The sequence below is a fragment of the Affinirhizobium straminoryzae genome, from assembly GCF_007004135.1.
Taxonomy (GTDB): Bacteria; Pseudomonadota; Alphaproteobacteria; order Rhizobiales; family Rhizobiaceae; genus Neorhizobium; species Neorhizobium straminoryzae.
The window spans coordinates 1-48,703 of sequence record NZ_VJMG01000026.1 but is presented as its reverse complement, the minus strand read 5'-3'; the positions used below and the strand labels follow the sequence as shown (position 1 = coordinate 48,703).

Annotated in this window: 42 protein-coding genes; 18 read left to right on the top strand and 24 right to left on the bottom strand. The window is 64.1% G+C overall.

The window, feature by feature from the left end; genetic code table 11:
• The 9 genes from FNA46_RS11065 to FNA46_RS11025 form a co-directional block, all read left to right on the top strand.
• Positions 1 to 1,065: toprim domain-containing protein (locus FNA46_RS11065; RefSeq protein WP_246103019.1), on the top strand; the 1,065-nt coding region annotated here is incomplete at its 5' end.
• 324 nt (positions 1,066 to 1,389) lie between these two features.
• A complete protein-coding gene (locus FNA46_RS11060; RefSeq protein WP_143125256.1) occupies positions 1,390 to 2,670 on the top strand; it encodes a polyhydroxyalkanoate depolymerase in 1,281 nt (426 codons plus the stop codon).
• Positions 2,671 to 2,820: 150 nt separating this feature from the next.
• Complete coding sequence (locus tag FNA46_RS11055; RefSeq protein ID WP_143125255.1) at positions 2,821 to 3,243, top strand: DUF2852 domain-containing protein; 423 nt, start codon at positions 2,821 to 2,823, stop codon at positions 3,241 to 3,243.
• A gap of 89 nt (positions 3,244 to 3,332) precedes the next feature.
• The gene (locus FNA46_RS11050) at positions 3,333 to 4,091 is read left to right on the top strand and encodes a M48 family metallopeptidase (protein WP_143125254.1); all 759 of its coding nucleotides are present in this window, start codon (positions 3,333 to 3,335) and stop codon (positions 4,089 to 4,091) included.
• 74 nt (positions 4,092 to 4,165) lie between these two features.
• Positions 4,166 to 4,837, top strand: coding sequence for a phosphoribosylanthranilate isomerase (locus tag FNA46_RS11045; protein WP_143125253.1), 672 nt, complete (start codon positions 4,166 to 4,168; stop codon positions 4,835 to 4,837).
• Positions 4,834 to 6,054, top strand: coding sequence for a tryptophan synthase subunit beta (gene trpB, locus FNA46_RS11040; RefSeq protein WP_143125252.1), 1,221 nt, complete (start codon positions 4,834 to 4,836; stop codon positions 6,052 to 6,054). Before FNA46_RS11045 ends, trpB begins: the two co-directional genes overlap by 4 nt.
• 2 nt (positions 6,055 to 6,056) lie before the next feature.
• Entirely contained in the window at positions 6,057 to 6,896 is an 840-nt protein-coding gene (trpA, locus tag FNA46_RS11035; protein ID WP_143125251.1) for a tryptophan synthase subunit alpha, read from the top strand.
• A gap of 39 nt (positions 6,897 to 6,935) precedes the next feature.
• Positions 6,936 to 7,820: an acetyl-CoA carboxylase, carboxyltransferase subunit beta gene (gene accD, locus FNA46_RS11030; protein ID WP_143125250.1), complete on the top strand. Its 885-nt coding sequence runs from the start codon at positions 6,936 to 6,938 to the stop codon at positions 7,818 to 7,820.
• Positions 7,821 to 7,848: 28 nt separating this feature from the next.
• Positions 7,849 to 9,192, top strand: coding sequence for a bifunctional folylpolyglutamate synthase/dihydrofolate synthase (locus FNA46_RS11025; RefSeq protein WP_143125249.1), 1,344 nt, complete (start codon positions 7,849 to 7,851; stop codon positions 9,190 to 9,192).
• Positions 9,193 to 9,270: 78 nt separating this feature from the next.
• Here FNA46_RS11025 and trxA read toward each other — a convergent pair whose 3' ends face one another.
• From trxA to FNA46_RS10965, 12 genes are all read right to left on the bottom strand, one after another.
• Positions 9,271 to 9,591 carry a thioredoxin gene (gene trxA, locus FNA46_RS11020; protein ID WP_143125248.1) on the bottom strand — a complete coding sequence of 107 codons (321 nt, stop codon included), beginning with the start codon at positions 9,589 to 9,591 and terminating at the stop codon, positions 9,271 to 9,273.
• A 71-nt stretch (positions 9,592 to 9,662) separates the two neighbouring features.
• The gene (addA, locus tag FNA46_RS11015) at positions 9,663 to 13,220 is read right to left on the bottom strand and encodes a double-strand break repair helicase AddA (RefSeq protein WP_143125247.1); all 3,558 of its coding nucleotides are present in this window, start codon (positions 13,218 to 13,220) and stop codon (positions 9,663 to 9,665) included.
• Positions 13,213 to 16,419: a double-strand break repair protein AddB gene (gene addB / locus FNA46_RS11010; RefSeq protein ID WP_143125246.1), complete on the bottom strand. Its 3,207-nt coding sequence runs from the start codon at positions 16,417 to 16,419 to the stop codon at positions 13,213 to 13,215. The genes addA and addB overlap by 8 nt, the downstream gene beginning before the upstream one ends.
• Positions 16,420 to 16,421: 2 nt before the next feature.
• Positions 16,422 to 17,153, bottom strand: coding sequence for a nucleotidyltransferase family protein (locus FNA46_RS11005; RefSeq protein ID WP_143125245.1), 732 nt, complete (start codon positions 17,151 to 17,153; stop codon positions 16,422 to 16,424).
• Positions 17,154 to 17,180: 27 nt separating this feature from the next.
• Positions 17,181 to 18,692 carry a tRNA (adenosine(37)-N6)-threonylcarbamoyltransferase complex ATPase subunit type 1 TsaE gene (gene tsaE / locus FNA46_RS11000; RefSeq protein WP_143125244.1) on the bottom strand — a complete coding sequence of 504 codons (1,512 nt, stop codon included), beginning with the start codon at positions 18,690 to 18,692 and terminating at the stop codon, positions 17,181 to 17,183.
• On the bottom strand, positions 18,689 to 21,268 hold the full coding sequence (locus FNA46_RS10995; protein WP_143125243.1) for an ATP-binding protein: 2,580 nt from the start codon (positions 21,266 to 21,268) through the stop codon (positions 18,689 to 18,691). Before FNA46_RS10995 ends, tsaE begins: the two co-directional genes overlap by 4 nt.
• 194 nt (positions 21,269 to 21,462) lie before the next feature.
• Positions 21,463 to 22,863 (bottom strand): adenosylhomocysteinase, encoded by a 1,401-nt coding sequence (ahcY, locus tag FNA46_RS10990; RefSeq protein ID WP_143125242.1) that lies wholly within the window; start codon positions 22,861 to 22,863, stop codon positions 21,463 to 21,465.
• Positions 22,864 to 23,009: 146 nt separating this feature from the next.
• Positions 23,010 to 23,288, bottom strand: coding sequence for an HPr family phosphocarrier protein (locus tag FNA46_RS10985; protein ID WP_143125241.1), 279 nt, complete (start codon positions 23,286 to 23,288; stop codon positions 23,010 to 23,012).
• A gap of 9 nt (positions 23,289 to 23,297) precedes the next feature.
• Complete coding sequence (locus FNA46_RS10980; protein ID WP_143125240.1) at positions 23,298 to 23,699, bottom strand: PTS sugar transporter subunit IIA; 402 nt, start codon at positions 23,697 to 23,699, stop codon at positions 23,298 to 23,300.
• 127 nt (positions 23,700 to 23,826) lie between these two features.
• Entirely contained in the window at positions 23,827 to 24,294 is a 468-nt protein-coding gene (locus FNA46_RS10975; protein ID WP_143125239.1) for an HPr kinase/phosphorylase, read from the bottom strand.
• Positions 24,291 to 26,060, bottom strand: a complete 1,770-nt coding sequence (locus FNA46_RS10970; protein WP_143125260.1) for a sensor histidine kinase — start codon at positions 26,058 to 26,060, stop codon at positions 24,291 to 24,293. Before FNA46_RS10970 ends, FNA46_RS10975 begins: the two co-directional genes overlap by 4 nt.
• Positions 26,061 to 26,158: 98 nt before the next feature.
• A complete protein-coding gene (locus tag FNA46_RS10965; RefSeq protein WP_143125238.1) occupies positions 26,159 to 26,884 on the bottom strand; it encodes a response regulator transcription factor in 726 nt (241 codons plus the stop codon).
• A gap of 306 nt (positions 26,885 to 27,190) precedes the next feature.
• Between FNA46_RS10965 and FNA46_RS10960 the strand changes: the two genes are divergently transcribed.
• The 3 genes from FNA46_RS10960 (at position 27,191) to FNA46_RS10950 (ending at position 29,938) form a co-directional block, all read left to right on the top strand.
• On the top strand, positions 27,191 to 28,801 hold the full coding sequence (locus FNA46_RS10960; protein ID WP_143125237.1) for a phosphoenolpyruvate carboxykinase: 1,611 nt from the start codon (positions 27,191 to 27,193) through the stop codon (positions 28,799 to 28,801).
• Positions 28,802 to 28,884: 83 nt separating this feature from the next.
• Entirely contained in the window at positions 28,885 to 29,319 is a 435-nt protein-coding gene (gene arfB / locus FNA46_RS10955) for an alternative ribosome rescue aminoacyl-tRNA hydrolase ArfB (RefSeq protein ID WP_143125236.1), read from the top strand.
• Between the two features lie 7 nt (positions 29,320 to 29,326).
• The gene (locus FNA46_RS10950) at positions 29,327 to 29,938 is read left to right on the top strand and encodes an alpha-ketoglutarate-dependent dioxygenase AlkB family protein (protein WP_143125235.1); all 612 of its coding nucleotides are present in this window, start codon (positions 29,327 to 29,329) and stop codon (positions 29,936 to 29,938) included.
• Between the two features lie 45 nt (positions 29,939 to 29,983).
• Here the strand turns inward: FNA46_RS10950 and coaA are convergent, their stop codons facing one another.
• The 7 genes from coaA to hisB are packed head-to-tail and all read right to left on the bottom strand — an operon-like array spanning position 29,984 to position 34,601.
• Positions 29,984 to 30,979 (bottom strand): type I pantothenate kinase, encoded by a 996-nt coding sequence (gene coaA / locus FNA46_RS10945; RefSeq protein WP_143125234.1) that lies wholly within the window; start codon positions 30,977 to 30,979, stop codon positions 29,984 to 29,986.
• The gene (locus FNA46_RS10940) at positions 30,976 to 31,299 is read right to left on the bottom strand and encodes a phosphoribosyl-ATP diphosphatase (protein ID WP_143125233.1); all 324 of its coding nucleotides are present in this window, start codon (positions 31,297 to 31,299) and stop codon (positions 30,976 to 30,978) included. Before FNA46_RS10940 ends, coaA begins: the two co-directional genes overlap by 4 nt.
• A 10-nt stretch (positions 31,300 to 31,309) precedes the next feature.
• Entirely contained in the window at positions 31,310 to 32,098 is a 789-nt protein-coding gene (hisF, locus tag FNA46_RS10935) for an imidazole glycerol phosphate synthase subunit HisF (RefSeq protein WP_143125232.1), read from the bottom strand.
• Positions 32,095 to 32,838, bottom strand: a complete 744-nt coding sequence (gene hisA / locus FNA46_RS10930; RefSeq protein ID WP_143125231.1) for a 1-(5-phosphoribosyl)-5-[(5-phosphoribosylamino)methylideneamino]imidazole-4-carboxamide isomerase — start codon at positions 32,836 to 32,838, stop codon at positions 32,095 to 32,097. The genes hisF and hisA overlap by 4 nt, the downstream gene beginning before the upstream one ends.
• 1 nt (position 32,839) lies before the next feature.
• Positions 32,840 to 33,490: an imidazole glycerol phosphate synthase subunit HisH gene (gene hisH, locus FNA46_RS10925; RefSeq protein ID WP_143125230.1), complete on the bottom strand. Its 651-nt coding sequence runs from the start codon at positions 33,488 to 33,490 to the stop codon at positions 32,840 to 32,842.
• Positions 33,490 to 33,987, bottom strand: coding sequence for a DUF2628 domain-containing protein (locus FNA46_RS10920; protein WP_185969802.1), 498 nt, complete (start codon positions 33,985 to 33,987; stop codon positions 33,490 to 33,492). The genes hisH and FNA46_RS10920 overlap by 1 nt, the downstream gene beginning before the upstream one ends.
• A gap of 17 nt (positions 33,988 to 34,004) precedes the next feature.
• On the bottom strand, positions 34,005 to 34,601 hold the full coding sequence (hisB, locus tag FNA46_RS10915) for an imidazoleglycerol-phosphate dehydratase HisB (protein WP_143125229.1): 597 nt from the start codon (positions 34,599 to 34,601) through the stop codon (positions 34,005 to 34,007).
• A gap of 200 nt (positions 34,602 to 34,801) precedes the next feature.
• On the opposite strand from hisB, the gene hslV reads away from it, so the two are divergent.
• The 5 genes from hslV to FNA46_RS10890 all read left to right on the top strand — a co-directional run bounded on the left by hslV (position 34,802) and on the right by FNA46_RS10890 (position 41,663).
• On the top strand, positions 34,802 to 35,326 hold the full coding sequence (gene hslV, locus FNA46_RS10910) for an ATP-dependent protease subunit HslV (RefSeq protein WP_143125228.1): 525 nt from the start codon (positions 34,802 to 34,804) through the stop codon (positions 35,324 to 35,326).
• Between the two features lie 80 nt (positions 35,327 to 35,406).
• Complete coding sequence (gene hslU / locus FNA46_RS10905) at positions 35,407 to 36,714, top strand: ATP-dependent protease ATPase subunit HslU (RefSeq protein ID WP_143125227.1); 1,308 nt, start codon at positions 35,407 to 35,409, stop codon at positions 36,712 to 36,714.
• A gap of 209 nt (positions 36,715 to 36,923) precedes the next feature.
• Positions 36,924 to 37,871, top strand: coding sequence for a DUF1402 family protein (locus FNA46_RS10900; protein WP_185969801.1), 948 nt, complete (start codon positions 36,924 to 36,926; stop codon positions 37,869 to 37,871).
• A gap of 40 nt (positions 37,872 to 37,911) precedes the next feature.
• Positions 37,912 to 39,318, top strand: a complete 1,407-nt coding sequence (locus FNA46_RS10895; protein ID WP_143125226.1) for a cytochrome P450 — start codon at positions 37,912 to 37,914, stop codon at positions 39,316 to 39,318.
• Positions 39,319 to 39,497: 179 nt separating this feature from the next.
• Positions 39,498 to 41,663 (top strand): malate synthase G, encoded by a 2,166-nt coding sequence (locus FNA46_RS10890; RefSeq protein ID WP_143125225.1) that lies wholly within the window; start codon positions 39,498 to 39,500, stop codon positions 41,661 to 41,663.
• Positions 41,664 to 41,848: 185 nt separating this feature from the next.
• Here the strand turns inward: FNA46_RS10890 and FNA46_RS10885 are convergent, their stop codons facing one another.
• Entirely contained in the window at positions 41,849 to 42,532 is a 684-nt protein-coding gene (locus FNA46_RS10885; RefSeq protein ID WP_143125224.1) for a L,D-transpeptidase, read from the bottom strand.
• 184 nt (positions 42,533 to 42,716) lie between these two features.
• Here FNA46_RS10885 and FNA46_RS10880 point away from each other — a divergent pair, with 184 nt between their 5' ends.
• The gene (locus FNA46_RS10880; RefSeq protein WP_143125257.1) at positions 42,717 to 43,205 is read left to right on the top strand and encodes an MmcB family DNA repair protein; all 489 of its coding nucleotides are present in this window, start codon (positions 42,717 to 42,719) and stop codon (positions 43,203 to 43,205) included.
• A gap of 3 nt (positions 43,206 to 43,208) precedes the next feature.
• On the opposite strand, the gene FNA46_RS10875 is transcribed toward FNA46_RS10880, so the two are convergent.
• The 4 genes from FNA46_RS10875 to lhpI form a co-directional block, all read right to left on the bottom strand.
• Positions 43,209 to 43,778 (bottom strand): ActR/PrrA/RegA family redox response regulator transcription factor, encoded by a 570-nt coding sequence (locus FNA46_RS10875; RefSeq protein ID WP_143125223.1) that lies wholly within the window; start codon positions 43,776 to 43,778, stop codon positions 43,209 to 43,211.
• Between the two features lie 76 nt (positions 43,779 to 43,854).
• Positions 43,855 to 45,213, bottom strand: coding sequence for an ActS/PrrB/RegB family redox-sensitive histidine kinase (locus tag FNA46_RS10870; RefSeq protein ID WP_143125222.1), 1,359 nt, complete (start codon positions 45,211 to 45,213; stop codon positions 43,855 to 43,857).
• A complete protein-coding gene (gene hrpB, locus FNA46_RS10865; RefSeq protein ID WP_143125221.1) occupies positions 45,173 to 47,641 on the bottom strand; it encodes an ATP-dependent helicase HrpB in 2,469 nt (822 codons plus the stop codon). The genes FNA46_RS10870 and hrpB overlap by 41 nt, the downstream gene beginning before the upstream one ends.
• Positions 47,638 to 48,594, bottom strand: coding sequence for a bifunctional Delta(1)-pyrroline-2-carboxylate/Delta(1)-piperideine-2-carboxylate reductase (lhpI, locus tag FNA46_RS10860; protein ID WP_143125220.1), 957 nt, complete (start codon positions 48,592 to 48,594; stop codon positions 47,638 to 47,640). Before lhpI ends, hrpB begins: the two co-directional genes overlap by 4 nt.
• Between the last annotated feature and the right edge of the window lie 109 nt (positions 48,595 to 48,703).

Here is a 48,703-nt window from a genome sequence, read left to right as displayed (position 1 = left end):
CTGCGCGGCAAGATCCTCAACGTGGAGCGGGCTCGCTTCGACAAGATGCTGTCCAGCCAGGAAATCGGCACGCTGATCACCGCGCTCGGCACCTCGATCGGCAAGGACGAGTTCAACGCCGACAAGCTGCGCTACCACAAGATCATCATCATGACCGATGCCGATGTGGACGGCGCGCATATCCGCACCCTGCTCCTGACCTTCTTCTTCCGTCAGATGCCGGAATTGATCGAGCGCGGCCATCTCTATATCGCCCAGCCGCCGCTCTATAAGGTGACGCGCGGCAAGTCGATCCAGTACCTCAAGGACGAGAAGGCACTGGAAGACTATCTGATCGGCCAGGGGCTAGACGAAGCAACCCTGACGCTCGGCTCCGGCGAGGTGCGTGCCGGCCCCGACCTGCGCGAAGTCATCAACGACGCACTGCGTCTGAGGGCGCTGCTCGATGGCCTGCACTCCCGCTATAGCCGTTCGATCGTCGAACAGGCAGCGATTGCCGGCGCGCTCAACCCGGAGCTGACCGATAACCGCCAGCGCGCCCAGGAGACCGCAGACGAGGTGGCCCGCCGGCTCGATCTCATCGCGGAGGAAACCGAACGCGGCTGGAGCGGCCATGTCACCACCGAAGGCGGCTTGCGCTTCGAGCGCATGGTGCGCGGCGTCAAGGAAGTTGCGGTTCTGGACGTGGCGCTGATCGGTTCGGCCGACGCGCGTCACATCGACCAGATGACGACGCGCCTGCGGGAAATCTATGCGGTGCCGCCGAAGCTCGGCCGCAAGGAAGGGCAGACGGAAATTTCCGGTCCCCGCGCGCTTCTCGATGCGATCTTCGCTGCTGGCCGCAAGGGTCTCTCCATGCAGCGCTACAAGGGTCTCGGCGAGATGAATGCCGAGCAGCTTTGGGAAACGACGCTCGATCCGAATGTCCGTTCGCTGCTGCAGGTGAAGGTGAACGATGCGACCGACGCTGATGGCATGTTCGCCCGCCTGATGGGCGATGAGGTGGAGCCGCGCCGTGAGTTCATCCAGGACAATGCGTTGAGCGTCGCCAATCTCGACATCTAATCAAAATATGTTTCACGTGAATCTTTTCTGTGGATTGATTCACGTGAAACACTTTCTTCACCTGCTGGGTGGAAAGCCGCGTTCGGCGGGCGCTTATGCCAATATCTTCAAGGACAAGGCTCAGGGAAGAGGGCAGGGGTCGAGCGGAGCCGCCCGGTCGCGCAAGTCCTGATCAAGCCCCGTGATGCAGAGTGTTACGAAAGTACAGCGCCTTTCGGTCATGTTGCGCTGCACCTGTAACCTGTTAGTTTACCCCTCCCATGCTAGAGATTTCGGCACGTCCGGAACGCGACGACCCAAGACCAACAAGAAAGGTGGCCTTGCATGTTTTACCAGCTCTATGAGTTGAACCACGCGGCCATGGCGCCTTACCGCGCAGCAACGGAAACACTCCGCTTCCTCTACAGCAATCCGCTGAACCCCTTCTCGCAGACTACCTTCGGCCGCACCATGGCCGCCGGTCTCGAAGTGTTCGAGCGGATCACCCGTCGCTATGGCAAGCCGGAATTCGGCCTGCCGACCACCACCGTCAACGGGGAAACAGTGTCGGTGACCGAGAAGGTCGTGTGGTCCAAGCCCTTCTGTGATCTTCTGTATTTCGAGCGGGATTTGCCGAAAGGTACGGAGAGGGGCCCGAAGATCCTGGTCGTTGCGCCGATGTCCGGTCATTATGCCACGCTGCTGCGCGGCACGGTCGAAGCCCTGATGCAGGGTGCCGAGGTCTACATCACCGACTGGCAGGATGCCCGCAACGTACCGGTCACCGAAGGCCTCTTCGATCTCGACGATTACATCGACTATGTCGTGGAGATGATCCATCACCTTGGCCCCAACACCCATGTGGTCGCCGTCTGTCAGCCCTCCGTGCCGGTTCTGGCGGCGGTTGCCCTGATGGAAACGGCCGAGGATCCGCTTGCGCCGGCCTCGATGACGTTGATGGGTGGGCCGATCGATACCCGTATCAATCCGACGGCCGTCAACCAGCTGGCGCAGGAACGCCCGCTGAAGTGGTTCAAGGACAATGTCATCATGACGGTGCCCTGGCCGCAGGCCGGTTTCATGCGCCCCGTCTATCCGGGCTTCCTGCAGCTCTCCGGCTTCATGTCGATGAATCTGGACCGGCATCTCATTGCCCACAAAGATTTCTACGAGCATCTGGTAAAGAACGACGGCGAGTCGGCCGAGAAGCATCGTGACTTCTACGACGAATATCTGGCGGTGATGGACCTGACGGCCGAGTTCTATCTGCAGACGGTGGATACGGTCTTCATCAAGCACTCCCTGCCGAAGGGCGAGATGCTGCATCGCGGCCGCCCGGTCGATACCACGAAGATCCGCAACGTGGCACTTCTCACCATCGAAGGCGAGAATGACGATATTTCCGGCGTCGGCCAGACGGAAGCAGCGCAGACAATCTGCACCGCCATTCCGCAGGAGATGCGCCTGCATTACGTGCAGCCGGATGTCGGCCATTACGGCGTGTTCAACGGCTCGCGCTTCCGTCGCGAGATCGCTCCCCGAATCCTCTCCTTTGCCAGCCAGCACACCAAGGGCGTACGGAAGCCGGTGGTGCCGCGGGTGATCAAGGGCGGCAAGAGCGCCTGAAATCCGGGCTATATCAGGATTTGTGCAAATGGTTTCAGGGCCTTCGCCGATTTGGGCGGGGGCTTTCTTGAACGCGGTTGGAGCGCTTACCACATCGAAGGGCAGCGACAGGCATTCGGCCTGCTCGCGGCTAAAGAGGTAACGCTACCGATGAACCAGTCTGCATGGATCCGTCCGGATTGGACTCCGGCAACGATCGCCCTCATGGTCCTGGGCTTCGTGGTCTTCTGGCCGCTCGGCCTTGCCATGCTGGCCTATATCCTGTTCGGCGATCGCCTGCGGGAATTCAAGGGTGACGCCAACCGGCGCGCCGATGGCTTCTTCCGCAACTGCCGCCGTTCGTCACGCCGCGCCTATCGGTCGGGTTTCTCGACCGGCAACGTGGCCTTTGACGATTGGCGCACGGCGGAACTTGACCGGATCGAGGAACAGCGCCGCAAGCTCGATGAAATGCGGGAGGAATTCGACACCTATCTTCGCGAGCTTCGCCGCGCGAAGGACCAGGAGGAATTCGACCGCTTCATGCGCGACCGCGGCAACCGGCCCCCGGAAGGCGGCTATCCCGCCGTCTGAGGATCGGGCATGATGAGAGATGTAGCCGGCACCTTCGGGTGCCGGTTTTTTGTTGCCCCCGCCGATGCCGAATCGGATAGAAGACACCCATGTTCGCCCTGCTGACCCGCCCCAAGCGCAAGACGAAGCCGCTTCGTTCCGAGGAACGGATGCTTACGGTCGGCGAACGCAGCCTGCCGCTCACCATTCGCGAACATGCCCGCGCCACCCGTATCACGCTGCGCATCGAGCCCGGCGGCCGGGCGTTGCGCCTCACCGTGCCGATTGGCTTGAAGACCCGTGAGGTCGATGCCTTTCTTGCCCGCCACGATGGCTGGCTGCGCACCAAGCTGTCCCGCTTTTCGCCGGAAACCGGGCTGCGGCCGGGCGCCATGCTGTCGCTGCGCGGCGTGCCGCATCGCATCGTTCACACCGGCTCGCTGCGCGGCCTGACCGAAGCGGTGGAGGAGGGGGGCGAACCCGTGATCCGGGTGAGCGGTCTGGAGGATCATCTCGGCCGGCGGCTGGAAGCCTTCCTCAAGAAGGAGGCGCGCTACGATCTGGAGCGTCTTTCGGCGATCCATGCGGGGCGCATCGGCAAGGCGATCAGATCGCTGACGCTGAAGGATACTCGCAGCCGCTGGGGCTCCTGCTCCTGGCAGGGCAATCTCAGTTTCTCCTGGCGGATCGTCATGGCGCCGCCGCTGGTGATCGATTATCTCGCTGCACACGAGGTCGCGCATCTGAAGGAAATGAACCATGGCCCGCAGTTCTGGGCACTGTGCGGCGAACTCTGCCCGGACATGGAGACGGCTCGCCGCTGGCTGAAGGCGCATGGCTCGCAACTGCACGCCATCGACTTCGGTTGATCCGTGCCGGTCCGCAGAGGCCGTTTGCTCAAATGCCCTCGACTTGGCGCGCGATTCGTGCAACTTCGCCTGTCATGACACCAGACATCAAAATCTGCGGCCTGAAGACGCCGGAAGCGATCGACCTGGCGGTGGAGCGGGGCGCGAGCCATGTCGGCTTCATCTTTTTCGAAAAGAGTCCGCGCCACATCGATCCCCTGTCTGCCGGGGCGCTCGCGGACCGGGTGCGGGGCCGCGCCAAGATCGTCGCCGTCACCGTCAATGCCGACAATGAGGAACTGGAAGAGATCATCGCCTTCCTGAAGCCCGATATCCTGCAGCTGCACGGCGCGGAAACGCCGGAGCGCGTGCTGAATGTCAAGGCGGTGTTCGGCCTGCCTGTCATGAAGGCCTTTTCCATCCGCGAGACGGACGATCTGCGCAAGCTCGACGCCTATGAGGGACTCGCCGATCGTTTCCTGCTCGATGCCAAGGCACCCGAAGGATCGGATCTTCCGGGCGGCAACGGCGTTTCGTTTGACTGGCGCATTCTCTCGGCGCTTGACGCCAATATCGATTACATGCTTTCCGGCGGCCTTACCAAGGACAATGCGGCGGACGCCCTGTCCATGACAAAGGCCGGCGGGCTGGACCTGTCGTCCGGCGTGGAAAGTGCCCCCGGGGTCAAGGACCCTGCCAAAATCAACGCCTTCTTCGATGCGATCGATCAGTGGCGTTCCAGCGTTTCCAAGGGAGTGAAGCCGTGAACCAGTCGCTCAAACCCAATTCCTTCCGGGCCGGTCCGGATGAAGATGGCCGCTTCGGCATCTATGGTGGCCGCTTCGTCGCCGAGACGCTGATGCCGCTGATCCTCGATCTGGAGGCGGAGTGGAACAAGGCAAAGACGGATCCGGAATTCCAAGCCGAGCTTGCCCATCTCGGCACGCATTATATCGGCCGTCCGAGCCCGCTCTATTTCGCCGAGCGTCTGACCGCCGAACTCGGCGGGGCAAAGATCTATTTCAAGCGCGACGAGCTGAACCATACGGGCAGCCACAAGATCAACAACTGCATCGGCCAGATCCTGCTTGCCAAGCGGATGGGCAAGAAGCGCATCATCGCCGAAACCGGTGCCGGCCAGCACGGCGTGGCATCCGCCACCGTGGCCGCCCGCTTCGGCTTCCCTTGCGTCGTCTACATGGGCGCGACGGATGTGGAGCGCCAGGCGCCCAACGTGTTCCGCATGAAGCTGCTCGGCGCCGAGGTGAAGCCGGTGACTTCCGGTCACGGCACGCTGAAGGATGCCATGAACGAGGCGCTGCGCGACTGGGTCACCAATGTCGAGGATACCTATTACATCATCGGCACGGCGGCTGGTCCGCATCCCTATCCGGAAATGGTCCGCGAATTCCAGTCGGTGATCGGCAAGGAAGCCCGCGAACAGATGATGGCCGCCGAAGGCCGCCTGCCGGACATGCTGGTGGCTGCCGTCGGTGGCGGTTCGAACGCGATCGGCCTGTTCCATCCCTTCCTGGATGACGAAGGCGTGCGCATCGTCGGCGTCGAAGCTGGCGGCAAGGGTCTCGACGGCGAAGAGCATTGCGCCTCGCTGACGGCCGGCCGCCCGGGCGTGCTGCACGGCAACCGCACCTATCTGCTGCAGGATGGCGACGGCCAGATCAAGGAAGGCCATTCCATTTCGGCCGGCCTCGATTATCCGGGCATCGGCCCGGAACATTCCTGGCTGAAGGATAGCGGGCGCGTCGAATATGTGCCGATCAAGGATGACGAGGCGCTGGCCGCCTTCCAGCTGCTCACCCGCACCGAAGGCATCATCCCGGCGCTGGAGCCGAGCCATGCGCTGGCCGAGGTCATCAAGCGCGCGCCGACCATGGACAAGGACCAGATCATCCTGATGAACCTCTGTGGCCGCGGCGACAAGGACATCTTCACCGTTGGCAAGATTCTCGGAATGGGTCTCTGATCATGACTGCACGCATGGACAAACGTTTTGCCGATCTGAAAGCCGAAGGCCGTCCGGGGCTGATCACCTATATGATGGGTGGCGACCCGGATTTTCAGACCTCGCTCGGCATCATGAAGGCGCTGCCCGGTGCGGGCGCCGACGTGATCGAACTCGGCATGCCTTTCTCCGATCCGATGGCGGATGGCCCGGCCATCCAGCTGGCCGGTCAGCGGGCGCTCGCCGGCGGCCAGACGCTGGCAAAGACGCTGGATCTTGCCCGTGAATTCCGCAAGGACGACCAGGACACCCCGATCGTGCTGATGGGCTATTACAACCCGATCTACAACATGGGCGTGGAGACCTTCCTCGATCAGGCGCTGGAGGCCGGCATCGACGGGCTGATCGTTGTCGACCTGCCGCCGGAAATGGATGACGAGCTGTGCATCCCGGCGCTGGCCAAGGGCGTCAACTTCATCCGTCTGGCAACGCCGACGACCGACGAGAAGCGCCTGCCGACCGTGCTGCGCAACACCTCCGGCTTCGTCTATTATGTCTCGATGAACGGCATCACCGGTTCGGCCCTGCCGGATCCCTCGCTGGTTGGGGCTGCCGTGCAGCGCATCAAGGCGCATACGGATCTGCCGATCTGCGTCGGCTTCGGCGTCAAGACCGCCGATCATGCCCGGGCGATCGGGGCTGCCGCCGATGGCGTCGTCGTTGGCTCCGCCATCGTCGCGCAGGTGGCCGGCAGCCTGACCGCCGACGGCAAGGCGACGGATCACACCGTTTCTGCAGTCACGACGCTGGTCAGCGGTCTTGCGACCGGCGTCCGTTCGGCCCGCCTTGCTGCGGCCGAGTAAAATCACCACATTGACGATCGTCAATCAGGAGTTTCGTCCGTGAACTGGATCACCAACTATGTACGCCCCAAGATCAACTCGATGCTGGGGCGTCGGGAAGTGCCGGAAAATCTCTGGATCAAGTGCCCGGAAACGGGCGAAATGGTCTTTCACAAGGATCTGGAAGAGAACAAGTGGGTCATTCCCGCCTCCGGCTTCCACATGAAGATGCCGGCCAAGGCGCGCCTTGCCGATCTGTTCGACGGCGGCGTCTATGAAAACCTGCCGCAGCCCAAGGTGGCGCAGGACCCGCTGAAGTTCCGCGATTCCAAGAAATACGCAGATCGCCTGAAGGACAGCCGCACCAAGACCGAGCAGGAAGACACGATCCTTGCCGGCCTCGGCCAGGTGAAGGGCGTCAAGCTGGTCGCCGTCGTGCATGAGTTCAACTTCATAGGCGGTTCGCTCGGCATGGCGGCCGGCGAGGCGATCGTCAAGGCGGCCGAACGGGCGCTGGCCGAACGCTGCCCGCTGGTGATTTTCCCTGCTTCCGGCGGTGCGCGCATGCAGGAAGGCATTCTCTCGCTGATGCAGCTGCCGCGCACGACGGTTGCCATCGATATGCTGAAGGAAGCCGGTCTGCCGTATATCGTCGTGCTGACCAATCCGACGACCGGCGGCGTGACCGCCTCCTATGCCATGCTGGGCGATGTGCATATTGCCGAGCCCGGTGCCGAAATCGGCTTTGCCGGCAAGCGCGTCATCGAGCAGACGCTGCGCGAAAAGCTGCCGGAAGGCTTCCAGACCTCCGAATACCTTCTGGAACATGGCATGGTCGACATGGTGGTCAAGCGTCACGACATCGCGCAGACGCTCGCCACCCTGCTGAAGATCATGCTGAAGCAGCCGGCCAATGCCGATCAGCCGCTGGCGCTGACGGCCTGACCCGATGACAGGAGCCCCGGGGACTTCCATGAACGACGTTGCCCAGACCGAGGCGGAACAGGTCATCAACGAGCTGATGACCCTGCACCCCAAGGGGTTCGACATGACGCTCGGCCGCATGCGTCGCCTGCTGGAGGTGCTCGGCAATCCGCAGGACCGCCTGCCGCCGATGATTCATGTGGCGGGCACCAATGGCAAGGGCTCCGTCTCCGCCTTCAGCCGCGCGCTTCTGGAAGCGGGCGGCCATGCCGTGCATGTCCACACCTCGCCGCATCTGGTGAACTGGCATGAGCGGTACCGTATCGGCCAGCGCGGCCGGCCGGGCACGCTCGTTGACGATGCACTGCTGGCCGATGCGCTGCGCCGCGTGGCGACAGCCAATGCCGGCCAGGCGATTACCGTCTTCGAGATCCTGACGGCGGCGAGTTTCCTGCTGTTTTCGGAGATCCCGGCCGATGCCGTCGTGATCGAGGTCGGCATGGGCGGGCGTCTCGACTGCACCAATGTGGTGGATCGTCCCGCGGTCTCCGTCATCATGCCGATCTCCTTCGATCATCAGGCCTATCTCGGCGACCGCGTCGAGCTGATCGCCGCCGAAAAGGCCGGCATCATGAAGAAGGGTTGCCCCGTCGTCATCGGTCACCAGGAATTCGATGCGGCCGAAGAGGTGCTCGTCTCGACAGCAGAACGGCTCGGCTGTCCGTTCTCGGTCTATGGGCAGGACTTTTCCGCGCATGAGGAATTCGGCCGGATGATCTATCAGGACGAATTCGGTCTTGCCGATCTGCCCCTGCCGCGTCTGCCGGGCCGCCACCAGCTCGCCAATGCCGCTGCTGCCATTCGTGCAGTGCGCGCGGCGGGCTTCGAAGTGACCGACGCCATGATGGAACAGGCGATGACGGGTGTTGAATGGCCCGGCCGCCTGCAGCGCCTGACCGACGGCGCGCTCATTCCGCTCGCTCCGCAAGGTGCGGAAATCTGGGTCGATGGCGGACACAATCCGGGCGCCGGCGAGGTGATTGCCGAAGCTATGGCCGCCTTCGAGGAAAAGCAGCCGCGGCCGCTTTACCTCGTCACCGGCATGCTGAACACCAAGGATCCGGTCGGCTATTTCCGCGCCTTTGCCGATATTGCCGAATGCGTGTTCACCGTGCCGATCCGCGGCAGCGATGCGGGGCTCGATCCGGTGGTTCTGGCCAATGCGGCCTATGATGCGGGTCTCGTAGCCGAACCGCATTCGACGGTGGCCGAGGCCCTTGCGGAAATCACGGCCCGTCAGTTGCCGGGCACGGCACCGCCGCGCATCCTGATTGGCGGATCCCTTTATCTGGCCGGCAATGTGCTGGCCGATAACGGCACGCCCCCGACCTGATCGGCTGAAATCCTTCAGACACGAAAAAGCCCGGTGTAAGCCGGGCTTTTTGCCGTTCAGATCCCGATTGTCAGCGGATTAGGCGTTGCCGGAAATCCAGCTGGAGAGGGCCGATTTCGGGGCTGCACCGACCTTGATGTCGGCCACTTCGCCGCCCTTGAACACGGCGAGCGTCGGGATGGAGCGAACGCCGAACTTGGCGGCCAGTTCCGGGTTCTCATCAATGTTCAGCTTGGCGATCTTCACCTTGCCGGCGAGTTCGGTTGCGATTTCCTCGAGGCTCGGCGCGATCATCTTGCAGGGACCGCACCACTCGGCCCAGAAATCCACAACGACGGGTTCGGACGCTTCCAGAACTTCGGCTTCGAAGTTGGCGTTGTCGACTTTCACGGTAGCCATGGGGCTCTCCTTCAATGGGGGTGTTGTCACAGATGTGATGCGCGGGGCTGCGAAATTCAATCCTGCCTATCTCACTTTGTATCGAGTTCGGCAAGGGAGCGCGACAGCACCGCCTCCGGCAGCACCAGAACCCGCGTCGTCTCGGTATAGACGAGCACGCAGCGGATGGGCCGGCCCGGATAGAGCGGCTGCAATATCTCCCGGTAGATCGCCATCTGGGCGCGGTGGGAGAGCGGTGCCGCCTCCGCCGTCTGCGGGGTGAAGCGGTTGGTCTTGTAGTCGAGAAGCGTCACGGTCCCATCGGTATCGACGCTCAGCCGGTCGATGCGTCCGGAGACGGCATGGTCGCGGCCATTGAGCGACAGCCGACCCATGATCGAGACCTCCGCCTGCGCCTTCGCCGTGAACACCGATTGCAGCTCGGGATGCGAAAGCACGCCGAGAATGGAGGCGAGAAGCGCCTCGCGCTCCGTCACCGGCCAGAAACCGGCGGTGCGGGCGAGATAGCGGCGGGCAGCATCCTCCTGCTCCGCAGGGGGAAAGGCGGGCAGCATTTGCAGCATCCGGTGCGTGAGACGCCCTTTCTGCAAGGCGCGGCTGGAAGCGGGTTTTTCCCCGAACAGGGGAGAGACGAAGGGAGCCTCGCCATCCTCCTCCTCGATCATGATACCGGCACCGGAAGGGCTCAGCGGCCGGGGCAGGGGTGGCAGCGGCGGCAGAGGCCGGAACAGGGCGTCCGGCAGGGCGTCGGCGGCAGGGTCTGTCGCGTCCGCTGCGTTTGGCTCCCGCTCCAGCACACGCTGCGGACCGGACGCCATGCGCCAGCGATAGCCGCCCCATTCACCATCCGGGCCGGAGAAGCGCGCCGGCTCGCAATGAGCGGTGTCGGCGCCGAGCGCCCGCTCCACCATGGCAAGCCAGCTGTCCTCGTTGTCCCTCTTGCCGCGATAGCCGCACAGGATCAGCCGGTCGGCGGCCCGCGTCATGCCGACATAGAGAAGGCGGCGATATTCCTCCTCCGCCGATTGCTTGAGCTGATCCTCGTCTGCCGTGCTCAGCGCATTGGCGAGTGTCTTGCCCGGCACCCAAGCGGGCACGCGCGCAGTGCCTGCCGTCAGAAAGCGGAATTTCGGGACATGGCTCGAGACGAAGGCCTTCGAGCCGCTATCGACCAGGAAGACGATCGGCGCCTCGAGACCCTTGGAGGCATGCACGGTCATGATGCGTACTTCGTCGCGCCCGCTGTCCTGCTCACGCTTGATCTCGGGCGATTCCAGCTCCAGCGTGGAAACGAAGCTCTGCAGGCCGGGCAGGGTCTTGTCCTCATGGTCAAGCGCAAGGCTCAGGAACTCGTCCAGCACATCGCCCGCCTCGCTGCCCAGCCGCGCCAGAAAGCGTTTGCGCCCGCCTTCGGCTCCCAGCAGGCGGGCGAAGAAATCATGCACGCTGAGCCGACCCGCCAGGCCGCGCAGATGGTCCAGCCGGTCGCGGACCGCGGCAAGCCTTGCATCGCCGGTATCGGCCAGCGCACCAAGCTGTTGCCAGGCGCTGGTTGCCTCCGGGCGAAGGGCGGCAATGCGAAAGAGATCGTCCTCGTCGAGGTCGAAGAGCGGGCTCTTCAGCACGGCGGCGAGCGAAAGGTCATCCTGCGGCTGCAGCAGGAAGCGGGAGAGCGCCATGAGATCCTGCACCGCGATATGGCTGGCGAGCCGCAGGCGGTCGGCACCGGCGACCGGAATATCGCCGCGCCGCTTCAGCGCCCGCGTCAGTGCATTGACGAAAGCATCACGCTTGCGCACCAGCACCAGAATGTCGCCGGGGCGGATCAGCCGCTCCTTGCCTTTCTCGATCACCGTCTCGCGGTCGACCAGTTCGCCGATCCGGTGGGCGATGCGGGCGGCCAGAATGGCGGAGGGGGCGCGGTCCGGCGTCGCATCGAACGGCGCGGTCCAGTCCTCCTCCATCTCGCTGACGTCAGGGACGACAGTCTCCCAGAGATCGACGGCGCCGGCATGGCCGATGCGGTTGGACCGGTGGATGACGGGATCGCCGATGGCGCTCAGGCCTCTGGCATTGTCCTCCAGCGAAAAGACCTGGTCGACGGCGCTCAGCACATCGGCCGTCGAGCGGAAGGAGAGGGGCAGGCGCACCGCATGGAAGCGCTGGCCGCTCTCGGCCACCCGCCGCTCGGTGGCGCTGCGCTCTTGCGCAAAACGCTCCGGACGGGCCCCCTGAAAGGAATAGATCGACTGCTTTTCATCGCCGACGGCAAACAGGGTGCGGCGGGTTTCGCGCGCGCTTTGACCGCTGAAGAAATCCTCCGCCAGCGACTGGATCACCGTCCACTGGATCGGGCTCGTATCCTGCGCCTCGTCGACCAGGATATGGTCGATGCCCTGGTCCAGCTTGTAATGTACCCAGGCGCCCACGCCATCGCGGGTCAGGAGATCGGCGGTACGGTTGATGAGGTCCTCGAAGTCGAGCAGGCTGCGGCGGCGCTTCAGCTCCTCGTAATCCTCGCCGAGCCGTTCGGCGAGGGTCAGCGCGGCGCGGGTGGCGGCAAACATCCGCACCACCTTCAACCGGTCGCGGCAGGTCGCCACATGGTCGCGGGCCTCGGCGATGGCTTCGGCCAGTTCCGGGGCAGCCGTCAGCATGGCCTTGGCCGCCAGCGAGGAATCCGCCTTCGGCTTGCCGGCCTGGGTGAGGAAGACCTGATCGAGCAGGCGGGCGCGCTCGGCCGGGTCCGTCTCGGCGATGGCGCGCTTCAGGGTAATGGCGGCCTCGCCCGCCTTGGCGCCGCCCTTGGCCTCGGCAAGCTCCAGATAGGTGGTCAGCCGGCCGTCTACGAGGCCGGGCAGTGGCCAGTAGGCAGCGAGCGCCGTCTCAAGCGTTTCGTCCGGCGCCAGGCCATAGGCGCGGCGCAGCACGGCATCCCGTCCGCCATGCTCCGCCGCCTGTTCCAGAAAATGACCGATGGCGGCGCGATTGGCGACGATATCCGAGAGCAGGGCTTCCAGACCGGATTCGTCCCCGAGATCCAGCACATGGGCAAAGGCCTCGGCGAGGTCCGCATCCTCTTCCATCGCGGTCGCCGTCAGCAGCGAGCGGCGCGCCTCGGCGAGCAGCGCGGAGGCAGACACATCGTCCAGCACGGAGAAATGGCCTGCGACATTCGCCTCCAGCGGAAACTGGTGCAGCAGCGCCTCGCAGAAGGCGTGGATGGTCTGGATCTTCAGGCCGCCCGGCGTTTCCAGCGCCTTTGCAAACAGGCGACGCGCCTCGGCAAGCTTGAACAAATCCGGCTCATGGCCTTCGATGCCGGCGATCCTGTCCCTCAGCTCCGCATCCGGCAGCACGGCCCATTCCGCCAGCCGCTGGAAGACGCGGTTCGACATTTCGGAGGCGGCGGCCTTCGTATAGGTCAGGCAGAGAATGGCGGAGGGTCGGCAGCCGGAGAGCAGCAGCCGGATCACGCGCTGCGTCAGCACATGCGTCTTGCCGGAGCCGGCATTGGCCGACACCCAGGCGGAACTTTGCGGATCGGAGGCGCGCGCCTGCTGGCCGGCGGTCCAGTCCAGCCAGCGGCGGGGATCCTCGCCCAGCGTCTCCAGCCCTGTCTCACTCATCGCCGTCACTGTCCTCTGCATCCGCCGTCGACCATTCCGCCACGCGGGCGAGATGATCGTAATCGCCGCCGATATCGCTCTGCATCATCGGGATGAGGCGGGAGGCGAAGCCGACGCGGTTTTCGCGAAGTCGCGTCACGAAGCCGGTCAGCTGGCTGATCGCGTCCTGCGCCAGTTCGAGCGCCGATTTCGGCTGGGTGGTAGCGGTGGCGCGCGCACCCTCATTGTTCACCTTGTCCCACGTGAAACGTTCGCCGGGACGCAGCCGCACGTAGAGAAGATTGTCCGGCCGCTGTTCGCCGATCGCCTTGAAGGCACCGGCCTGCAGCGCTGCTGCCTCAAGGGCCAGCTGCGGGTCGAGCAGGGCGCGCGCCTGGGCGGGCGACGGGTTGAGGCCGGTCTTGTAGTCGATGATATCGGCATCGCCGGAGCGCTTGATGTCGATCCGGTCGGCAATGCCGGTCACCCGGATGCCCGCCGCCGCCAGTTCATAGCCGGCCGGCAGTTCGGTGTAGGTGCGGCGGATGTCTGGCGCGCGGGCCTCTTCCCAGCGCAGAAAGGCACGGGCCACCTCGCGAAAGCGCGGCCGCCAGACCTGATCGATATGCGGCGGCAGTGCTTCGCGGTCGAACTCCTCGGCAATCAGCCGCTGCATCACCTCCAGCGCATGCGGCGAGCCGGGCACCGGCGCGACCCGCGTATAGCGTTCGATGATGCGGTGATAGAGTGTGCCGCGTTCGGCAGCGCCCGGATCCTCGTTGAAGGGTTCGAGCGGATCGAGCCGCAGGATGCGCCGCGCATAGATGGCATAAGGGTCGCGGCGAAGCCGCCCGACCTCGCTGAAGGAATAGCTTCGCGGCTGGCGATCGGCCGGCGGCGTCGGCGCGGGACGGCGGGCCAGCGGCTGCCGCTCCTCGGGGCGCGGCGTGTCGATCATCCGTGCCCAGCGGCGATAATCTTCGCCGCGCGCGCGCAGATCGCGTGCCAGCTGCTCGCCACCAAGCGCCAGCAGGCGTTGCAGCCAGCGGGAGGCGACGGTCGGTGCGCCGCCCTGGCGCAGGGCGCGGGAATAGATGATGTGCCGGGTGCCGTTCGCCATCTGGAAATCATGTGCCAGCTGGCCGATCCGTCGCTCGGGCGGCTCGAGCCCCATGTCCGTCTTCATGCTGCGCGACAGAAAGGGGTTCTGCACCGATTGCCCCGGCCATGACCCTTCGTTCATGCCGCCGAGCACAAGCGTGTCGACAGTCTGCAATCGGGCTTCCAGCGTGCCGAAGATGAAGACGCGCGGATGGCTGAGCTGGCGGGGCTTCACGGCTTCGCTCGCCATCAGGGCAGCCATGATGTCGATCCATTGCGGCCCGTCGGCCTCGATCTGGCCGTCGGTCTCGATGATCTCGCCGAGCAGCCCGGCCAGCCTCTCGCCGGCTTCTCCCGTCCAGAGCGGCCGCAGGCCCTGCTCTGCATCGAGGCCGACGGCTTCCAGCACGCGGCCGGTGCGGTTTGCCCAGTCGGAGAGGAGCAGCCGTGCGGTCATCGGGCGCCCGTCGGCGCGGCGGGAGACGAGAACCTCGGCCAGTGGCTCCACGGCTTCGGCGATGCGTCTCGCCAGCGCGCGGGCCCGATCGGCGGCATCTTCCGGCAGCGACTGGCGCCATTGCGGCGGATGGCGGTCGGTCTTCTGCTCCGTCAGCCGCTTTTCGAGCAGCGGCTCCAGGCCGGCCAGATCCGGCTCGCCGGTGCCGCCGCGCAAGGCCAGAAGCTCCAGCGCTTCCGAGGCCGTACGACCCTCCGTCGGTGAGAGCCCGAAGCGGGCCAGCGGATGCTTCATGAGTGCGGTGATGGCGACCGGATCACCGGGCCTCAGAACCGCCTCCAGCACCAGCGTCAGCAGCGTTCCCTGTGGCGTGGCTGACAGAGGCGTGCCGGCCGTGTCGTCGGCGGTGATGCCGAAGCGGGCGAGTTCGGCTGCCACGCGACGGGCGAGCGCGCGATCCGGCGTAATCAGGGCGGCCTGCGAGGAACCGTCGCGTCCCGGCGCTTCGAGCGCCATGCGCAGCGCAATGGCAATCGCGGTCGCTTCCTCCCGCTCGTTGGCAGCCTCGATGAGGCTCACATCGGCAAAGGCGGCGCGGATCGTCTCCTGCGTCGTCTCCTGACGCCAGTCGTTCCAGCGATCGGTGGCGTCGGCCGGCGCCAGTGCCTGTGACAGAAGAAGGGAGCGACCGGCGAGATCCGGGTCGGGCAGACCCAGTTGTTCGACCTCGGCGCGGGTCACGGCGAGTTTTTCCAGAAGCCGGTACAGGCCGTATTGCGGATGGCTGCGGCTGGCGGGATCGGGGCGCAGGCCTTCCGCCCCGCGGCCGAGCAGGGCCCATTGATCCTCCGGCATATCCTGATCGAGACCCGGCAGCACGATGGCACCGTTCGGCAATGTCGCGATGGCGGCAATCAGATTGGCGGCGGCCGGCACCGAACCGGTGGAGCCCGCCACGATCACCGGGTCGTGGCCGCTGTGGGCAGCCATCCGTCGCGTCTCGCCATTCAGGATCGCTGCCTTGTGGCGGGCGGGCGAGGAACGGCGCAGCTCTTCCAGCCGCACCGGCCAGAAGGCGCTGGCGATCTTGAGAAATTCCGCCGTCAGCTGCCACCAGAGCGAGTGGTCGCCGGTCTGCAGCCGTTCGAGGTCCGCCCAGTCGCGCTCTTCCGTTTCGATTGCGTCGATCAGTTCGCAGAGCGACCGCGCCAGCCAGATGGCATCGGCGGGGCTGGCGGGCGCGACGAGCGGCGAATCCCGGTGCACGTCGATGATCGCCTGCGGCAGCGCATTGCGCCAGGCGAGAATGAGACGCCCGAGTTCCAGCAGCCGCGCCGTGCTGCTGATCGGCAAGGCGAGATCCATCTCTTCCGGGGCGACGAGATCGAAGAAGCCGGCATCGTCATCCGTCTCGCCGAGCGGCCGGATGAGCGGCAGGATGGCCGAGCGCCCGCCCAGCAGATCGACGAATTCGGACCGCAGCACGCGGGCCGCGCGCCGGGTTGGGACATAGATCGTCACCCGGGACAGCGAGAGCGGATCTTCGGGGGTGTAGCGGAAGCTGGAGAGCAGGCGGCCGTCGCAGAGCGCTGCCGCCACGGTGCGCAGGAAGGGCACCGCAGGGGCAATGGTGAGGATCCGCTTCTGCTGCCGATGATCCATGGTCAGGCCCGGGCCGCTTGCGCCGCAAGGAAGGCTTCCGCTTCCGCAAGCCCTTCGGGCGAGCCGACGGTGATCCAGCGACCACGAAGATCGGTGCCGAACAGGCGGCTGCGGGCAATCGCCTTGTCGAAATAGATGTTGAGATTGAAGGCGGTGTCCGGCGCATCGTCCATGAAGGCAGTATCCATCACGAAGGCGCCGGCATAGACCACCGGATGTGCGTCTCCCTCCCGGTAGCGCGCTAGCCGACCGTCGGCGGCCATGTCGAAGTCGCGCTTGCCGTCATGACCGATGGCGCGGTCGAGGTCGGTGCACAGCATGGCCATGTCCATGCGCGCGGGATCGTAAAAGGAGATCAGGCGGCGGAGGTTCGAGGCTTCGCCGGCCGGCTCGTTGACCCAGAACAGATCGGCATTCATCACGAGAACCGGGCCGGGCGGCAGAAGCTTCAGCCCCCTGGCGAGCCCCCCGCCATTGTTCATCAGCTGTTCGCGCTCGTCGGAAATGTGGATCCGGAAATCCTGCCGCGCAGCCAGATAGGCTTCCATCTGGTCGGCATGATGGTGCAGGTTGATGGCAAGGGTACGGATGCCGGCTTCGGCCAGCAGGTCGAGGATATAGTCCAGCATCGGTCGTCCGCCGACCGGCACCAGTGGTTTCGGCATGTGATCGGTGATGGGACGAAGGCGCGTGCCGAGCCCTGCGGCCAGCACCATGGCATTTTCGAGGGTCATCGGGTCGGGTCCTGAAGTCGCTCGTGTCTAGACGCTGAAATCGATACCCGCTTCTGCCATCCATTGGCTGAGCTGCGCAAGCACCGGATGGCGAAGCGTCTGATCGAGATAGCCGAGCGTGCGCGGCATGTGCTGCAGATAGCCGGGCTTGCCGTCGCGCTGTTTCAGCCGCACCCAGAGGCCGGCCAGCTTGCAGTTGCGCTGGGCGGCCATGATGGCAAAGGCCGTGCCGAAGCGTTCCGGATCGAATGGCCCTTGCGCGCGGCGTAGCGCCGCGTAGCGGGCGTAGAGGTCTTGTCCGAGATCCGGCGGAATGGTCACCCGCGCATCCTGCAACAGCGAGGCGAGGTCATAGGCGGTCGGGCCGATCATCGCATCCTGGAAATCGATGAGGCCGATGCGCTGCAGACCCTTCCGATCCGCCCGCCAGATCAGATTGGGGGAATGATAGTCGCGCAGCAGCAGATGCCGCTCGGCATCGGCCAGTTCGGCGATCAGTCCGTCCCAGATCGTGGCATAGGCGTCCTTCTCCGCCTCCGTCACCGGCGCGCCCCCGCGCTTCCACGGCAGGTACCAGTCGATCAGCAGGCGGGTTTCGATCTTCATCGCCACCGGATCGAAATCCGGCACATGGTGGATATGGTCCGGTCCAGCGGGAAGATCGCGGACCAGCGGGCTGCCATGCAGATGCGCCAGGCAATCGAGGCTTGCGCGATAGCGTTCGGGAATGGGCGCGCCCGCCTCGTCCACCACGCCCTCCGATCCCAGATGCTCGATCAGCAGGATGCCCTGCGCGTAGTCGACCGCCAGGATTTTCGGCGCGGCAAGACCGAGGCCGAGCAAGTGATCGGCGATGGCCACGAAGGGGTGGGCGGTTTCCGCCAGATGCGCGACCTTGGGATAGGGCTTGCCGTCCAGCACCGGCGGTCCGTCCGGCCGCAGCGGCCAGTCCATCAGCACAAAGGCTTCGCCCGTCTCGCGGGTAATCGTTTCATACGCGCGCAGCGAGGCATCGCCGGTGAGAAAGCGGCGGCTTGCGCCGGCAAAGCCATGCGCATTGAGGAAGACACGGATCTCCAGCACGCGGCGAATCCGGGCAAGAACCGGCTGTGGTCCGGCAATCTCCGCCCGTCGTCCGTCGCCGTCATGGGTGAGGGTGAGGCGGATGCGGTTGGCCGGCAGTTCGGCCTCGGCCATTTCCGGCCACTCCACCAGACAGATGCCATCGCCGAGCGCTTCATCGAAGCCGAGTTCGTCGAGTTCTGATCCATCGGCCAGCCGGTAGAGATCGAAATGCGCAACGGGAATGCGCAGGTCGTAGCTCTGCACCAGCGTAAATGTCGGGCTCGGCACTTCCAGGTCCGGATCGTCCGCCAGCGCCCGCAGGAAGGCGCGCGCCAGCGTCGACTTGCCGGCGCCGAGATCGCCCGACAGCGCCAGGCAGTCGCCGGCTTTCAGCGCCAGCACAAGATCCTCGCCGAAGCGGATCGTCTCCGCCTCGCTGGACAGGGGCAGCGTTAGAGAAGCTTCGGCCATCATTCGGCGGCAACAGACCGGATGTTCATCGCGCTCGGAATGCGGCAGGTCACGATGGTGCCTTCGCCCATCCGGCTATCGATCCTGACATCGCCGTGATGCAGGTTGACGAAGCTTTCGACGATGGAGAGGCCGAGACCGGCGCCGCTCTTCTTGCCGCCCTTGCCGCTGGAGAAGCGGTCGAACACCGTCTTCAGCATATCCTCGCTCATGCCGGGGCCGCGATCGGCGACCGAGAAGAAGAAGTCCGTTCCCTCGCGCCAGCCGCGCAGCGTCACCGTGCCGCCCTCCGGCGAAAAATTCGCTGCATTGGTGATCAGCTTGATCAGGATCTGCTTCAGCCGCTGCTGGTCGGCTACGATGGTGCCGAGGTTCTTCGGCGCCAGGATTTCCAGCGTCACGGCGTTTTCGTAGAGCCGGTCGGCGATCTGCATGGCGACATCGTCCAGCAGGTCGTCGACATCCACCTCGGAATAGTTCAGCTCCATGATGCCGGCATCGACGGTCGCCAGATCGAGAATGTCGTTGACGATGGTCAGGAGCAGCGAGGAGGAGGCGGAGATGTGGTCCACATATTCCGCCTGCCGCTCGTTGAGCTGGCCGATGCCCGGCGTCTTCAGAAGATCGGTGAAACCGATGATGTTGGTGAGCGGCGACCGCAGTTCGTAGGAGACGTGCTGGACGAAATCGTTCTTCAGCTCATCCGCCTTGCGCAGTGCCTCGTTCTTCTCCTTCAGCGCCCGTTCGGCACGCGCACTGTCTGTCATGTTGACGAAGGTCAGCATGGTCTGCGCGTTCGGCAGCGGGATGACCGCATAATCGAGCACGATGCCGGAGAAGAGTTCGAACGTGCCTTGTAGCGAGGGACGCTCGTCGTCGAAGTTGGTCAGCATCTGGCCGAACAGACGCCAGCCGTCCGGCCGGTCGTATTCGGCAGCGCAGGCCGTCTCGATGGCGCGGATATGCGTGCCCGGCGCGGTCTGTTCCTCGGTGAGGCCCCAGAGCGCCCGGAAGGCCGGGTTCGACAGGCGGATGCGTCCGTCCGGCCCGAAGACGGCAACGCCTTCCGCCAGATGGTCGATGGTCTCGCCCTGCACCTTGACCAGCGTGTTGTAGCGGGTTTCGAGATCCACCTGCTCGGTGAGGTTCTCGAACACCCAGGTGACGCCGCCCTGCGGATGCGCGGTGGCAATCACCTGCAGGGTCTGGCCGTTCGGCAGATGCCAGCGGTTGGTCTGCGTGTCGAGCGACCGGTAGACGGAGAGCACGCTTTCCTTCCAGTTGCGCCAGTTCAGCTGCTCCGGCAGCTTGTTCTGGCTGCGCAGACGGTCCAGCAGTTCGTTATGATCGGGTCGGCTTTCCAGGAAGCCGAGATCAAGGTCCCAGAGCCGCGCGAAGGCCTGGTTGTAGAATTGCAGGCGCTGCTCGCGGTCGAAGATGGCAACCGGGGTTGCCAGATGATCCAGCGTCTCCGCATGGCTCTTCAGCGTACGGGTGAGTTCGGCCCGCACGGCCTCCGCTTCGGAGACGTCGATCGCCATGCCGGCGGAGCCGGCCTTGCCGACCACATCAACGACGTCGAACACGGTTCGGTTGCCGCGTACCACGGTCGAGACGCGGTCATGGAAGGGCGAATGCACGGTGGCGGTGGCACGGATCTTCTCGCGCGCGATGCTGCCCAGGAATTCCCGACTTTCCTGCACGGCCTGCGCAGGAGTCGTTGCTTCCACGGCGTCGCCATAGGCCTGGTTCACCCAGGCGAGATTGCCGTCGGGATCGCGATGCCAGACCGGCTGTTCGAGCGAATCGAGCAGTGTCTGGAACAGATTGATGGAGGTCACGAGCCGCTCGCGCTCGATCTTCAATTCCGCAAGTTCGGCGCGCAGATTGTTCAGCGCCACAAAGCGCACGAAAGCCTTGCCACCGGAGACGCGGCCCTGCACGTCGAGAATTTCGTCGCGGTTCGTTTCGACCGCCATCTCAAAGCTGCGCGCCTTGCTGCGCAGCGCTTCGACCGCCCGCTCCAGTTCCGCCGCCGAATGGGGGCGCAGCCAGCGACCGAAGGCGAGGAAATCGCGATCTTCCTGCGGCGCACCGGATTCCGCTGGCAACTGGCCAAGGAATTCCGGCCGCGACGGGCCGGCCTCCCAGATCACGATACGCCGGTTCTTGTCGGCAATCAGCGCCTCGTAGTTCGAGATGCGCTGCTGCGCTTCCGACAGCGCCGAGCGCATTTCCTCGCTCTCGGTCTCCAGATGGCCGCGCTGGCGCACCAGCCAGATCGTCGACAGCAGGGCTGCCGCGATGGCGCCCACCGCAAACGAGGAGAAGATCACCTCCGATGAGGTGAAGAGCCTGCTGGCGCCGATCGCCTGCTGCTGGGCCATCGCCGTACCGGCAATGCCGGAGAGCGCCGTACCGGCGAGGCCGGACGCCATCCGGCGCCAGAACCGCGCCAGGGGAGGTCGGCCGGTTTTCCGACAGGATGTCACCACCAATGATTGTGTCGATGCCGGTGCCTCGTCGCAACCGCCATCCATGAACGGCTTCCCGCGGGAAGCCCGTTTCTTTTCCGCCATTCCGGTCTGTCTCCGTCCGATTTGCCGCTTTGTCGACAAGACATCCCAGTCCGCGCAACGCCGCACCGATGCGCGAATCAAGTGCTAAAACAATATCTGCTTCGCCAAATTGCGGCAAAGGGGGCGGACAAAAAAAGAGGTCGCGGGAAAGTCAAGCCCGCGACCTCTACATCTTGTGGACCGATCTTAGAAAATCAGTACCTGTAGTGCTCTGCCTTGAACGGGCCCTGCTGCGACACGCCAATATAGGCGGCTTGCTCATCCGTGAGCTGGGTAAGCTTCACGCCGAGCTTGGCGAGGTGCAGGCGGGCGACCTTCTCGTCGAGATGCTTCGGCAGCACATACACGCCCGGCTTGTATTCGCCGGTCTTGGTGAACAGCTCGATCTGGCCGAGAACCTGGTTGGTGAACGACGCCGACATCACGAAGGAGGGGTGGCCGGTCGCATTGCCGAGGTTTAGCAGGCGGCCTTCCGAGAGCAGGATCATCCGGTTGCCCTTGGGGAAGGTGATCATGTCCACCTGAGGCTTGATGTTGGTCCACTTCAGGTTCCGCAGCGAGGCGACCTGGATCTCGTTGTCGAAGTGGCCGATATTGCCGACAATCGCCATGTCCTTCATTTCGCGCATGTGCTCGATGCGGATGACGTCCTTGTTGCCGGTGGTGGTGATGAAGATGTCAGCGGAGGAGACGACATCCTCGAGCTGCACCACCTCATAGCCGTCCATGGCGGCCTGCAGGGCACAGATCGGATCGACTTCCGTTACCTTCACGCGGGCGCCGGCACCGGTGAGCGAGGCGGCAGAACCCTTGCCCACGTCGCCATAGCCGCAGACCACGGCGACCTTGCCGGCCATCATCACGTCGGTCGCGCGGCGGATGCCGTCGACCAGCGATTCCTTGCAGCCATACTTGTTGTCGAACTTCGACTTGGTGACACTGTCGTTGACGTTGATCGCCGGGAAGGGCAGCAGGCCGCGCTTGGCGAGGTCATAGAGACGGTGAACGCCCGTGGTGGTTTCTTCCGTGACACCCTTGATCGCATCGCGCTGCCTGGTGAACCAGCCGGGAGAGGCCTTCAGGCGCTTCTTGATCTGGGCGAACAGGATCTCTTCCTCTTCGGAGCCCGGCTTCGACAGAACGTCCTCGCCGGCTTCGGCACGGGCGCCGAGCAGGATGTACATGGTGGCATCGCCGCCATCATCGAGGATCATGTTGGAAAGGCCGCCATCGGTCCACTGGAAGATGCGGTCGGTATAGTCCCAGTATTCGGTGAGCGATTCACCCTTCACGGCAAAGACCGGAATGCCGGCGGCTGCGATCGCGGCAGCCGCATGGTCCTGCGTCGAGAAGATGTTGCAGGAGGCCCAGCGCACATCGGCGCCCAGCACCTTCAGGGTCTCGATCAGCACGGCCGTCTGGATCGTCATGTGCAGCGAGCCGGAAATGCGCGCGCCCTTGAGCGGCTTCGTCTCGCCGAATTCGGCGCGGCAAGCCATCAGGCCCGGCATTTCGGTTTCGGCAATGTCGAGTTCCTTGCGGCCGAAATCGGCAAGCGCGATGTCCGCGACGATGTAATCGTTCTCAACTGTCATGGTGGCTCTCCAGCTTCGCAGGGGGCTACCGTTCATCGGCAAGCCGCGTGGAATCCAGCCATTGCCACAGGGCAACGGCGCTGCCTGCGTTTAGCAGGCTTACCGGAAACTAGCAATAAGGATATAAAGAAGTCTTTATATGATCGTTACATCTCTTCGCCAAACCGGTCGGCGATGAGGCGGGTCAGAGCCTCCAGAGCGGCCTCGGCCTCGTCTCCGCTGGCGCTGACCTCGATGGTGCAGCCAGGGCTGGCTGCCAGCATCATCAGTCCCATGATCGATGTGCCGCCCACCGTCATTCCATCCTTGGAGACGCGGATATCGGCGTTGAAGCCGGCCACGGTCTGGACGAATTTGGCAGACGCCCGCGCATGCAGGCCGCGCTTGTTGATGATCAGCAGTTCACGGGAAAACGGTTCGGACATCGAGCCTGTTCACTTGCCGCTGAGCACGCGGCTTGCCACGTTGATATATTTGCGGCCGGCATCGGCAGCCTCCGCAAGAGCTTTCTGCATGTCGTTCTCGCCGCGCACGCCGGCCAGCTTGATCAGCATCGGCAGGTTGACCCCGGCGATGACCTCGATGCGGCCGCTGTTCATCACGGAGATCGAGAGGTTCGAGGGCGTTCCGCCGAACATATCGGTCAGGATGACCACACCATGGCCGCTGTCGGCGCGCTCGACTGCGGTGACGATATCCTGCCGCCGCTGGTCCATGTCATCGTCGGGACCGATGCAGACGGTCTCGATACATTTCTGGGGTCCCACGACATGCTCCAGCGCATGACGAAATTCCTCAGCCAGCTTGCCATGGGTGACAAGCACCAGTCCGATCATATTGAATTCACCCCCCAGTACAAGGATACGCTCGACCTCGTTTCGCACTGCAACAGGTCAGACGGCGGTGGGAAGCCATCTTGTCCATGTAAAGGCGAAGTGCAAGCTAAAAATCGTCGTGGATCGGTCATGTGAAGGGGCGTTCACCCCGAAAATCGGGTCGCAACGCTGCAATCAAGGCAAGCGGCTGCGTTGTGCTGCGCAAGAGGCGCAGGAGTGGAAGGCGAGCGGCTTCATCCAGAGCGAGCATTTCATTGTCGGGCGGCAGGCGTTCTGCTGTGTCATTTGGCACAACGCGGATGACGAGATCCAGACTTGCCTTTGCGATGCTGTCCAACCGCGCAATGCCGCTGCCGAAAATCTCGATGAGGCCCGCAATCGAGGCCGGGCGTTCCGCGATCAGCCTGTCTCCCGTCCTGCGGATGAAGACCTGATCATCCGCGATGAGTGCGGCAAATGCGCCGGCGCGCCGCGCCTCCTGAAGGCAGGTAAAGGCGAGCGTCGATTTTCCGCTGCCTGAGGGGCCGACGAACAACAGGCCCCGCGTGCCGACGACGATCGCCGTACCGTGCACATTGGTGGCCTGCACCGTCACGCGCTGCCTCCTGCCGGCAGGGTGAGCGTGAAGCGGGCGCCGGTGACGGTACCACCGCTTTTCAGGTTCTCCGCCTTCAACGCGCCGCCATGAGCCTCCGCGATCTGCCGGCTGATGGAAAGACCAAGCCCGGAATTCTGGCCAAAGCTCTCCCCTTCGGGACGGTCGGTGTAGAAGCGTTCGAAGATGCGGTCGATGTCTTCGGCGCGGATGCCCGGCCCGTTGTCATCCACCTGGATCACGCAGTTCCCGCGCTGGCGGCTGAGCTTGACGGTGATGCGGCCATCCTTGTCCGGCACGAAGGAGCGGGCATTCTCGATCAGGTTGGTGATGATCTGGCCAAGGCGCAGGTCATGACCATGCACCAGATAGCTTGCCCTGGTGCCGGGCTTGTGTTCCACTGCCAGTTCGATGTTGACAGGCTTTCGACCGGTGCGGATCTGCCGGGAAATATCGACCAGATTGCCGAGCAGCACTTCGAGATCGACCGGTGCCGCGTCCGAACGGGCGAGTTCCGCATCAAGGCGCGAGGCATCGGAAATATCGGTGATCAGGCGGTCGAGGCGGCGTACATCGTGGAGGATGATGTTGGTCAGCCGTTGCTTGGAATCCTCGGTCTTGGCCAGCGGCAGGGTTTCGACGGCGCTGCGCAGCGAGGTCAGCGGGTTCTTCAGCTCATGGCTCACATCGGCGGCAAAGCTCTCGATCGCATCGATCCGGTCGTAAAGCGCGTTCGTCATGTCGCGCAGGGCGATCGAAAGATTGCCGATCTCGTCCTGGCGGGCGGAGAAATCCGGAATCTCCTCGCGTTGCTTCACCCCGCGCCGCACGCGGATCGCCGCGGCCGAGAGGCGGCGCAGCGGGTTGGCGATGGTGGAGGACAAAAGCAGCGACAGCAGGATGTTGACGAGGGTCGCGACGCCGAAGACGCGCATGATCGCCAGACGTTCCGCATGCACGATGTTGTCGATGTCGCCGGCCTGGGTGGAGAGCAGGAGCACGCCGAGCACGGCGCGGAAGCGCTGCACCGGGACTGCGACCGAAACGATCAGTTCACCCTTGTCGGTGACGCGCACCACCGCACCCCGCACGCCGGTCAGCGCATTCATCACTTCGGGATAGATCGAGCCATCGCCGCCCGGTGCTTCCTTGTAGGCCGGCAGATTTCCGGGCTGCAGCAGGCGGTTGAAGATGCCGGCAAACCATTCGCTCCAGGTGACCGTCTCGTTTTCCACCGGCGGCAGGTCGTAGCGCAGAACCTGGCCGCGCGAATAAAGATGACGCGAATCAAGCAGCAGGTTGGCATCGGCATCGAACAAACGTGCGCGGGTGCGGGTCGGCGAAATCAGCCGGCGCAACACGGGGGCGACACGCTCGGGATCGATCGGAAAATCGAGATCCTCGTCGTTCGGAACCGGCGTGATGCTCTGGCCGGCCTGCAGTTCAAGGAGCTTCTGCGGATCGATGGTGATCGAATTGGTATCGACGGACGCGGAGGCCGAAATGGCGCCGGCAATGATTTCGCCTTGCGTCAGCAGGCTTTCGACGCGCGCATCGATCAGCCCCTCGCGGAACTGGTTGAGGTAGAGAATGCCGCCGACCAGAACCACCGTCGCGGCAATGTTGAAGAACAGGATTCGGCGCGTGAGGCTGGAAAAAACCGCGTTGCCGAAGATACGGCGCATCAGGGTGAAGGGATGCGACCACAGCCGTCGGGCAGGGCGGACGGGTTGTACCTCGTCCGCACCCCGGTCTTCGGAATCCATCGTCTGATCGGCCACGCCTTTCCCTTTCACGGCGACCGCCGGCCGTCTCGGCGATCAGTGTGCATCGAGGCGCCGATGCGCCTTACGTCCACGTCGCCTCAGGCCGCTTCGCGGAACCGGTAGCCTACGCCGTAGAGCGTTTCGATCATATCGAAATCGCCGTCAACCATTTTGAACTTCTTGCGAAGGCGCTTGATGTGGCTGTCGATGGTGCGATCATCGACATAGACCTGCTCGTCATAGGCAGCATCCATCAGCGCATCGCGGCTCTTCACCACGCCGGGACGCTGGGCCAGCGAATGCAGGATGAGGAATTCGGTGACGGTCAGCGTCACCGGCTCGCCCTTCCAGGTGCAGGTATGGCGCTCCTGGTCCATGGTCAGCTGGCCGCGCTCCAGCGTGCGGGCCTGCTGGTCGGCGGCAGCCTTCGGCGTGCCCGGTGCGGCTCCCGGCGCATCGCCCTTCATCGAGCGTCGCAGGATGGCCTTCACGCGCTCCACCAGAAGGCGCTGTGAGAAGGGTTTGGTGATGAAGTCGTCGGCGCCCATCTTGAGGCCGAACAGTTCGTCGATCTCCTCGTCCTTGGAGGTGAGGAAGATCACCGGCAGATCGGATTTCTGGCGCAGGCGGCGCAGCAGCTCCATGCCGTCCATGCGCGGCATTTTGATATCGAAGATCGCCAGATGCGGCGGACGCGCCAGAAGTCCGTCCAGCGCAGAGGCTCCGTCGGTATAGGTTTCGACGCGATAGCCTTCCGCCTCAAGCGCAATGGACACCGAGGTGAGAATATTGCGATCGTCGTCCACCAACGCAATGGTCTGCATTCTGTCTGTCTCCGCCATTCTGCACGCATCTCCTGGATTGTGGCCCAGCCGGGCTCATGCCCGGTTGCTGCGTTTCATGGGGATAAAGGTGGAACAAATTGTGGCAAAGATAAAGGGGGCGGTGGTTCGGGTTGTTCGTCCACGCAGCGACAGGGAGGCATTCAAACCGATTTAAAATGCCAAAAAAGTTTTTAAATCGATTAATTATTTGATTTTATTACATTAATTCAAGAATCAGCTTGCACTTTTTTAAACCCGTCGCTAGCCTTCACCCAACATCAACGTCAGCTTAAAGGAAAGCGCGACATGGAGGAGTACGGAGTTCACAATCCGTCGAATGGCCTTTCTGCCCTCGGTCTGGTGGGTGCTTCGCACGTCCACTACAATCTGAACGAGAGCGAACTCTATGAAGCCGCGCTGCGCAACGGCGAGGCCGAGCTGACGATCGACGGGGCGCTTCGCGCCGTCACGGGACAGCACACCGGCCGCTCGCCGAAGGACAAGTTCGTGGTGCGTGATGCCAGCACCGAGCCGCATATCTGGTGGGACAACAACAAGCCGATGTCCCCGGAGCATTTCGAGCTTCTGCGGCAGGACATGCTGGCCCATGCCGCCGGCAAGACGCTCTATGTGCAGGATCTCGTGGGCGGTGCCGACCGCGACTACGCGTTGCCGACCCGTGTCGTGACCGAGCTTGCCTGGCATGCGCTGTTCATCCGCAACCTGCTGATTCGCCCGGACCGGTCGACGCTTCCTGCCTTCCAGCAGAAGCTGACGATCATCAATCTGCCGAGCTTCCGCGCCGATCCGGCCCGCCACGGCTGCCGTACGGAAACCGTGATCGCCTGCGATCTCGCCAATGGTCTCGTCCTGATCGGCGGCACCTCCTATGCCGGCGAGAACAAGAAGTCGGTCTTCACGGTGCTGAACTACCTGCTGCCGGAAAAGGGCGTCATGCCGATGCACTGCTCGGCCAATGTCGGTCCGGATGGCGATGCCGCCGTGTTCTTCGGCCTGTCGGGCACCGGCAAGACCACGCTGTCGGCCGATCCGAACCGCACGCTGATCGGCGATGACGAGCATGGCTGGGGCGAAAACGGCATCTTCAACTTCGAAGGCGGCTGCTATGCCAAGGCGATCCGCCTGTCGGCCGAAGCCGAGCCGGAAATCTATGCCGCCACACGCCGCTTTGGCACCGTGCTGGAAAACGTGGTGATGGACGAACACCGCGTCCCGAACTTCGATGATGCCTCGCTGACGGAAAACACCCGCAGCGCCTATCCGCTGCACTTCATCCCGAACGCCTCGGACACGGGTCTTGCCCCGCATCCGAAGACGATCATCATGCTGACCGCCGACGCCTTCGGCGTGATGCCGCCGATCGCCAAGCTGACGCCCGAGCAGGCCATGTACCACTTCCTCTCCGGTTACACCGCCAAGGTGGCCGGCACGGAAAAGGGCGTGACCGAGCCGGAAGCGACCTTCTCCACCTGCTTCGGCGCGCCCTTCATGCCGCGGCATCCGACGGAATACGGCAACCTGCTGCGTGACCTGATCGCTCTTCACGGCGTCGATTGCTGGCTGGTCAACACCGGCTGGACGGGGGGCGCCTATGGCGTCGGTCGCCGCATGCCGATCAAGGCGACGCGTGCGCTTCTGACGGCGGCCCTCACCGGGGAGCTGAACAAGGCCGAGTTCCGCATCGACGCCAATTTCGGCTTTGCCGTGCCGGTCGCCGTGCCAGGTGTCGAGACCGCCATTCTCGACCCGCGCTCGACCTGGGCCGATGGCGCCGCCTATGACGCCCAGGCCACCAAGCTCGTCAACATGTTCATTTCCAACTTCACGAAGTTCGAGAGCCATGTGGACAGCACGGTACGCGATGCCGCCCCTGGCCTGCTGGCCGCTGCCGAGTAGCGACTCACGTGGAACATCGCAAGCCGTCGAGGTGCAGAGCCTCGGCGGTTTTCTTTTGTCCGCGCTTGTGAAATAGAGAGGACATGGCCAGCGATCCTCTCGTCATCAGCAACCGCATTACTCTTGCCGGATGGGAACTGACGGAACAATTCGTGCTGGCCGGCGGACCGGGCGGACAGAATGTCAACAAGGTCTCCACCGCCGTCCAGCTGTTCTTCAATCTGATGGGCTCACCGGCGCTTTCCGATCGCATCAAGGAGAATGCCGCGAAACTCGCGGGCCGCCGCCTCACCAAGGAGGGCGTGCTGATCATCGAGGCGAACAGGTTTCGCAGCCAGGAGCGCAACCGCGAAGACGCGCGCGAACGGCTGAAGGAACTGATTCTCGAAGCCGCCAAGCCGCCGCCGCCGCCGCGCCGCAAGACGAAGCCGACCAAGGGTTCCGTCGAACGGCGGCTCAAGGAAAAATCGGGCCGTTCGGACATCAAGAAGATGCGCGGCCGCCCGGACGGCGACTGAGGTTCCCATGGTGCTGATGGTCAACGGCATCGCGTATCATGCCGAGACGCTCGATCGCGCGGCGCAGGAGCATCTCGTCGAGGTGATTCGCGCCGTGGTCGGGGAGGCCCCGCTCTATGTACCGGTGATGCCGGGCACGGGACAGCCGATGTCGGTGCGGATGACCAATTGCGGGCCGCTCGGCTGGGTCACGGACAAGGCCCGCGGCTATCGCTACCAGGAGACGCATCCGGTGACGGGGAAAGCCTGGCCCGCCATGCCGGCAGAACTTCTGGCGCTGTGGGATCGGTTTTCCGGCTATCCCAAGCCGCCGCAGGCCTGCCTCATCAACTTCTATGCCGACGAGGCCCGCATGGGCCTGCATCAGGATCGCGACGAGGAGGATCTTGAGGCGCCGGTGGTCTCCATCTCGCTCGGCAATGCCTGCCTGTTTCGGATCGGGGGGCGCATGCGGAGCGACAAGACAACATCCCTGCGCCTGTCGAGCGGCGATGTCGTGGTGCTTGGCGGGGAGGGCAGGCTTGCCTTTCACGGCGTCGACCGGATCTATCCCGGCACCTCCACGCTGCTGAAGAATGGCGGACGCATCAATCTCACCCTGCGGCGGGTCCATCGCTGACGATGCAGACGCATCGCGGGCGATCCATCGCGTGTGATCGATCGCCTACAGCTTGCGCAGCGCAACCGTTTCGATGAAGTGATTGCTGCCCTTGCGCAGAATGAGGTCTGCCCGGGGGCGGGTCGGCAGGATGTTCTGCCGCAGGTTCTTCAGGTTGATGTTTTCCCACAGACCTTCCGCGATGGCCAGCGCTGCCGATTCGTCGATCGTCGCATAGCGGTGGAAGAAGGAGGTGGGATCGCGGAAGGCCGTCTGGCGCAGCCGCATGAAGCGTTCCACATACCAGTTGTGGATCTGCCGTTCCTCGGCATCGATATAGATCGAGAAATCGAAGAAGTCCGAGACCATCGGCACGATGGTGCCGTCGGCGGGCAGGGTGCGCGATTGCAGCACGTTGATGCCCTCGAAGATCAGGATGTCCGGCCGGTCGATGATCGCATATTCATCCTGCAGCACGTCATAGGTCAGGTGCGAATAGCGGGGGGCCCGCACATCCGGCTTGCCGGCCTTGATCGCCGAGAGGAAGCGCAGCAGCGCGCCGATGTCATAGCTTTCCGGAAACCCCTTGCGCTCCATCAGGTTTTCACGGCGCAGCACCGCGTTCGGATAGAGAAAGCCGTCGGTGGTGACGAGATCGACCTTGGGGCTGGAGGGCCAGCGGGCCAGCAATTCCTTCAGGATACGCGCCGTGGTGGACTTTCCCACCGCGACCGAGCCGGCAATGCCGATGACGAAGGGTGTCTTCACCTGATCCGACAGGCTGAGGAAGCGGTTGCGCTGCTGGAAGAGCAGTTGCGAGGCTTCCACATGTGCCGACAACAGGCGCGACAGCGACAGATAGATGCGCCGCACCTCGTCAAGGTCGATCGGATCGTCCAGCGAGCGCAGGCGCTTCACTTCGTCCGCCGTCAGCGTCAGAGGCGTGTCGGCGCGAAACTTCGCCCATTCCTCTGACGTAAACAGGAAGAAGGGGGAGTAGTTTCCGGCGGGGGCGTGCTCTGGCGGGATATCCGATTCGATGGGCTGTGTGGCGATCGTCATGAGGGCTGTCGGCTCGCCTTTTCCTGCAGGCCCGATTGGGCGGTGCGACGTTGAAGCTCTTGCAGCACATCCTGCAACGGAACGCCGGCAATCTTCAATACGACCATCAGATGATAAATCAGATCCGCGGCTTCGGCCGTCAGGTTCTCGCGGTCGTCGCGCAGCGCCGCAATAACCGTCTCGACGGCTTCCTCGCCAAGCTTCTTTGCCGCCTTGTCCTGGCCGGCGGCCACCAGCTTGGCGGTCCAGGATTGCGAAGGGTCCGCCTTGGCGCGCTCGGCCACGATCGCTTCCAGATCGCTGAGGGAAAAGTCGCTCATCTCTGTCTCCTCAGTCCAGACGCATCGCAATGCCGTGCTCGGCCATGTAGCGCTTGGCCTCGCCGATGGAATAGGTGCCGAAATGGAAGATGGAGGCGGCGAGCACGGCCGTCGCGTGGCCTTCCTTCACACCCGCCACCAGGTCGTCGAGCGAACCGACGCCGCCGGAGGCGATCACCGGCACCCGCACCGCATCGGCAATCGCGCGCGTCAGTTCGAGATCGTAGCCGATCTTGGTGCCGTCGCGGTCCATCGACGTGACCAGCAACTCGCCGGCCCCGCGCTCGACCATGCGCACGGCAAACTCCACCGCATCGATGCCCGTCGCGTTGCGGCCGCCATGGGTGTAGATTTCCCAGGCGCTGGCATTGTCCTGACCCGGACCCTGCGTCCGCCGCCGCTTGGCATCGATCGACACGACGATGCACTGGTTGCCGAACTTGTCGGCGGCTTCGGCGACGAAATCCGGATTGTTCACTGCCGCCGAATTGATCGACACCTTGTCGGCGCCGGCAAGCAGCAGCTTGCGGATATCGGACACGGCCCGCACACCACCGCCGACGGTCAGCGGCATGAAGCAGTGCTCCGCCGTCTGGGCCACCACCTCGAAGATGGTGTCGCGATTGTCGGAGGAGGCGGTGATATCGAGGAAGCAGAGCTCGTCGGCACCCGCCGCATCATAGGCTTTCGCTGCCTCGACCGGATCTCCCGCATCGATCAGATCGACGAAGTTGACGCCCTTGACGACACGGCCGTCCTTGACGTCCAGGCAGGGGATGACGCGGGCTTTCAGGGTCATGCACGGCCTCCCTTGGCAGCGCGAATGAGGGCGAGCGCTTCCGCCGGGTCGATGCGCCCGTCATAGAGCGCGCGGCCGGAGATGGCGCCTTCGAGCCGTGCCGCATCCGGCTCCAGCATGCGGCGGATGTCGTCGAGCGAGGCGAGGCCGCCCGAGGCGATCACCGGGATCGAGACGGATTCGGCCAGCTCCAGCGTGGAGGCCCAGTTGATGCCGGCGAGAATGCCGTCGCGGTCGATGTCGGTGTAGATGATTGCGGCAACGCCGGCGCCCTCGAATTTCTTCGCGAGTTCCACCACGCCGAGTTCGGAGGCCTCCGCCCAGCCCTCGACGGCCACCTTGCCGCCCTTGGCATCGATGCCGACAGCGATCTGGCCGGGAAATTTCTGGCAGGCCTCGATGACCAGCGCCGGATTGCGCACCGCCACCGTGCCGAGGATGACGCGGGCCAGCCCGCGCGAAAGCCAGGCTTCGATATGATCGAGCGTCCGGATGCCGCCGCCGAGCTGTACCGGGTTCTTCGTTGCCTTCAGGATGGCATCGACGGCAAAGCCGTTGCGACTTTCACCGGCAAAGGCGCCGTCCAGATCCACCACATGCAGCCATTCGAAACCCTGGTCCTCGAAGGCACGGGCCTGGGCGGCGGGGTCGGGATTGTAGATGGTGGCCTGCTCCATGTCGCCGAGCTTCAGGCGCACGCACTGGCCGTCTTTCAGGTCGATAGCCGGGAAAAGGATCATGTCAGGGCTTCCAGCGCAGGAAATTCGAAATGAGGGCAAGGCCGAGCGTCTGGCTCTTTTCCGGATGGAACTGAGCGCCGGCCGTGTTGTCATGGGCGACGAAGGCAGTCACCGCGCCACCGTAATCGGTGGTCGCCACCACATCATCCGCGTTCTCTGCTGCCAGATGGTAGGAATGCACGAAATAGGCGTGCAGCCCGTCCGGGCCTGTCGGGATGCCCTCGAACAGCGCATGCGGCCGGTTGAGCGTCAGCGTGTTCCAGCCGATCTGCGGGATCTTCAGCGTCGGATCGGACGGTGTCATTTCCGTCACGTCGCCACGGATCCAGCCAAATCCTTGCGTCACGTCCTTCTCCAGGCCGCGCGAAGACATCAGCTGCATGCCGACGCAGATGCCCAGAAAGGGACGGCCCTTGCCCTTGACCGTCTCGAACAATGCCTCTTCCATGCCGTCCACCGCGGCAAGTCCACGACGGCAATCGGCATAGGCGCCAACGCCCGGCAGGACGATGCGGTCGGCGGCGGTCACGATCTCCGGCCGGTCGGTCAGCGAGATCTCGGCCTCGAGACCGGCCTCACGGGCGGCGCGCTCGAAGGCCTTCGTTGCGGACCGGAGATTACCCGATCCGTAGTCGATGATTGCAACGCGCATCAGCGTCCTCCACCAATGTCAAAAAGCCCAAGCGCCGGTCGGCCATGGGCGAACCCCTGGGCGGACCTCTGGGCGGGCGGGGAGAGTTTGTTCCAGTCGGTCACCGGCACGAATGGCTTTGGCGCTTCGGCGGGAAGGCTGGAAAAGTAGATGGTCTCGGCGGTCGCCAGGTCCGGTGCCGTCACGACGTCGCAGAGTGTCCAGCCGCGTCGGACAAGTGTCGTCATCCGGATATGGCGACCCTCCAGGCCGATCAGAAGGGCAATGCCGAACTGCATGAGCGCCCCCGCCCAGAACAGCCCGGGCTGATCGCCGAGCCATACGGCAAAACCCTGCGCCAGAAGCGTGGCGATGCCGGCCAGCCAGCAGCGGCCGACCAGCAGCCAAAGCGCCGGAAACAGGAAGCCGAGCCAGGTGAAGCGGTCCGCCACGAAGCGGGTCGAGGCGTGGTCGCGATCCGGCCCCTGCGGCGGTGTCAGAACGATAAAGCTGGTCAAGGCTCCTCCTGACGGCGTCAGACCAGCGTGCCCTTGGTCGAGGGAACGCGGCCCGCCTGGCGCGGATCGATTTCGGTGGCGGTTCTCAGTACGCGGGCCACGGCCTTGAAGCAGGTTTCCGCAATGTGGTGGTTGTTGGCGCCGTAATGGTTCAGCACATGCAGCGTGATGCCCGCATTCTGGGCCAGCGCCTGAAAGAATTCCCGCACCAGTTCCGTATCGAAACTGCCGATCTTCGGCGCGCTGAAGGCAACGTTCCAGACGAGGAACGGCCGTCCGGACAGATCCACGGCGGCCTTGGTCATCGTCTCGTCCATGGCAAGGTCGATCGAGGCATAGCGCGTGATGCCGCGACGGTCGCCCAGCGCCTTGGCAATCGCCTGGCCGATCGCGATCCCGGTATCCTCCACCGAATGGTGATCGTCGATATGCAGGTCGCCCTTGCAGTCGATCTCCATGTCGATCAGCGAATGTCGCGACAGCTGCTCCAGCATATGGTCGAAAAAACCGATGCCCGTCTCGATTTTCGAAGTGCCGGTGCCGTCCAGATTGACGGTTACGGAAATCGAGGTTTCGTTCGTCTTGCGCGAAACGGAGGCGCGGCGCTCGCTCATACTGGTCACCGGAAGCTTGGGCACGACATGATCTGCGCTGCTTATCAGCCGCGCCGCTGCGGTGCAAACGATTCCGGCAGTCAATCGGCCGCCACCGCTGAGCGGACGGATTTGCAATCCTTGGAGCACCACTTACATGTGCCTCAACAGCCGGAATGAACCGGCAGCAGAGAGGCCCCCATGGGCCCACAGGTGTGAATATGACGACAATCATTACCGTGCGGAAAGGCGGAAAGGTCATCATGGCCGGCGATGGCCAGGTGAGTCTCGGCCAGACCGTGATGAAGGGCAATGCGCGCAAGGTGCGCCGCATCGGCAAGGGCGAGGTGATCGCCGGTTTCGCGGGCGCGACCGCCGATGCCTTCACGCTTCTCGACCGCCTGGAAAAGAAGCTGGAGCAATATCCCGGCCAGCTGATGCGTGCCGCCGTTGAACTCGCCAAGGACTGGCGCACCGACAAGTACCTGCGCAATCTGGAAGCCATGATGCTGGTGGCCGACAAGAGCGTGACACTCGCCGTGACCGGCAATGGCGACGTGCTGGAGCCCGAGCATGGCACGATCGCCATCGGTTCCGGCGGCAATTATGCCTATGCGGCAGCGCGCGCCCTGATGGATTCGGAAAAATCTGCCGAGGAGATCGCCCGCCAGGCGCTCGCCATTGCCGCCGATATCTGCGTCTATACCAACCACAATCTCGTGGTCGAGACGCTGGACGCCGAATAACCCTTTTACATGACAGGAACGGGTCCATCCGGTCGGGCTTGATGAGCCGTCCGGAACAGGGACGCCGAAGAGGTTAACACATGACGACTTTTTCCCCCCGCGAGATCGTCTCGGAGCTGGACCGCTACATCATCGGCCAGCATGACGCCAAGCGCGCCGTGGCGATTGCGCTGCGCAACCGCTGGCGCCGCCAGCAGCTCGACGAGAGCCTGCGCGACGAGGTGATGCCGAAGAACATCCTGATGATCGGCCCGACCGGCGTCGGCAAGACGGAGATTTCCCGTCGTCTCGCAAGGCTGGCCGGCGCGCCCTTCATCAAGGTGGAAGCCACCAAGTTCACCGAGGTCGGCTATGTCGGCCGCGACGTGGAGCAGATCATCCGCGATCTCGTCGAGATCGGCATCGGGCTGGTGCGCGAAAAGAAGCGCGCCGAGGTGCAGGCCAAGGCACACCAGAGTGCCGAGGAACGCGTGCTCGATGCGCTGGTCGGCTCCACGGCATCGCCCGCGACCCGCGAAACCTTTCGCAAGAAGCTGCGCAGTGGAGAGCTGGATGACAAGGAGATCGAGGTCGAGGTGGCCGATACCGGCTCGGGCATGCCCGGCTTCGAGATCCCCGGCATGCCAGGTGCCAATATCGGCGTGCTGAACCTGTCGGATATGTTCGGCAAGGCGATGGGCGGCCGCACCAAGAAGGTCCGCACGACGGTCGCCAAGTCCTATGGCGATCTGATCCGCGACGAAAGCGACAAGCTGATCGACAACGAGGTCATCCAGCGCGAGGCGGTGCGCTCCGTCGAAAACGACGGCATCGTCTTCCTGGACGAGATCGACAAGATCGCCGCCCGCGATGGCGGGCTCGGCGCCGGCGTCTCTCGCGAGGGCGTGCAGCGCGACCTGCTGCCGCTGGTGGAAGGCACGACGGTATCGACGAAATACGGACCGGTGAAGACGGACCATATTCTCTTCATCGCCTCAGGCGCCTTCCATGTGGCCAAGCCCTCCGATCTTCTGCCGGAACTGCAGGGTCGCCTGCCGATCCGCGTCGAGCTGAAGCCGCTCTCGAAGGAGGATTTCCGTCGCATCCTGACGGAGACCGAGGCGAGCCTCATTCGCCAGTACAAGGCGCTCATGGAGACGGAACAGCTGTCGTTGGATTTTACGGAGGACGCTATCGATGCGCTGGCCGATGTGGCCGTGCATCTCAACTCCTCGGTCGAGAACATCGGCGCCCGCCGACTGCAAACGGTGATGGAACGGGTGCTGGACGAGATTTCGTTCAACGCGCCGGATCGCTCCGGCACCGCCGTGACGATCGATGCGGATTACGTGCGCCAGCATGTTGGCGATATCGCTGCCGACACGGATCTCTCCCGTTATATTCTCTAGCGGGTAAGCGGCAAGGCGTGGCAAGCAGGCAACGGCCCATGCCGCTCTCTACCCCATGACGGGAAATTGAAAGGCGCGGGCTCGACTCCGCGCCTTGTTTTTCAGTAAGGCAGCACGCAACATGAGCAAGATGCAATGTGCATGCGTGATTCGTCGGCGCTTGCGGGGTCAGGACGGCCAGCTCATCGATTATCCTGGGATGCTCAATCTTGCGACGTTTCCTGCTCGCCCTGCTGATGATCCTCGCCTGGAGTGCACCGCCCGCGCTGGCTGGTGGACTGATCGTCGTGCCGCCTGGCAATCGCAATCTGGAACAGCCGAAGGTGCCCGGTGCATCGATCCGCCGCACGAAGGCGGGACGCACCACCTTCGATGACAAATACGACAAGATCATCGAACTCTTGTCCGACAGTCCGTCGCTGATGTCCAAGATCAAGCAGACGGCGCGGCAGTACGACATTGACCCCGTCCATATCATCGGGGCGATCGTCGGCGAGCACACCTACAACGTGGATGCCTATGACCGCCTGCAGTCCTACTATGTGAAGGCCGCCGCCTATGCGGGCGACAGCTTCCGATTCGGCTACCGCGACCAGACGATCGGTGCCTTCGTCGCCCGTCCCGAATTTGCCGGCTGCCGGTCCGAGGATGATTCCTACAAGCTCTGGAGCTGCCGAGAGGCGGTGTGGGAAAAGGTGTTCCGCGGCAACACCGTCGATGGTGTCAGCTATCCCGACAACCGCTTCAGCGCCGTCTTCTTCCAGCCCTTCTTTGCTGGCCAGACCTTTGGTCTTGGACAGATCAATCCGCTGACCGCGCTGATGCAATCGGATCTCGTGGCGCGCCGTTCGGGTTATCCGAAGCTCGATGCATCCGATGCACGCGGCGTTTATGCCGCCATCATGGATCCGGACAAGTCGCTCGCCTATGTGGCGGCCACCATCCGCCGTTCGATCGATGACTATGCCCAGATCGCCGGCATGGACATTTCCGGCAATCCGGGCATCACCGCGACCCTCTACAATATCGGCAACTCCGCGCAGCGGGCCGCCACTCTTGCCGCCCGCAACCGGTCCGGCGGCCTGACCTGGCCGGAGGAAAATTATTACGGCTGGCTCGTCAACGACAAGCTCGCGCAATTGAAATCGCTGCTCTGACGCATGATATGTGGATCTCCTTGCGACAGGAGATCGGCTGATGGATAGGCGTCCGGAACCCTTCGAGCCGCCGGCGCCCATTCCGCGCACGGTGCCGCCCGGCCGTCTGGAGATCATCCGCACGGTGTTCCGCAATCCTCTGGAACTGTGGGGGGAGCCATCCTACACGCTGCCCTGGATCGAGACGCAGTTCTTTTCCGAGCGAACGCTGATTGTCAACGATCCCGGCCTCATCCGCCATGTGCTGGTGGACAATGCCAGCAACTACGAGATGTCGGAGATCCGGCAGCTGATTCTCAGACCGATTCTGCGCGATGGCCTGCTGACGGCCGAAGGGCCTGTCTGGAAGCGCTCCCGCAAGGCGATGGCGCCGGTCTTTACCCCGCGTCACGCCCGCGGCTTTGCCGGCAAGATGCTGGCGCAGTCAAAGCGCTATGCCGAGAAATATCAGGATATCGGCCCGCAAGGGCGCATCGAGGATATCGCGGTCGACATGACCGAGCTGGCCTTTGCCATTCTTTCGGAAACCCTGTTTTCCGGCGACATCGTCACGAAGAGCGAAAAATTCTCCGACGATGTCGACAATCTCCTGCATCGCATGGGGCGCGTCGACCCAATGGACCTGCTGCGCGCGCCGCCCTGGGTGCCGCGGGTCACGCGCATCGGTGGAGCAAAGGTGCTCGGAAAGTTCCGCGAGATCGTGCGGCTGACCATGGAAAAGCGGCGCGCCATGATGCGCGCCGACCGGGCCGCTACGCCGGACGATTTCCTCACGCTGCTTCTGGAACTCGACGGCCCGGACGGGCTGACGCTGGACGAGATCGAGGACAATATCCTCACCTTCATCGGTGCGGGGCACGAAACGACAGCCCGGGCGCTTGCCTGGACGCTCTACTGCGTCTCGCATTCCCCGCATGTGCGCGACGCGATGGAGGAGGAGATCGACCGGGTGCTTGCGACCGGTGCCGAGCCCGTGGACTGGCTGGACCTGATGCCGCATGTGCGGGCCGCCTTCGAGGAGGGCATGCGGCTTTATCCGCCGGCACCCTCCATCAACCGTGCCGCGATCAGGGATGACAGCTGGACGGCGCCGGACGGGACCGAGGTGGCGATCCGCGCCGGCACGACGATTCTCGTGATGCCCTGGACGCTGCATCGCCATGCGCTCTACTGGGAAAAGCCACGTGCCTTCATGCCGGAGCGCTTCCTGCCGGACCAGCGCGGCAAGATCCATCGCTTCCAGTATCTGCCCTTCGGGGCGGGCCCGCGCGTGTGCATCGGTGCGACCTTTGCGATGCAGGAGGCGGTGATCGCGCTTGCCGTGCTGATGTCGCGGCATCGTTTCGAGGCGCTGCCGGGCATGGACCCCTGGCCGGTGCAGAAGCTGACCACCCAGCCGCGCGACGGGCTTTCGATGCGGGTCTTAACGCGTCCCCGCAACGCCTGAGACCGGTCTTCAGCCTGCCGCAACCAGCGGCATCGACCAGCCAGCCGGGCGTTTCCCGTCCTGCGCTTGTCTGCCATGTTCCTGCGACATGGCGAACCGCCATCCCACCAAGGCTGCATTGACTAAGCCGTCCCGGCGCGCAAGAACCACAGAGATCATGCAGAACAATGGAGGATCGGATGAGCCGCATCGAGAGACAGGGTCTGGCTATAGACGAGGCACTGCACGCCTTTCTGGTAAACGAGGCGCTGCCGGGGTCCGGCATCGAGGCCGATGCCTTCTTTGCAGCACTGTCCGCCCTGGTCCATGATCTGGCACCGAAGAACCGTGATCTCCTCGCGCGCCGCGATGCGTTGCAGGAGCAACTGGACGAGTGGTACCGCAAGAACGGCGCGCCCGGCGACGGCGTGGCCTACGAAGCCTTCCTGCGCCAGATCGGCTATCTTCTGCCGGAAGGACCGGATTTCCAGGTCGCGACCGAGAATGTCGATCCGGAGATTGCCGAGATTGCCGGCCCGCAGCTCGTCGTTCCGGTGATGAATGCACGCTATGCCCTGAACGCTGCCAATGCCCGCTGGGGCTCGCTGTATGACGCGCTCTACGGCACGGATGCGATTGCCGAAAGCGATGGCGCCGAAAAGGGTGCCGGCTACAATCCCGTGCGCGGCGCGCGCGTCATTGCCTGGGTGCGCAGCTTCCTCGACCAGTCGGTGCCGCTTTCCGGTGCCGCATGGTCCGAGGTGACCGGGCTTGCCGTGGATGGGGGAGCACTTGTCGTCACGGCCGGCGACAAGGCCGTGTCGCTTGCCGACCCGGCCCAGTTTGCCGGCTATCGCGGCCCGGCCGATCAGCCGACCCATGTACTTCTGGTCAGGAACCGCCTGCATGTGGAAATCCGCGTCGATGCCTCCACGCCGATCGGCAGGGACGATCCGGCGCATATCTCCGATGTCTGGCTCGAATCGGCGATCACCACCATCATGGACTGCGAGGATTCGGTCGCAGCTGTTGATGCCGAGGACAAGGTCGTCGTCTACCGCAACTGGCTCGGTCTGATGGCGGGCGACCTCACGGAAGAGGTCGCCAAGGGCGGCAAGACGTTCATCCGCGCGCTCAACCCGGATCGCAGCTATACCGCGCCGGACGGCTCCAGCCTCGTGGTGCCGGGCCGTTCGCTGATGCTGGTGCGCAATGTCGGCCACCTCATGACCAATCCGGCGATCCTCGACCGCGACGGGCGCGAGGTGCCGGAGGGGCTCATGGATGCCATGGTCACCGCGCTGATTGCGCTGCGTGACGTCGGCCCGAATGGCCGTCGGCAGAATTCCCGTGCAGGCTCGATGTATGTGGTGAAGCCGAAGATGCATGGTCCTGACGAAGTGGCTTTTGCCTGCGAGATCTTCACGCGCGTCGAGCAGGCACTCGGCATGCCGGCCAACACCATCAAGATGGGCATCATGGACGAGGAGCGCCGAACGACGGTCAACCTCAAGGAATGTATCCGCCAGGCCCGCGAACGCGTTGTCTTCATCAATACCGGCTTCCTCGACCGTACCGGGGACGAGATCCACACCTCGATGGAAGCGGGCCCGATGATCCGCAAGGGCGACATGAAGCAGGCCCCCTGGATCGCCGCCTATGAAAACTGGAATGTCGACATCGGCCTTGCCTGTGGCCTCTCCGGACGCGCCCAGATCGGCAAGGGCATGTGGGCCATGCCGGACCTGATGGCTGCCATGCTGGAGCAGAAGATCGCCCATCCGAAGGCCGGCGCCAATACCGCCTGGGTTCCGTCGCCGACGGCCGCGACGCTGCATGCCACGCACTATCACCGCGTCAGCGTGGCGGACGTCCAGGCCGGCCTCAAGTCGCGGGCCCGCGCCAAGCTCTCCGACATCCTCTCGGTACCCGTGACCTCGCGGCCGAACTGGACGCCGGAAGAGGTGCAGCGCGAGCTGGACAACAATGCCCAGGGGATTCTCGGCTATGTGGTGCGCTGGGTCGATCAGGGCGTCGGATGCTCCAAGGTGCCTGACATCAACAATATCGGCCTGATGGAAGACCGTGCGACGCTGCGCATTTCCGCCCAGCATATGGCCAACTGGCTGCATCACGGCCTGGTCACCGAAGCGCAGGTGGTGGAAACCATGAAACGCATGGCGGCCGTCGTGGACCAGCAGAACGCGGGTGATCCGCTCTACCTGCCGATGGCCGGTCGGTTCGATGATTCGGTCGCCTTCCAGGCCGCGCTTGATCTGGTGCTGAAGGGTCGCGAACAGCCGAACGGCTATACCGAACCGGTCCTGCATCGCCGGCGGCTGGAAGCCAAGGCACGGCGTACCTGACGAGCGAAGGCGGCGGCCTGCCCGTCCGCCGCCGTTCCATCAGGCAATGGTTGCCTCCGATAGGCCTTGCGCCCGATCCTCTCCTACGAGGAAGAGCCCTTCCTGTGGAACGAGGGAACTCCAAAACAAAAAAAACGGCGCGGGTGACGCGCCGTTTTTTTGTTCATGTCTCTGGCAAGCGATCCTTACTGGATCACGACCACCTTGGTTTCGCGGCCGGGACGCACGCGGTTGTAGAGGTCGATCACGTCCTGGTTCATCAGGCGGATGCAGCCTGAAGAGGCGGCAGTGCCGATGGAAGCCCATTCCGGCGTGCCGTGCAGGCGAAACAGAGTGTCCTGCCCCTTTTCGTTGAACAGGTACATGGCGCGCGCGCCGAGCGGGTTGCTGAGGCCCGGGCCCATGCCGTCATCGACATAGCGGGCGATGTCCGGCTTGCGCACCGCCATTTCCTTGGGCGGATGCCAGGTCGGCCATTCCTGCTTCCAGGCCACATAGGCCTCACCCGACCAGGCAAAACCCTGCTTGCCGACGCCGATCCCATAGCGCATCGCCTTGCCGTTCGGCAGGACGTAATAAAGGAAGCGCTCCTGCGTGTTGACGATGATCGTGCCCGGCTGTTCCTTGGTGTCGAAATCGACGATCTGGCGGTGGAATTTCTTGTCCAGACGGCTGATCGGGATCGCCGGCAGCGGATAGCCCGCATCCGTCACCGGGCCATAGGCATCGGAAAAGATCGCATTCGTCTGCGTCTTGACCGGCGCGGCGGCTGCCACGGGCACGGTCTTGGTTTCGGAAGTCGTCGAGCAGCCGGTCAGGGCGAGCATCGCCGTCAGGCCGGATGCAATCATGCAGGTGCGAATGCGCATGGAGAAGATCTCGTGGGATAGGGGTGGAAGCAAAGATGCTGTCATCCATCTTTTGATGGACGGTTTATTTTCCATTAGAACAAGGTTGGCAAGGCGGGCGCGGGTGCCAAATGAATGCGGTGCGACAAATGAAAAATTCATTGCCTTTTTGCAACAGACACACGTGTCGAGAGCGGACGAAACCATGACACTTGTTCAGATTGGCCCTAACAATCCGTTAATAGACGGGCGCCAGTCGAATCGCGCGCTGATGGTGCGCCGCGGCGTACAGGTGTTGCTGAACGATATGCGCCATGCGGTGATTGCCGAAATGACGTTGGCCAACGGGCGGCGGGCTGACCTTATCAGTCTCACTGCCAAGGGTGAGATCTGGATTGTGGAAATCAAGACATCGGTCGACGATTTTCGCAGCGACCGGAAATGGCCGGATTATCGCGATTTCTGCGACCGGCTGTTCTTTGCCACCCATCGGGACGTGCCGGCCGAGATCTTTCCGGAAGAGTGTGGCTTCCTCCTCTCAGACGGCTATGGGGCGCATCTACTGCGCGAGGCGCCCGAACATCGCCTGGCGCCGGCGGCGCGCAAGGCGGTAACACTGCAGTTTGCACGCCTCGCCGCCCAGCGGCTTCTGTCAGCCGAATGGGCGACGGGCAAGACGTTTGAGGAGGGCTGACGCCTATTTCGGGGCGCGCTTCGCCAGGATGCGCTGCAGAGTGCGGCGGTGCATGTTGAGCCGGCGGGCGGTTTCCGACACGTTGCGCTCGCACATCTCGTAGACGCGCTGGATGTGCTCCCAGCGAACCCGGTCCGCCGACATCGGATTTTCCGGCACATCGGCCTTTTCGCCCGGCCGCTGGGTCAGCGCCGCAAACACGTCGTCGGCATCGGCCGGCTTCGACAGATAATCGACGGCGCCGAGCTTCACGGCCGTCACGGCGGTCGCGATATTGCCGTAGCCGGTCAGCACGATGACGCGCGTATCCTCGCGCCGCTGCCGGATCGCCTCGATCACGTCGAGGCCGTTGCCGTCACCAAGCCGCAGATCCACCACCGCATATTTCGGCGGCCGCGCCTTCGACCTGGCAATGCCCTCGGCCACCGATTCGGCCGTCTCCACCTGGAAGCCGCGGCTTTCCATGGCGCGCGCCAGGCGGCGCAGGAAGGGCGCATCGTCGTCCACGATCAGAAGGCTCGCATCCGGCCCAAGCAGATCCGGGGTGTTTGCGTCGATCTTGTCTGCCGTCATTGTCCTGTCTCCACCGGGCTTTGTTCTTGTGTGTCTACGATGCGCCGGGCGCATCGGGTCAGCCCATCCATCCTGCTCATGCCTTCATCTCCATGACCGCGCGCGGCCAGACGATCCGCACACGGGCACCTTCATGATCCGGTCCGCGATTGGAGAAGATCAGGGTGGCGCCGGATCTTTCCAGCAGGGTCTTGGCGATGAACAATCCAAGCCCCAGGCCTCCGGCGCGCTCGTCCTCGCGGCTGCGGGTCGACATGTATGGTTCTCCGATATGGGTTAACACATCGGGTGCAAAGCCGATGCCGTCGTCTTCGATGGTGATGGCAACTTTATCCGCATCGTGCTCCACCGTCACGGTCACCTTTTGCCGCGCAAAGTCCACTGCATTTTCGATGAGATTGCCAAGACCGTAGAGAATGCCGGCATTGCGCTGCCCGACGGGCTCGCCGGCCCGACCGCTGGGCTCAATGACATCGAGCGTAATGCCGAACTGCCGGTGCGGCGCGGTCACCTCCTCGATCAGCGAGGATAGCGGCAGGCGGCGCATGTGTTCCTCGTTCTCGGCCGAAAGCGAGGTCAGCCGGCGCAGGATGTCGCGGCAGCGTTCGCTCTGGCTGCGCAGCAGCGCGACATCCTCGCCGAAGCGCTCGTCGCCCGCCAGCTCCCGCTCCATCTCCTTGGCGACGACGCTGATGGTGGCGAGCGGCGTGCCGAGTTCGTGGGCGGCGGCGGCAGCAAGCCCATCCAGTTGCGACAGGTGCTTTTCCCGCTCCAGCACCAGTTCGGTCGCGGCCAGCGCATCGGCAAGAAGCACCGCCTCCATCGAGACGCGATAGGCATAGAAGGCGGCAAAAGACATCATCGACACGATGGCGCACCAGATGCCGAGCTGCATGACCGGATAGATGATCAGGATTTCGTCCCGATGCCAGGGAACCGGATAGGGTGAAATGGTGATCAACGTGGTGCAGCCAATCGCAAACAGCAGCAGGAACAGCGAGTGCCGGAGCGGCAGCGAGGCAAAGGAGATGATGACAGGCACGCAGAGCAGGGGTGCAAAGGGATTGGCAAGCCCCCCGGTGATGAACAGCAGCCCGCTCATCTGCAAAAGATCGAAGCCGAGCAGGGCAAGTGCGGCAAGGGGCTTCAGCCGGTGCGTCGGCGGATACCAGAGCGACAGCACCAGATTGACCAGTGCCAGCGCGGCAATCAGGATCGCGGTTTCGCCGACCGGCAGCGAGAAATGCAGCACCAGAGCCACGAACAGCACCGTCAGCGTCTGACCGGCCACCGCCAGCCAGCGCAGCCACACCAGCGTCTGCAGGCGCATGCTGCGATTGGCCCGCCCGAACTGGGCATGCCGGATCGACGGATTGTCCGTCCGCGTGTCCCGTTCAGGTTCCGCGGGGCTTCGCGCGATGGGTGGGAGCCGCATGGGCAGGGTCCTCCGGCCAGGGATGTTTCGGATAGCGTCCGCGCATGTCGGCCCGCACGTCTTTCCACGAGCCTGCCCAGAAGCCCGGAAGGTCGCGCGTCGTCTGGATCGGCCGATGCGCCGGCGAGGTCAACTCCAAAAGCAGGGGGAGGCGACCATCTGCCACGGCCGGATGGCTCTTCAGCCCGAACAGTTCCTGCACGCGGATCGCCAGCACCGGCTCGTCGCCGTCATAGCGGATCGGATGGCGCTGGCCGGTCGGCGCTTCGAAATGCGTCGGCGCCAGCCGGTTCAGCTGGTTGCGCACCTCATGCGGGACAAGCAGCCGCAGGCCTTCCGACAGACTGCCCGAATCGATCGAGTCGAGGCCGCTGCGGCCGGTCTGGAAGGGCACGAACCATTCGTCGAGCCGCGCCAGCAGCGCCTCGTCGGAGACATCCGGCCAGGGTGCGCCGATCGTGCGGTGGAGGAAGCCAAGTCGTTCGCGCAGCTGGTCGGTATCCTTCGAGAAGGGCAGGCGGGCGAGCCCCAGTTGCCGGATGCCGTCCGCCAGCGCTTCCGCCGCCTGCTGGCCGGTCGGGCGGGGCAGCGGCGTTTCTTCCAGAACGAGCGCGCCAAGCCGTACTGCCTTGCGGGCCCGCACCTGACCGCTTGGCCGGTCGAAATAGCCTTCCTCGCGTCGCTCGATCGCCCCGGCCAGTTCGGCCTCGACGGTTGCGCGGTCTATCTCGGCGGCGGCAAGAATGCGGGCCTGGGCCGCACGGCCGGTCAGATCGGTAATCACCAGCATGCGGGAGGCGGAGAGCCGCTCCGTCTCCGGCAGTTCCGCGCCGCGGCCATTCGCCATCACGAAACGGCCGCGCGCGCCGCGTTGCAGGGCAACCCGGTCGGGATAGGCATGGATCAGCAGCGCGCCGGCCTCGACCGGCTGGTCGCTCCTCTCCGCCTTCGGCAGGCTTTCCGCAAGGCGACGGGCGAGCTGGCGGGCCGCCTCGGCCCGTTCGCCCCGTTCGCTGCGAAACCGTTTCAGCCGCTGATCGAGATCGACATCCGGCCCGCCCAGGCCCTGTTCCGTCATCAGCACCGCCAGCTGGCAGGCCGCCAGCGCCTGGCCCTGTTCGGCCCCCGCCAGCGCCATGGCCGCCAGCCGCGGCGGGAGTGACAGGCCGCGCATAAGCTTTCCGCGGGCCGTCAACCGGTGTTCGCCGTCGAGCGCGCCCATCATGCGCAGCAACTGCCGCGCTTCGGCCAGCGCCGGGGCCGGGGGCGGATCGAGGAAGGCGAGATCGGCCGGATCCTGCACGCCCCAATGGGCGAGGTCGAGCGCCAGCGCGGAGAGATCGCTGGCGAGAATCTGCGGCGGAGTAAAGGCGGGCAGGGCAGCCGTCTGGCCGGCATGCCACAGGCGAATGGCGATGCCGGGCTCGGTGCGGCCTGCGCGACCCGCCCGTTGATCGGCCGAGGCACGCGAGGTGCGCACCGTTTCCAGCCGGGTGATCCCGGCTGACGGTTCGAAGACCGGCAGGCGCTGCAAGCCGCTGTCGATTACGATGCGCACGCCGTCGATGGTGATCGAGGTTTCGGCGATCGAGGTCGCCAGTACCACCTTGCGGGTCCCGGCAGGAGCTGGCCGGATGGCCAGATCCTGTTCCTTCTGGGAGAGATTGCCAAACAGCGGCGTGATCATCGTCTCCGGCGGCAGGCGCCCGGCAAGCCGTTCTGCCGTGCGCAGGATTTCGCCCTGCCCGGGCAGGAAGGCGAGGATCGAGCCCGTCTCCTGCCGATGCGCTTCCAGGATCGCCCGGGCCATCGCATCCTCGATCCGCTCGCCCGGGTCGCGGTCGCCATGGCGGATTTCGACCGGAAAGCTGCGCCCTTCGCTGAGAACCACCGGCGGATCGCCGAGCAGCTGTGCGATCCGCTCGATGTCCAGTGTCGCAGACATCACCAGCAGCCGCAGATCCTCGCGCAGGGCACCCTGCGCGTCGAGTGCCAGCGCCAGACCGAAATCCGCATCCAGCGAGCGTTCGTGAAATTCGTCGAACAGCACCGCCGAGATACCGGAAAGCTCGGGATCATCGAGGATCATCCGGGCGAAGACGCCCTCCGTCACTACCTCGATCCGCGTTGCGGCTGAAATCCTGGTGTCGAGGCGCATGCGATAGCCGACGGTTTGGCCGACGGTTTCGCCGATCAGGCTTGCCATGCGGCTTGCCGCGGCGCGCGCCGCCAGCCGTCGCGGCTCGAGCAGGATGATCCGGCCGCTGCACCACGGCTGCTGCAGCAGGAAGAGCGGCACCAGCGTCGTCTTGCCGGCGCCCGGAGGCGCCGACAGCACGGCACGGGAGCTGCCGGCCAGTGCCTCGCCGATCTCCGGCAGCACATGGCTGACCGGCAGGCTTGGCAGCGTAAAGGGCATTTTCGTCATGCGCCGGCCTTTGCAAACCGTGCCGTCTCATAGGCCAGAATCGCGCCGGCCAGATCCTCCAGCGCAGCACCCACCGATTTGAACAGGGTGATCTCTTCGGCGTGCCGACGTCCGGGATGACGCGCGGCTGTCAGGTCGAACAGATCTGCCTGGATATCATCGAGCGTGATGACGCCGCCTTCGAGCGGCTGCACCAGATCGCCGCCCTCGTTCAGAGCGCCCTCGCGGGTATCCACGAAAATGCGGGCGCGACGCACGGCCTCGTCATCGCTTTCGCGCATTTTTGGCGTAAATGCTCCCACCAGATCGAGATGCGCGCCGGGCTTCAGCCAGGCGCCGCAGACGAGCGGTTCGCTCGACAGCGTGGCGCAGGAGATGATGTCGGCGTCACGGCAGGCCTTCTCAAGGTCATCGGCTGCCACGGCATCGAATCCGGCGCGCCGCGCTTCCTCGGCTGTCGCCTCCGCCTTGCTGCGGTCGCGTCCCCAGATGGAAATCTGCTGCAATGGCCGAACCGCCGCATGGGCGGCGATCAGGTTGAGGGACAGCCGGCCGGTGCCGACCATCACAAGGCGGCGGGCGTCGGGCCGGCTCAGAAAGCGGGAGGCGAGTGCGGATGTCGCGGCGGTCCGCCGCGCCGTCAGTTCGCCGCCTTCGATCAGGGCCAGCATTTCCCCGGTCTTGCCCGAGGAGAGCAGGTAGCGCCCGATGATGGTCGGCAGCGCTCGGCGGTGGTTGTCGGGAAACAGATTGAGAATCTTCACGCCGGCGAAGCGGCCGGGCTGCCAGGCGGGCATCAGCAGCAGGGTGGCATGCGCCTCGCCCGGCACCTCCATCGCATGATGATGGCGCAGTGGCACCACGCATTCGCCCGCGAACATCGCCTCCACCGCCCGGATCAGCCCCGGAAAGGGAAGGGCCTCGCGTGTCTCACTTTCGTCCAGAACCAGCATGGCAATCCCGTCATGTCATCAAACAAGGCTGCAGATTAACGGTGCGGCAAGGCTTCCGGAACGGGGCGCGAGAAAAATGACAGTTTTTTAAAAATACGGATTGACGCTT

What these genes read in the sequence shown, in the direction of transcription:
- FNA46_RS11060 (WP_143125256.1), top strand. Translation starts at nt 1,390, where the DNA reads ATGTTTTACCAGCTCTATGAGTTGAACCACGCGGCCATGGCGCCTTAC.
- FNA46_RS11055 (WP_143125255.1), top strand. Translation starts at nt 2,821, where the DNA reads ATGAACCAGTCTGCATGGATCCGTCCGGATTGGACTCCGGCAACGATC.
- FNA46_RS11050 (WP_143125254.1), top strand. Translation starts at nt 3,333, where the DNA reads ATGTTCGCCCTGCTGACCCGCCCCAAGCGCAAGACGAAGCCGCTTCGT.
- FNA46_RS11045 (WP_143125253.1), top strand. Translation starts at nt 4,166, where the DNA reads ATGACACCAGACATCAAAATCTGCGGCCTGAAGACGCCGGAAGCGATC.
- trpA (WP_143125251.1), top strand. Translation starts at nt 6,057, where the DNA reads ATGACTGCACGCATGGACAAACGTTTTGCCGATCTGAAAGCCGAAGGC.
- FNA46_RS11025 (WP_143125249.1), top strand. Translation starts at nt 7,849, where the DNA reads ATGAACGACGTTGCCCAGACCGAGGCGGAACAGGTCATCAACGAGCTG.
- trxA (WP_143125248.1), bottom strand. Translation starts at nt 9,591, where the DNA reads ATGGCTACCGTGAAAGTCGACAACGCCAACTTCGAAGCCGAAGTTCTG.
- addA (WP_143125247.1), bottom strand. Translation starts at nt 13,220, where the DNA reads ATGAGTGAGACAGGGCTGGAGACGCTGGGCGAGGATCCCCGCCGCTGG.
- addB (WP_143125246.1), bottom strand. Translation starts at nt 16,419, where the DNA reads ATGGATCATCGGCAGCAGAAGCGGATCCTCACCATTGCCCCTGCGGTG.
- FNA46_RS11005 (WP_143125245.1), bottom strand. Translation starts at nt 17,153, where the DNA reads ATGACCCTCGAAAATGCCATGGTGCTGGCCGCAGGGCTCGGCACGCGC.
- tsaE (WP_143125244.1), bottom strand. Translation starts at nt 18,692, where the DNA reads ATGATGGCCGAAGCTTCTCTAACGCTGCCCCTGTCCAGCGAGGCGGAG.
- FNA46_RS10995 (WP_143125243.1), bottom strand. Translation starts at nt 21,268, where the DNA reads ATGGCGGAAAAGAAACGGGCTTCCCGCGGGAAGCCGTTCATGGATGGC.
- ahcY (WP_143125242.1), bottom strand. Translation starts at nt 22,863, where the DNA reads ATGACAGTTGAGAACGATTACATCGTCGCGGACATCGCGCTTGCCGAT.
- FNA46_RS10985 (WP_143125241.1), bottom strand. Translation starts at nt 23,288, where the DNA reads ATGTCCGAACCGTTTTCCCGTGAACTGCTGATCATCAACAAGCGCGGC.
- FNA46_RS10980 (WP_143125240.1), bottom strand. Translation starts at nt 23,699, where the DNA reads ATGATCGGACTGGTGCTTGTCACCCATGGCAAGCTGGCTGAGGAATTT.
- FNA46_RS10970 (WP_143125260.1), bottom strand. Translation starts at nt 26,060, where the DNA reads ATGGATTCCGAAGACCGGGGTGCGGACGAGGTACAACCCGTCCGCCCT.
- FNA46_RS10965 (WP_143125238.1), bottom strand. Translation starts at nt 26,884, where the DNA reads ATGCAGACCATTGCGTTGGTGGACGACGATCGCAATATTCTCACCTCG.
- FNA46_RS10960 (WP_143125237.1), top strand. Translation starts at nt 27,191, where the DNA reads ATGGAGGAGTACGGAGTTCACAATCCGTCGAATGGCCTTTCTGCCCTC.
- arfB (WP_143125236.1), top strand. Translation starts at nt 28,885, where the DNA reads ATGGCCAGCGATCCTCTCGTCATCAGCAACCGCATTACTCTTGCCGGA.
- FNA46_RS10950 (WP_143125235.1), top strand. Translation starts at nt 29,327, where the DNA reads ATGGTGCTGATGGTCAACGGCATCGCGTATCATGCCGAGACGCTCGAT.
- coaA (WP_143125234.1), bottom strand. Translation starts at nt 30,979, where the DNA reads ATGACGATCGCCACACAGCCCATCGAATCGGATATCCCGCCAGAGCAC.
- FNA46_RS10940 (WP_143125233.1), bottom strand. Translation starts at nt 31,299, where the DNA reads ATGAGCGACTTTTCCCTCAGCGATCTGGAAGCGATCGTGGCCGAGCGC.
- hisF (WP_143125232.1), bottom strand. Translation starts at nt 32,098, where the DNA reads ATGACCCTGAAAGCCCGCGTCATCCCCTGCCTGGACGTCAAGGACGGC.
- hisA (WP_143125231.1), bottom strand. Translation starts at nt 32,838, where the DNA reads ATGATCCTTTTCCCGGCTATCGACCTGAAAGACGGCCAGTGCGTGCGC.
- hisH (WP_143125230.1), bottom strand. Translation starts at nt 33,490, where the DNA reads ATGCGCGTTGCAATCATCGACTACGGATCGGGTAATCTCCGGTCCGCA.
- hisB (WP_143125229.1), bottom strand. Translation starts at nt 34,601, where the DNA reads ATGAGCGAGCGCCGCGCCTCCGTTTCGCGCAAGACGAACGAAACCTCG.
- hslV (WP_143125228.1), top strand. Translation starts at nt 34,802, where the DNA reads ATGACGACAATCATTACCGTGCGGAAAGGCGGAAAGGTCATCATGGCC.
- hslU (WP_143125227.1), top strand. Translation starts at nt 35,407, where the DNA reads ATGACGACTTTTTCCCCCCGCGAGATCGTCTCGGAGCTGGACCGCTAC.
- FNA46_RS10895 (WP_143125226.1), top strand. Translation starts at nt 37,912, where the DNA reads ATGGATAGGCGTCCGGAACCCTTCGAGCCGCCGGCGCCCATTCCGCGC.
- FNA46_RS10890 (WP_143125225.1), top strand. Translation starts at nt 39,498, where the DNA reads ATGAGCCGCATCGAGAGACAGGGTCTGGCTATAGACGAGGCACTGCAC.
- FNA46_RS10885 (WP_143125224.1), bottom strand. Translation starts at nt 42,532, where the DNA reads ATGCGCATTCGCACCTGCATGATTGCATCCGGCCTGACGGCGATGCTC.
- FNA46_RS10880 (WP_143125257.1), top strand. Translation starts at nt 42,717, where the DNA reads ATGACACTTGTTCAGATTGGCCCTAACAATCCGTTAATAGACGGGCGC.
- FNA46_RS10875 (WP_143125223.1), bottom strand. Translation starts at nt 43,778, where the DNA reads ATGACGGCAGACAAGATCGACGCAAACACCCCGGATCTGCTTGGGCCG.
- FNA46_RS10870 (WP_143125222.1), bottom strand. Translation starts at nt 45,213, where the DNA reads ATGCGGCTCCCACCCATCGCGCGAAGCCCCGCGGAACCTGAACGGGAC.
- hrpB (WP_143125221.1), bottom strand. Translation starts at nt 47,641, where the DNA reads ATGACGAAAATGCCCTTTACGCTGCCAAGCCTGCCGGTCAGCCATGTG.
- lhpI (WP_143125220.1), bottom strand. Translation starts at nt 48,594, where the DNA reads ATGCTGGTTCTGGACGAAAGTGAGACACGCGAGGCCCTTCCCTTTCCG.